This is a genomic window from Pseudomonas fluorescens, from assembly GCF_002022275.1.
GTDB classification, from domain to species: domain Bacteria; phylum Pseudomonadota; class Gammaproteobacteria; order Pseudomonadales; family Pseudomonadaceae; genus Aquipseudomonas; species Aquipseudomonas fluorescens_AJ.
Genome location: NZ_MSDF01000053.1, coordinates 1 through 55,054 on the forward strand (window position 1 = coordinate 1; position 55,054 = coordinate 55,054).

A 55,054-nucleotide genomic window follows, 5' to 3' on the forward strand; every position below is an offset into this window, starting at 1 on the left:
GGGCTGCGAAGCAGCCCCAGGAAAGAAGAATACGGTGTATCAGACACTTCGTAGTGGCTGGTTCCGGGGCTGCTACGCAGCCCAACGCGGGGCAAGCCCGCTCACCACAGGGAGATTCGCCAGCCTCTAAAAGTTGTGTAGATACCTATGGTCATCGCAGGCAAGCCAGCTCCCACAAGAAACTGCCTTCTGTCATCCTTGCCCCCCCCAAGTTGTCGAACGCGAGCTGCCCGCCCATGAACCACGGCATCAAACTTCAACCGCGCACTATCCCGGTCCCGCACTCGATCAGCGCCGAGGCCCAAGCCACGCTCAGCCGCCTGGTCAACCCCGACGGCGTGCCCGTCAATGCGCTGCACGCCATGCCTGCGCCTGACGACCACGACGGCTGGCGTCGCCTGCAAGCGTCTGTCGACCAGCATTACGCCAGCGCCAACGCCGGGCAGGCGGCACTCCTGCGTGCCAGCCTGCTGACCCTCGCCGTGGAAGACGCCACCGTCCACGTGGCCACACCGCTGGCAGGTTCAGACTTTGCCTACATCGACCTGCACGGCGGCGCGCTGGTCTTTGGCGGCGGTGAAAACTGTCGCATTGCCGCCGGTAGGCAGGCTGACCTGCACGACGTCATCTGCTACGGCGTGGACTACCGCATGCCGCCCGATCACCCGTACCCCGCCGCCCTGGATGACTGCATGGCCACCTACCGTCATGTGCTCAAGCTCCACGCCCCGGAACATATCGTGATCGGCGGGCGTTCGGCGGGCGGCAACCTGGCAGCGGCCATGGTGCTGCGCGCGCGGGACGAAGGCTTGCCGTTACCGGCGGCGCTGGTGTTGTTATCGCCGGAAGTGGACCTGACCGAATCCGGCGACAGCTTCCAGGTCAACCGCACCGTCGACGTGGTGCTGCCCAACCCGTTGATGGGCGCCAACCTGCTGTATGCCGCTGGCGAGGACTTGTCCCACCCCTACCTGTCGCCACTGTTTGGCGATTTTGCAGCAGGCTTCCCGCCGACCTTTCTGCAAAGCGGCACGCGGGACCTGTTCCTTTCCAATACCGTGCGCATGCACCGCGCCTTGCGCCAAGCGCAAATTCCGGCGCAGTTGCATGTGTTCGAAGCGATGCCCCATGGCGGTTTCATGGGCGCGCCGGAAGATGCGGAGCTTATGGCTGAGGTCGCAGCATTTGTGCGCGGGCACCTGCGGCGGGGTTGACACATTCGCTCACATCCCCTGAAGATGGAGCCCTTCTTCAGGGTGTGACAATTCATGTCTTCCACGTCGTTCGCTAACCTTCCCGCTATTGGCTCCGTTGCCAAGGCGCAAGGCTGCGTAGCGCGCGCCCTCAAATCGAAGAAACAGTCGCTCATGTGACCGGGGCGCGCTGTCCCGTCAGATGAGCTGACAGGACATTGAGCGCGAAGGCCCCCTCCCCCTTGCACAATTCCCTCTGCCCTTCTGACGGTGACTCAATCGGTCAACCATCAGGAGAAAGTGCATGTCAGCGTTTCAAGGTATCTGGGTTCCCGTGGTCACACCGTTTCATGACGGTGCCATCGACTTTATTGGCCTGCGCCGTTTGGTCAGCCATCTGCTGGAAAAGCATGTGGCCGGGATCATGGTGTGTACCACCACTGGCGAAGCGGCATCGTTGAGCCGCCAAGAGCAACTGGCAGTGCTGGATGCCGTGCTGCAAGTGGTGCCCGCGCACCGTGTGGTGATGGGGCTGTCGGGCAACAACCAGATTGAGCTGCTGCAATTTCAGCGCGAAATCCTCAAGCGCCCGGTCGCAGGCTTGCTGGTGCCGGCACCGAGTTATATCCGGCCATGTCAGGCCGGTCTTGAAGCGTTTTTCCGCACAGTGGCCGATGCGTCAGGCGTGCCGATCATTCTCTACGACATTCCCTACCGCACGGGCGTCAGCTTCGAGCGGGCCACCTTGCTCAACATCGCCGCCCATGAGCGGATCGTGGCGATCAAGGATTGCGGCGGCAATCTGGCCAATACCCTCGCGCTGATCGCCAGCGGCCAGGTGGACGTGTTGTGTGGCGAGGACATTCAGATGTTCAACGCGCTGTGCCTGGGCGCCACGGGTGCGATTGCGGCCTCGGCCCACGTACACACCGAGCAATTCGTGGCGCTGTGCCAGCAAGTGCGGGATAACCAGTTAGCGGAAGCCCGGGCGACCTTTTTCCAATTGTTGCCGTTGATAAACGCAATGTTCTCGGAGCCCAACCCCGCACCGGTCAAGGCCGCTCTGGCGCTGCAAGGGCTGATCGGCAGCGAGCTTCGCGCACCGATGCAAGCTGCCAGCGCTGCCGTCACAGCACAGATGCAGCCGTTCATATAAGCGCGTTCATGCGCCAAAAAAAGACATCCAACGGACCGCCCGGTTGCGACCGGCGCGATCCCGGCCTATGTTCCAAGCCATGCTCTTTTTTTGCTGCGCTCCCGCCCTGTGCCCATCCCGTACCCAGGTGACGACATGCCCACGCTTCCCCGCCCCGCCGTCCTCGAACTGATCGGCAATACGCCACTGGTTCGCGTCAGCCGTTTTGATACCGGCCTGTGCACGCTGTTTCTCAAACTCGAATCGCAAAACCCCGGAGGCTCCATCAAGGACCGCATCGGCCTGGCCATGATCGATGCCGCCGAGCGCGACGGCCGTCTGCGCCCCGGCGGTACCATCATCGAAGCCACCGCCGGCAATACCGGCCTTGGTTTGGCGTTGGTCGGCCGCGCCAAAGGCTACCGCGTGGTGCTGGTGGTGCCCGACAAGATGTCCACGGAAAAGGTGCTGCACCTCAAAGCCATGGGCGCCGAGGTGCACATCACACGCTCCGACGTCGGCAAGGGCCACCCCGAGTATTACCAGGACGTGGCGGCCCGCCTGGCCAAGGATATTCCCGACGCCTTTTTCGCCGACCAATTCAACAACCCGGCCAACCCTCTGGCCCACGAAACCAGCACCGCGCCGGAAATCTGGGCGCAAACCCAGCATGACGTGGACGCCATCGTGGTCGGCGTCGGCTCGGCCGGCACCCTCACTGGCCTGACGCGTTTCTTCAAACGCGTTCAGCCTGAACTCGCCATGGTGCTCGCCGACCCGGTCGGCTCGGTCATGGCCGAATACAGCCGCAGCGGCAAGATGGAAACCCCGGGGTCCTGGGCGGTGGAAGGCATCGGCGAGGACTTCATCCCCTCGATTGCCGACCTCTCCAGCGTGCGTCACGCCTATTCCATCAGCGATGAAGAAAGCTTCGACCACGCCCGCCAACTGCTCAAGGCCGAAGGCATTCTCGGTGGCTCGTCCACCGGCACCCTGCTCGCCGCCGCCCTGCGCTATTGCCGCGAACAGACCGAACCCAAGCGCGTGGTGACCTTTGTGTGCGACACCGGTACGCGCTACCTGTCCAAGGTCTACAACGACCAATGGATGAAGGACTCAGGCCTGCTGCAATACAAACACTACGGCGACCTGCGCGACGTGATCGCCCGCCGCTTTGAAGACGGCCGCGTGATCAGCGTGAGCCCCGACGACACCCTGCTCACCGCGTTCCAGCGCATGCGCCTGGCGGATGTTTCGCAACTGCCGGTGCTGGCGGACGGTCAGAAGCTGGTTGGCGTGATTGACGAATCCGACATCCTGCTGGGCCTGCACCATGACCCGGCGGCCTTTTCCAGCAACGTCGCCAGCGCCATGACCGATACCTTGCAAACCCTCGCCCCGAGCGCCAGCCTGGCCGAACTGCAGGCGGAACTCGATCGCGGCCTCGTTGCCATTATTGCCGACGCTTCGGGCTTTCACGGTCTGATCACCCGCGTCGACCTGCTCAATCACCTACGGAGATCCCTTGCATGAGTCAATCCGATAAAAGCGCGTTTGCCACCCGCGTGATCCACGCCGGGCAATCACCCGACCCGACCACGGGCGCGCTGATGCCGCCGATCTACGCCAACTCCACTTACCTGCAGGACAGCCCCGGCGTGCACAAGGGCTTTGACTACGGGCGCTCGCACAACCCGACACGGTTTGCCCTGGAGCGTTGCGTGGCCGACCTCGAAGGCGGCAGCGCAGCGTTTGCCTTTGCGTCCGGGCTGGCGGCGATTTCCACCGTGCTGGAGTTGCTGGATGCCGGTGCGCATATTGTTTCGGGCAATGACTTGTACGGCGGCACCTTCCGCCTGTTCGACAAGGTGCGCCAACGCAGCGCCGGGCACAGTTTCAGCTACGTCGATTTGAGCGACCTGCAAGCGTTTGAAGCCTCACTGCAAGACAACACGCGCATGGTCTGGGTCGAAACCCCAAGCAACCCGCTGCTGAGCCTGACCGACTTGAGCGCCATCGCGCGTATCTGCCGGGATCGCGGCATCATCTGCGTCGCTGACAACACCTTCGCCAGCCCGTGGATCCAGCGCCCGCTGGAACTGGGCTTCGACATCGTGGTGCACTCCACCACCAAATACCTCAACGGCCACTCCGACGTGATTGGCGGCATCGCTATTGTCGGCCACAACCCGGAGCTCGCCGAGCGCCTGGGTTTCCTGCAAAACTCGGTGGGCGCGATAGCCGGGCCGTTCGACGCCTTCCTGACCCTACGCGGCGTGAAAACCCTGGCGCTGCGCATGGAACGCCATTGCAGCAACGCCCTGGACCTGGCCACGTGGCTGGAAAAACAGCCGCAGGTGGCGCGGGTGTATTACCCAGGCTTGCCGTCCCATCCGCAGCATGAGTTGGCGAAAAAGCAGATGCGTGGCTTTGGCGGGATGATTTCGGTGGATTTGAACAGCGACCTGGCGGGCGCCACGCGCTTCCTGGAAAACGTGAAGATCTTCGCCTTGGCGGAAAGTTTGGGTGGGGTGGAAAGCCTGATCGAACACCCGGCGATCATGACCCACGCGAGCATCCCGGCGGCAACGCGCGCGCAATTGGGCATTGGGGATGGGCTGGTGCGGTTATCGGTGGGGGTTGAGGATGTGGAGGACCTGAGGGCAGATCTGGCGCAGGCGTTGGCGCTAATCTAACCCGGCCACCCAAACAGTAAAGAACCCCTGTGGGAGCGGGCTTGCTCGCGAATGCGGTGTGTCAGTTAACAGATTCGGTGACTGACACACCGCATTCGCGAGCAAGCCCGCTCCCACATTTAGAGTGGGGTGCGGCAGGTGAATCTCGGCTGGCCGCCATCGCAGGCAAGCCAGCTCCCACAGAACAGCAGATTTGTGAAGCGTTTGATCGTTCCCACGCTCTGCGTGGGAATGCCGCTTGGGACGCTCTGCGTCCCTGCTGTGGTTGGGTGACGCAGAGCGTCACGGGATGCATTCCCACGCAGAGCGTGGGAACGATCAAGCTCCGTCAGGCTGAGGTGATGCTGGCCCGCGCGCTGTGCAGTTTCTTGTAGCTGTCGATCAAGCGTAAATGCCGGTCCAGGCCTTCGAGCTTCATGCTGGTTGGCGTGAGCCCGTAGAACCGCACGCTGCCGTCGACCGAACCTGTCACCGCGTCCATCCGCTCATTGCCAAACATGCGGCGGAAGTTGACTTCGTAGTCTTCCAGTTCCAGGTCGTCGTCCAGCTGCATCTCCAGCACTGCGTTCATCGCCTGGTAAAACAGGCCACGTTCGGCGGTGTTGTCGTTGTATTGCAGGAACATCTCGACGCATTCCTTGGCTTCTTCATATTGCTTCAAGGCCAGGAAAATCAGCAGCTTCAACTCCAGAATGGTCAACTGCCCCCACGCCGTGTTGTCGTCAAACTCGATGCCGATCAGGGTGGTGATGTCGGTGTAGTCATCCAGCTCGCTTTCGATCAGGCGTTCTACCAACGCTTGCAGCTCATCGTCATCGAGCGCGTGCAGGTTGAGGATGTCGGCGCGGAAGAACAGCGCCTTGTTGGTGTTGTCCCAGATCAGGTCGTCTACCGGGTAGATTTCCGAATAGTCCGGCACCAGGATCCGGCAGGCCTTCGCACCGAGGTGTTCATACACGGCCATGTAGGACTCTTTACCCATCCCATCAAGAATGCCGAACAATGTGGCAGCTTCCTGTGCATTGGAATCTGCGCCTTCACCCGAGAAGTCCCACTCGACAAACTCGTAATCCGACTGTGCGCTGAAGAAGCGCCACGACACCACACCGCTGGAGTCGATAAAGTGCTCCACGAAATTGTTCGGCTCGGTCACCGCCTGGCCTTCGAAGGTCGGCTGCGGCAAATCGTTCAAGCCTTCAAAGCTGCGGCCTTGCAGCAATTCAGTAAGGCTGCGCTCCAGCGCGACTTCCAGGCTTGGGTGTGCGCCAAACGAGGCAAACACGCCGCCGGTGCGCGGGTTCATCAGGGTCACGCACATTACCGGGAATTCACCGCCCAGGGACGCGTCCTTGACCAGCACCGGGAAGCCCTGGGCTTCCAGGCCTTGAATGCCGGCCAGAATGCCCGGGTATTTGGCCAGTACCTCAGCCGGAACGTCCGGCAAGGCGAACTCGCCCTCAATGATTTCGCGTTTCACCGCGCGTTCGAAAATCTCCGACAGGCACTGCACCTGGGCTTCGGCCAGGGTATTACCCGCGCTCATGCCGTTGCTGAGGTAGAGGTTTTCGATCAGGTTGGACGGGAAATACACCACTTCACCGTCCGACTGACGCACAAACGGCAGCGAAACAATGCCGCGCGCTTCATTGCCCGAGTTGGTGTCGTACAGGTGCGAGCCGCGCAGCTCGCCCTCGCGGTCGTAGATTTTGCGGCAGTAAGCGTCGAGGATTTCAACCGGCAACTCATCATCGGGGCCCGGCTGGAACCAGCGCTCGTCCGGGTAATGCACGAACGGCGCATTGGCCAGTTCTTCGCCCCAGAACTGGTCGTTGTAGAAGAAGTTACAGTTAAGACGCTCGATAAACTCGCCCAACGCTGACGCCAACGCGCCTTCCTTGGTCGCGCCCTTGCCGTTGGTGAAGCACATCGGCGAATGCGCATCGCGGATATGCAACGACCACACGTTGGGCACGATATTGCGCCACGACGCGATCTCGATCTTCATGCCCAGCCCGGCGAGGATGCCGGACATATTCGCGATGGTCTGCTCCAGCGGCAGGTCTTTACCGGCGATGTAGGTGCCTGCGTTCGACGTGGTGCTCGGCATCAACAAGGCCTGGGCATCGGCGTCAAGGTTTTCGACTTCTTCGATCACAAACTCAGGGCCGGCCTGCACCACTTTCTTCACAGTGCAGCGGTCGATGGAACGCAGGATGCCCTGACGGTCCTTGTCGGAAATATCTGCCGGCAGCTCGACCTGGATCTTGAAGATCTGGTTGTAGCGGTTTTCCGGGTCGACGATGTTGTTCTGCGACAGGCGAATATTGTCGGTGGGGATATTGCGGGTTTCGCAGTACAACTTTACAAAGTACGCCGCGCACAACGCCGACGAAGCCAGGAAGTAATCGAACGGCCCCGGCGCCGAACCGTCGCCCTTGTAGCGAATCGGCTGGTCGGCGATCACCGTGAAATCATCGAACTTGGCTTCAAGTCGAAGGTTGTCGAGAAAGTTGACCTTAATTTCCATGCGGGCACACCAGAATAACGAGCTAAACAAAATGGCCGTCATTATGAAGATTTTCGCCGGGAAGTCTCAGGGTTTTCCGACCTGACTGCCGATCGGTGCTAACTTTCACCCACCTTTCCTTGCAGGCATCGGCCCATGTCCATCACCGACAACCTCCTCGCCTTCACCTTCGCTGCCACCCTGCTGACGCTCACGCCAGGGCTCGACACCGCGCTGGTACTGCGCACCGCCACCGTCGAAGGCAAGCGCCAGGCACTGCAAGCCACACTCGGTATAAACGCTGGCTGTTTGCTATGGGGGGCAGCGGTGGCCTTTGGGCTGGGCGCGTTGATTGCGGTATCGGAACTGGCCTACAACGTTTTGAAATACTGCGGCGCCGCCTACCTGGCCTGGCTCGGCTTGAACATGCTGGTGCGCCCGCGCCGCTCGTTGTCGGCCGCTGAAACCGACGGCAAGGCCAACAACAACTGGTTCCTCAAGGGCATGCTGGGCAATGTGTTGAATCCCAAGATTGGTATTTTTTACGTGTCATTCCTGCCGCAGTTCATCCCCCAAGGCCATTCGCTTATCGCCTGGACCTTCGGGCTGGTCAGCATCCACGTGGTGCTCGGGCTGGTGTGGTCGCTGGTGTTGATAGGCGCCACCCAGCCACTCTCCGGATTCCTGCGCAGGGAAAACGTCATCCAGTGGATGGACCGCACCACCGGCCTGATCTTCGTGTTGTTCGCCGCGCGGCTGGCATTCAGCAAGCGCTGAGTGCGGGTTGTTTGGCCAACAGCGCCCAGGCCACCACGACAGAACATGCGACGGCGACGGCGCCAGCCAAATACACCGATGCCACACCCGCAGCACCGGCCAGCGCGCCAGCCAGCGGGCTGCTGATGCCCAAAGCAATATCCAGGAAGGCCACATAAGCCCCCATCGCCAGCCCGCGTGTTTGCGGCGGTGCACGCTTGATGGCTTCCACGCCAAAACCCGGAAATGCCAGCGAGTAACCAAAACCGGTCAACGCCGCACCCAGGTACGCCATCATTGGCGAACCCGCGCCCCAGATCAGCAGTTGTCCCGCCGCTTCAATCAACACACACACCAGCGCAACCCCGGCGCCGCCGAGCTTGTCCGGCAGGTGCCCGAAGAAGATCCGCGCACCAATAAATGCTACGCCAAAGGCGGTAAAGGCGAACGACGCATTGCCCCAGTCTTTGCTCGCAAACAATAGCGCGATAAACGCGGTGATCACCCCAAACCCGATGCTGGAAAACGCCAGCCCCAGGCCCGGCAACCACACCGCGCCCAACACCTTATAGAACGAGGTGCGGCGCTGGCTGGTGGGCGCAACGCCCTTGGCACCGGCGACCATACCGAAGGCGAGTACCGGCAGCAGCATCGTGCCGATGGCTATCCCGCTGAAGCCCCATCTGTTGTTAATCGCCACCCCCAGCGGTGCACCGAGTGCAAAGGCGGCGTAGATCGCAATGCCGATCCACGCCATAACCTTGCCGGCATTCTGTGGCCCGACCAGGCCCATGCCCCAGCCCATGGAACCGGTGATAATCAGGCTCTCACCCAGGGCCAGCACCACACGCCCGGCGAGCAAAATCCACACCGACACCGCCGGGGAATCAACAAACCCCAACGACGCCAGGTACAGCAAGCCGGAGCTGGCTGCTACCAGCATGCCAATCAACAGCGCACGCTTGGGCCCGCGCATGTCGGCAAAATTCCCGGCCCAGGCCCGCGACAGCAACGCCGCCGCGAACTGCGCACCCACCACCACGCCGACCACCAGCGTGCTCATGCCCAGCGTGTGGTTCAGGTGCAACGGCAGCACCGGCAGTTGCATGCCGATAATCAGGAAAGCAACGAACACCGCCAGGGTGATCGGCAGCAGTTTCAGCAGTACGTTGCTACTGTGTTGTGTCATGAGCGTGATCCTGAAGGTTTGATTCAGCCGAGGCGAATGGACAGTTCGATATCATCGGCAAACGGCACCGACAAATAACCGTTCTGCGGCGAGCGCACGTGTGCCAGGTATTCCGGGCAGTAGTTGGTGTTATCCGCCACAATCAGGGCGCCTGGGCGCAGGTGCTTTTCCACCCGTTTCAGCACGTCGCCGTACAAGGTTTTGGCGCCATCGAGCAGCAGCAGATCAACGGATTCCGGCAAACCAGAGGCCAGGGACACCAGCGCGTCGCCCTCACGAATTTCAATCAGGTCACTCACGCCGCCTTCAACAAAGTGCTCGCGCGCCAGGGCGATTTTCGAGGGTTCGAACTCGCTGCCAATCAACACGCCGCCACCGTTGTCGCGCAACGCGGCCGCCAGAAACAATGTGGACAGGCCAAACGAGGTACCGAACTCGACAATTGCTCGCGCTTTTGTGCTGCGCGCCAGCATGTAAAGCAACGTACCGGTGTCGCGGGAAACGGGCAGCCACAGGTCTTTGAGCAAGGTATAGAGCGTCACGTATTCGGTTTTGCTGTGCATCAGGCGGTCGCGCTCTTCACGCGATACGTTGTTCAGACTTGGGCTGGTCGCGGCATTGGCTTGCGCGTAGAGACGGTCAATCAGCGCTGCGAGAGGTGCGGTGGTCAAGGTTGTCATGATTGCATTCCATCAAGTTGGGACTAAGATGCGACTAATTCGTCGCATTCAAAGTATGCGAGTGATTCGTCGCATTCGCTATTCGCGTTCCCCAACGCGCTGGAGCCGCTCATGACCACCCGCCAGACCGCGCGTATTTCCTCGCGCAAACAGCCACAACAGGCCCGTTCCACTGAATTGGTGGCGGCGATACTGGAAGCGGCTATTCAGGTTTTGGCCAAGGAAGGTGCCACTCGTTTCACCACGGCGCGGGTCGCCGAGAAAGCCGGTGTGAGTGTGGGTTCGGTGTATCAGTACTTCCCGAACAAGGCGGCGATCCTGTTTCGCCTGCAAAGCGATGAGTGGCAGCAAACCACGCAGATGCTGCGCAAGATTCTGGAAGAGCAGCAGATTGCGCCGCTGGAGCGTCTGCGCACGCTGGTGCATGCGTTCATTCATTCGGAGTGCGAGGAAGCGCTGATGCGCGGCGCGCTGGATGACGCGGCACCGCTGTATCGCAATGCGCCCGAAGCCCTGGAAGTGCGGGCGGCCGGCCGCCAGATATTCCACGACTTCATGCTGCAATTGCTGCCCGATGCATCCGAGGCCACCCGCCAACTGGCCCATGATTTGATTCAGTCCACCCTCAGTTGCGCGGGCAAGGATTTCTCCAGCACACCGCGCAGCACGCAGGACATTGTGGTGTATGCCGACGGAATGGCCGACATGTTCAGCGCCTACCTGACTGCGCTTAACACAAAGTGAAACGCGCCAGAGCCTCCCGAAAGCTGGCAATCAATGGCTTGGGATCGTCCTTGCGCCAGATCGCATGGATATCGATCCGCACCGGAAACCAGGGCAGTTCGCGAAACACCACCTTACCGGACATGCAATCGCGCAGGCTGGCCTGGATAACCGTGATCCCCAAACCGGCGGCGACCATCCGCATTACGCCCAACAGGTCATTCGCTTCAGCCTGAATATCCGGGGCAAACCCGCACGCGGCGCAGTGCTCCAGAAACCGCCGGCGGGCATCCGGGTTTATGGATTGCGCCAATGAGACCCAACGCTGGCCATTGAGCACCTCGGGAGAAATCTGCTCCTGCCTCGCCAATGGATGGTCCTTGGCGAGCACCAGCAATAACGCTTCACGGGTGACCTCCATGCTCGCTATGTCGGCACTCTCGGGAACGGCGTACACCAGCCCGAGGTCGATGGCCCGGCCGCGCAACGCCTCGACTTGTTGGGCCGAACCCATCGAGTGAATATCAAAGGTCGCCGAGCGAAGACCCGCCTGCAGGCCTGCCAGGGCTTGGGGCAGCAAGTTGGAATGCATTGCGCCTTCCACATAACCCACAACGATATGGCCGGTTTGCCCCTGCGCAATGTTACGCGCTGCCGCCGCTACCTCCGAAGCGTGTTCCAACAGTCTGCGCGCCTCGCGCAGGAACAATCGCCCTTCGTCTGTAAGACGCATGCGCTGGCGCGTGCGTTCAAACAGCTGCAACCCCAGCTGGTCTTCCAACTGAATGATTTGCCGGCTCAGTGGCGATTGCGAGATGTGCAGGCGCAGCGCCGCCTGCCCCACATTTTCGGTCTCGGCTACCGTGATAAACGCGACAAGCAAACGAAGATCCAGGGTCATGCGAATCCGGTCTCAGGTGGTGCAGAACCCGTCTTGGACCCACACCGTTTTATTTGAAATCATCGCCGAGCGGTTCAAAAAAGCCCGCTCAAGCGAGGAAGCCCATGCAATTCATCACGTTATCACGCCGCATATCGGAACGTTTTTCCGATGCGGATTTCGCCCCTTTTCTCGACGCTGAGGCCCAACGCGCCAGGGCGCTCTACCTGGAAGGGTTCATCCGCACCATCTGGCACCGTGGCGACAAAGGCGGCGCCTGCCTGCTGGTCGAAGCCGACAGCGAGGCCAGTGTGCGCGAACAGCTCGCAACGCTGCCGCTGGTGAACAACGGCATGCTCGAAGTCACCGCCATTGTGCCTCTGAAACCTTATGCCGGTTTTGGTCCGAGAGCCGAATAACGCTTCACATTGGAGAACCACCATGCAATTCGTCAAATTAGGTAAAACCGGTCTGGAGGTGTCGCGCCTTTGCCTGGGCGGTATGACCTTCGGCCAACCCGAAGCAGGCACCCACACCTGGACACTGGATGAGGACGCAACCCGCCCGGTCTTCAAGCACGCCGTCGAGCACGGCATCAATTTTTTTGATACGGCCAACAGTTACTCGGCGGGCACTTCGGAAATCATCCTCGGCAAGATGCTCAAAGCATTTACCCGCCGCGATGAAACGGTGGTCGCGACCAAAGTATTTTTCCCTGCCGGCATGGGCCAGGGCGTGGCCCGGCCGAACGAAAAAGGCCTGTCGCGCAAGGCCATCCTGGCCAACATCGACGCCAGCCTCACGCGGCTGGGCCTGGACTATGTGGACCTGTATCAGGTGCATCGCTGGGATTATACCACGCCCATTGAAGAAACCATGGAAGCTCTGCATGACGTGGTCAAAGCCGGCAAGGCCCGCTACATCGGCGCCTCGTCGATGTTCGCCTGGCAGTTCGCCAAGGCGCAGGAAGTGGCCAGGACCAATCACTGGAGCCCCTTCGTCTCGATGCAGAATTACCTCAACCTGATCTACCGCGAAGAAGAGCGCGAGATGATCCCGCTGTGCATCGACCAGGGCGTCGCCTTGATGCCCTGGAGCCCTATGGCGCGCGGGCGCTTGACCCGCCCTCACGGGCAGCAGACCGAGCGCAGCAAAACTGATGATTTCGGCAAGAACGTACTGGATGCCACTGACGCCATTGACGGCCATGTGATCAACGCCGTGGAGCAACTGGCCAACGAGCGCGGCGTGCCCATGGCACAAATCGCCCTGGCCTGGGTGTTGGCGCACCCTGGGGTCACCTCGCCGATTGTCGGCGCGTCCAGGGCCGCGCAGCTGGATGATGCCGTCGCTGCGCTGGATATCCAGCTCACTGCCGCCGAGATTGAGCGCCTGGAGGCGAACTACACGCCTCACCCCGTCACCGGGTTCAGTTGAATAGCGGGGATTGTTTAACAAACCCATACCTGAAGGTTCACAAACGCTGATTGAACGTGCCTGCGCGCTTTGGGAGCATCGGCGACCATGATTTCGCCCTTGAGCCCCACCCGTCGCCACCTGCCTGCTTCGTTCCCGAAGGCACAGGCGCGTCCCTGCGAAAACCCGCTGTTCAACATCATCCTGGCCTTCTGGGCGCTGTGGCACTGCCGCCATGCGCGCCCGCCCGATGCGCGCTTCTGATCAAGTCGAACCGCCCCACCCGGCATTCATTTATCAGAAGGATCACCCCATGACCGCAGCCGTATCCACTGCCGAGCGCAGCGCTTCCTATTACACCGCCAGCCTGAATGACCCGACCCAGTACCCGACCTTGCAGGGCCAGGTCAGCGTGGATGTGGTGATTATCGGCGGCGGCTTCACCGGCGTCGCCAGCGCGGTGGAACTCGCCGAGCGCGGGCTTAAGGTGGCAATCGTTGAAACCCACCGCATCGGCTGGGGCGCGAGTGGACGCAACGGCGGGCAAGTCACCGGCAGCTTGTCGGGCGACGAGGCGATGCGCCAACAAATGCGCAAACGCCTGGGCGATGAGGTGGACGACTTCATCTGGCACCTGCGCTGGCGTGGGCACGAAATCATCGAGCAACGGGTTGACAAGTACGCGATTGACTGCGACCTCAAGCATGGCCACTTGCATGCGGCGATGAAGCCTTCGCACATGACCGAGTTGCGCGCGGTTCACGACGAGGCGCAACGGCGCGGCATGGGTGACAAGGTCAGCCTGCTTGATCAGGCCGAAGTACAGCAGCACCTCGACAGCGAGCTGTACCTCGGCGCGCTGAAAAACACGCGCAACCTGCACCTGCATCCCCTCAACCTGTGCCTGGGTGAAGCCCGCGCGGCGCACAGCCTGGGCGCGTTGATTTTCGAAAACTCCGAGGTGCTGGAAATCATCCACGGCGAGCGTCCGGCAGTGATCACCGCCGGGGGCCGCATCGACGCGCGCCAGGTGCTGCTGGCTGGCGATGTGTACCACAAGCTCGAGCCCAAACAGCTCAAAGGTAAAATCTTCCCTGCCATGGGCGGCATCGTCACCACCGCGCCGCTGGGCGAACTGGCACGCCAGATCAACCCGCAGGACCTCGCCGTCTACGACTGCCGCTTTGTGCTCGACTACTACCGCCTCACCGGCGATGGCCGCCTGCTGTTCGGCGGTGGCGCCAATTATTCCGGGCGCGACTCGCGCGACATTGCCGCCGAGTTGCGCCCGTGCATCGAACGCACCTTCCCGGCACTCAAAGGCGTGGACATCGCGTTCCAGTGGAGCTGCGCGATGGGCATCGTGATGAACCGTGTGCCGCAACTGGGCAAGCTGTCGGACAACGTCTGGTACTGCCAGGGCTACTCGGGGCATGGCATCGCCACCAGCCATATCATGGGCGAGATCATGGCCGAAGCACTGACCGGTACGCTGGGCAAGTTCGACACCTTTGCCGGCTGCAAGCACATCAAGGTGCCGCTGGGCGATGTGTTCGGCAACCCGATGCTGGCGGTGGGGATGTGGTACTACCAGATGCTGGAAAAGTTGCGCTGACAGGCAAATAGCGCGGAATCTTCACTTTTCACTGTTGGGAGATGGCAAATGGCTGGTATGTTTCTCGCCTGTCATTCGCCGTGCTCTCAGAGACCTCATGCAGCCCAATCGCCTGTTCTATATTCTGCTTGCCTGGATGCTCACAGGTTGCAGCATTCCGTTTCAAACACCCGAAGCACAACGGCAAATCGAGCACGACCTGAGCATTGCACAGGGCTCAATACGGGCGCTGAGCCAAACCAACTGGTGCTACTTGCCTTACGGTGCGAACCATGGCGGCGATGGACAGTGCCGGGCCACTCAAGGCTTGGGCGTACTCACCGATGACGGATTGATACTGACCGCCTATTCAGGTGGCCACTATCAACGCTACCTTACCTTGCGTACCAACGAGGTACTCTGCATCAAGACCTTTCGCGGTCGGGAATCGGCAGCAGCCTTCTTTGCCTTTACTCGGACCGGAGCCACACAAATCATTCCGATGAGCCCTCAAGGGTTTAACACCCCCGTGAAAATTCAATTCCTGGATTATCTTATCGGCCAGAGCCAACCCAGCGAAATGGGTTCCGATAAGACTTACGTCCGCGCCACGGGCAAAACGTCTTATACCGCAGGCATGGTTCCTGGCACGAAAATACCTTACTTGGCTTCAGCCCCGGCCACAGAAGTGTTCAATCCCTGCCCGGAAAAATGATGGGGAAAGGCTGCGCCGCTAATTTTCCAGCTCAAACCGCTGAGCCCCAACACGTCTGACGCAGAACCAATCGTCTTCACCGGGCTCACATTGCGCCAGGCATACGTCGCCCTCCTGCCCTTGAAACGTCACGCTCCAATCGAATGCCGGATCTGTTGAGAGGGTGTAAATGGGACAAGCCTTGTCGAGTTCGAAGTGAATCGAGTAAACGAGCAAAGGGGACTGCGCCAGTCCATGGCGCTCAAACAGCGCCACCACGTCTGCCATTGGCACTTTGCAACGCTGCCCGGCAAACTTTAGAACCCCGGGCAAGTCATCCCAAGCTGCTTGAACCACGCTCTGTACTGCAACGAGTCGGGCGTGAGGCGTTTCGCCGTTGCGGTGCTGAACATAGATCAACCGGCTGCCAAACTGGAACTCGCATTGCCAAATGCCCGAAGGCAATTGCCAATGACCCAGCATGGGTTCGTTCAGTAAATCAATTTGTATGCCGTGGTTCCCTATGAAGAAGATTGTTGACGGTACGGTGCCTTGAGGCTTGTCGCTGAAGGCTCGCGCACGATGATCAAATAAAACACTTTTTGCCATAACCTGTTGGCTGATATGTTTCGTGCCGGGAAAGCACACGCTAATAGATCAAGGAACGTGCCATGGCCCTGCTGGACGTAAACACAACGCTGCTGATCATCGACATGCAAGAAGGCATGAACCAGCCGAAACTTGGCCGCCGGAACAACCCGAGCGCCGAGTTGCAGATGCAGTCGCTGCTCGGCGCATGGCGGCAGGCCGGGCGCCCTGTTGTGCATGTCCGGCATATGTCGCGCACGCCCGGCTCGGTATTCTGGCCGGGCCAGCCGGGCTGCGAGTTTCAGCACGCTTTGGCGCCGCTCAAGCATGAACACGTGGTGGAAAAAAACGTTCCGGATGCCTTCGCCGCCACCGGCCTGGAGCGCTGGCTGCATGCGCGTGCAATCAAGCAGTTGGTGATCGTTGGCGTGATCACCAACAACTCCGTCGAGTCCACGGCGCGCTCGGCGGGCAACCTGGGTTTTGACGTAATCGTCCCCGCAGATGCTTGCTATACGTTTGATCAAACTGATTTGTCGGGCCGACTCTGGGCTGCCGAGGATGTGCACGCACTGTCCCTGAGCAACCTGGCGATGGACTACGCCCGGGTGCTCGAGACCGCCGAAATACTCGGTTGAGCCGCAAGGTCATGCCGGCGTAAACACGCCCGCCTGCTCGAGCATCTCAACCAACGCTTCGGGGAATACCGTTTCCTCGGTCGCACGCAGCGCCTGAGCGCTCCACCAGTGGTGATCAGCCATGACCTGGGTTTCTTCCAGCGTCCACTCGGCCTTTGAAAGCACTTCGTTTTGCACGTGAACCACAAAATACTGCTCAACGGCCACTACCGTTTCGCCGCTGGGCAGCTTCATTGCAAAGCGGCGCTCGGCCAGGGATTCGGCCACGCGATCTATTACGATGCCGGTCTCTTCGCGCAGTTCGCGAATGGCAGCGTCGTGAAAGGTCTCGCCCTCTTCGACGCCGCCACCGGGTGTCGCCCAATAGTTGTCACCGGCCAACGCGCCGGTCGTGTGCACAAACCGGAACAGCAGCACCGCGTTAGAGGGGCTGATGACCAGGAGTCGTGCTGCTTTTCGTTCGCGCATGTGAAAGTGCCTTCCTTGGTAATGGGTTATAGCGCTCGATGGGCTTGCAGATAGGCTTTCAACAGCAGCATGGTCTGCTGTTCGATACCCGACTCGAAGGCCGGTGGCGCATTGCCTTCGAGCAACGTACGCACAGGGCCGACAATGGCGCTCAGCGCAATAGCGGCAGTCAGGAAGGGGTCTTCAAACCGCGCATCGGTTGCCGTCCCCAGCATGGCAGCGATGGCGCCGACCATGCGTGTGTTGATGCGCGCCACCAACTGTGCCCCGCCCCGCTCCGCCGCAATCGAATACAACGCCTTGGACACCGCTGGGTCCTGCAGTTTGACGGCCAGCAACGCCGACACCAAGCCGCGCGCCATGTCCTCGACCGGCCGCCCCGAATGCTGGTCACAGGCCTGTTCAACCGCCTCGGCGACGTTCGTCAGATGTTTTTCCAGGATGGCCGCCAGCAATGCGTCGCGGTTGGGATAGTACTGATACAGGCTGCCCACCGACATCCCCGCACGCTCAGCCACCCGTGTGGTGGTGCAGCGGAGCAACCCTTGCTGAGTCAAAACCTGAAGGGTTGCCGTGTGCAACGCCTCAACCGTCGCGGCCGACCGCGCCTGAACCGCTGATTTTCTTGGCTTTAAGGTGGCTTTCAGCGTGCTCATGGAATGCGAATTCTCAAATCTGAAGGATCCTTCATATTAGAGCCTTACTCAGATGAAGCAAGGTGACAACGATGACCCGTTTGGCCAATAGCGGCACATTTACCCTCGGCGACCGCGACGTGTATCGCATCGGCTATGGCGCGATGCAACTGGCAGGGCCTGGCGTGTTTGGCCCGCCCAAAGACCATGAGGCCGCGCTTGACGTGCTGCGCGAAGCGGTTGAAGCCGGGGTCGACCACATCGACACCAGCGACTTTTACGGCCCGCATGTCACCAATCAGCTTATCCGTGAGGCGCTGCACCCGTACCGCGACGACCTGACGATTGTCACCAAGATCGGTGGCCGGCGAGATGATCAGGGCGGATGGCTGCCCGCGTCGTCGAAAGAAGAGCTGATCCAGGCCGTGCATGACAACCTGCGCAACCTGGGGCTGGATGTGCTGGATGTGGTCAACTTCCGCTCGACCTACAACCTGATGGGCCCGGGTGAAGGCTCTATCGAAGCGTCATTGAACGTACTGGCCGAGCTGCAACACCAGGGCCTGGTGCGCCATATCGGCCTCAGCAATGTGACCCCGACCCAGGTGGCCGAGGCGCGCACCGTGGTCAAATTCGTCTGCGTACAGAACCTGTACAACATCGCCCATCAGCACGATAACGCCCTGATCGACGAGTTGGCCCGAGACGGGATTGCCTACGTGCCGTTCTTCCCGCTGGGGGGGTTTACCCCGGTTCAGTCCTCCACGCTGTCAAGCGTTGCGCAGCGGCTGGGTGTGACGCCCAAGCAATTGGCGCTGGCATGGCTGCTGCGCCGCTCACCGAATATCCTGTTGATTCCGGGCACCTCGTCGGTGGCCCACTTGCGTGAAAACCTTGCAGTGAGCGAACTGGACATACCGGATGACGCGTTTGCAGAACTGAACGCTATTGCCGACTGATGGTGCCCAAGGGGGCAAGTGCGAGCCTGCCCCCTTGCTGGAACCTCAAGCGGATATCATCCGTTCCCCAAGCCGCTCAACCAGTCGCACCAGATAACCATCCGGGTCCTGCACCAGAAACTCACGCTGTCCGACCTCGACCTCTCCCGCCCGGTACCAAACATCCTTGCACGCTTTAAACAGCGGGCAACCCGCCTGCTCCAGCCGTTGAATAATCGGCTGCACCGCTGTCACATCAATCTGCAGATTAATGCCACGCCCGAAGGGCCTTTCCAGAGCGCCGGTCACCCATTGGTTCGCCTCGGGGTCCACTTGCTCCAGCATCACTTGAGCACCCGCCAGATAGAGGTAGGCAAAGCCCTCTTCCAGCCGCTGGTAAGCCACGTCGAACCCCAGAAAAGACACCCAGAATTCAAGACTTTGAGCCAGGTCCGTCACCATCAATTCAGGCACCAGCCGGTTTCTTTGCATCATGCGTCGACTCCCGCAATGAGCAACGCTGCCAGTTGCTTACGAAGGTCGCCATGGTGTTCCTCTGCGTAGGGCGTGGCGGTTTTCCAGTCGTAAAACCACGCAGGCATCCGGCGTTTATCGTCCGGTTCAGCCGCGCACCGAGGGAAAATATGGCAATGCAGCTCCGGTTCGGCATTGCCGAGGATCTCGTAGTTCATGCGCAGGGCGTCGGTGGCCTTCAGCACGGCGTCGCCAATCCGCGCCATATCCAGCAAGTAAGCAGTGCGGGCTTCAGCGTCCAGATCGTTCAAACTGGCAACCACCGGGTCTGGCAGCAACAGGCAATAACCCGGCAAAAATTGCACATCGCCCATCACCGAGCAGCCTGAGGGCATCCGGCAAATGGCTTTATCGTTGGCGCCGTTGCGGGCCAGTGCTACACGTTCCGTGATCAGGGGCATGCTTGTCCTTAAAAGTGAGGTTCAACTCAGTCTTTTTTTCCGATACTCATCCGGCGTCTCCCCCGTGAGCTTGCGAAACATACTGATAAACGCCGACGAACTGCTATAGCCAAGATCAAACGCCACCGCTTCCACCGACGTCCCCGCCTTGAGCCTTTCCAGTGAGGTGGTGACTTTCAACCGCTGCTTCCACTGCGCCAACGACATCCCCAAATCCCGCTGGCAGCGCCGCAACAACGTGCGCTCGGTGGCGTTGACCGCCTTCGCCCACTGAGCCAGCGAACGCCCATCCGCGGGGTTCTGCTCCAATGCAGCGAGGATCGGCGCGAGGATCGGGTCGGTGGAGCCCGGCAGGTAACTGCCCACTCGAGAGGTTCGGTTCAAACGGTCCAGCAATACGGTTAGCAGGCGACTTTCCTCGGCCGTCTGCACCGGGCCCGGTGGCGAGGCGTGGAGCTCTTCCAGCAGTTCGCGAATCAACGGCGTGATGATCAGCGCACAGGCTTCGATGGGCAGGCGCTCACATAACGCGGGCGCGATGTAGAGCGAACAGTGGCAAGCTTCCTGATGATTCATCGCGTTGTGCTCGACATCCGGCGGCAGCCACACGCCAAACTGCGGCGGCGCGATGAAGTGCGCGCCGTCGAGCTTGAGTTCCATGACGCCACTGAACGAATACACAAACTCGCCCCAAGGGTGGCGATGCGTCGGGTAGGCGGCCGACGCGGGCATCCGCGCCGCACGAAAGTAGATCGGCGCAGGCAGTTCGTCGGTAAAGGGCGCGAGAATCACATGCTCGGCTAGCGTGTCCATGGCGGTTGGCTGCGCGGTGGCGGAAGGTTGACCATTATGCGCGATCGCTTGTCGTCTTGAAGCTATATACAGCAAAGGCGCCTGGCGCAGACTCAAGGCTCATTGATTATCTGCAGACTGGAGGAATGACCATGTCCAATTCACTCGCCCTGCCAGAAGTGTTTCACTTTGAAGGCCAGGCCGTGCGCTGGGGCCGTCTCGGCAATGCCGGCCCTGCGCTTGTGATGGTTCACGGCACGCCGTTTTCGTCCCACGTCTGGCGACGTATCGCGCCGTTAGTTGCCACGCATTATCAGGTGTTCTATTTCGATTTGTTGGGCTATGGCCAATCGGAACAGGCCGAAGGCCAGGACGTTTCGCTGGGCGTTCAGAACCGTTTGCTCGCTGCGTTGCTCACGCATTGGGGCCTGGAGCAACCCCATGTACTCGCCCACGATTTTGGCGGTGCCACCGCCCTGCGCGCACATTTGCTCGACCAGGCGGCCTACGCCAGTCTCACCTTGATCGACCCGGTGGCGATTGCGCCGTGGGGCTCGCCGTTGATCAAACATGTGCGCCATCACGAGCAAGCGTTCAGCGGCGCACCGGCGTATGTCCACGATGCGATTGTCAACGCGTATATCCGCGGCGCGGTGTTCCGGCCGATGCACCCCGATGACTTGCAAGCCTATGTCACGCCGTGGACGGGTGACGTCGGGCAAGCCGCGTTCTACCGCCAGATCGCGCAGATGGATCAGCAATTCACGGATGACATCGAACCGCAGTTTGACCAGATAAAATGCCCCGTCATGTTGCTGTGGGGCGAGGAAGATCAGTGGATCCCGGTTGAACAAGGCGACGAACTGGCGCGCAGGCTTCCCGGCGTCAAGTACGTGCGAGTACCTGCGGCCGGGCACCTGGTTCAGGAAGACGCGCCGGAAGTGATCGTGGCGCATCTGCTGGACTTCTTGCGGGTCAACTGTCGATAACCCGCTGCAAATGAATCGCCAGCTCCGTCGCAAAGCGGCGCTCTGGCGTTTCCACATCAATCCCGAACAGCTCCTGAATCCGCGCGAGCCGATAGCGCAGCGTGGTCACGTGCACGCCCATCGCGTCGGCGCAAGCCTGGCTGCGGCAGCTTTCGCGCAGGTAGGCGGTGAGGGTTTCCAGGTAAGGGGTCTGGTGTTTGCGGTCGTGCGCAAGCATCGCGCCGACGCTTTCGTTGACGAAGGTGCGGATATCTTCACCGCCGACCGCGGCGACGAACATCGGAATGGGGCCGAAGTCCTGGTCGGAAATCGGCCCGCTGCGGCCAAACGAACGGGCGATTTCGATCAGGCGGCGGCAGCGCTCCCAGGCGCCGGGATAGTCACTTAGCGCGTGGCACACGCCGCTGGCCAACAGAATCGGCTCGGCGCCCAGGTAATGCGCCAGGTCATCGGCGATTTGGCGCTTGACCTTGGCACGCCGCTCGCGGCCCTTTTCACCCTCGGCGGGCAGCAGGCACACCAGGCCGTTATCGACGCCTATTACCGTGGCCGGGATCGACGCCCGCGTAAGGATGCGCGCAACGTTGTGGTGCAGGTTTTTGGCTTCGCGGGCCTTGGCGCCGTAGTCAATGATGATCATCTGCTGCGCACTGTTAAAGCTGATGCCCAGGCGCTGGGCGCGTTGCTGGATGTCATCGGCGTCGCGCCAGCGGCCTTCGAGCACCTCGAAGAGCAGCTCGGTCTGGGTGCGGGTCTCGAAGCGAAAGCGGATAAAACTGCGCATCATCTGCACGCTCAGGGCGAACTTGGCGCTTTCGAGCATCAGCAGGTCCAGCTCGTTGACCGGCGCCGCCACCGGGAACAGCACCAGCGCGCCGACCAGCTCATGGTCGACCATCAGCGGTTCGATCTGCGCCCGCAGGGTGAATTGGCGGTGACCGTCGTCGAGAAACAGGTTCACGGTGTTGCGCAGCGCACTGCGCAGGCTGTCTTGCGCAGTCTTGGTGATTTGTACGCTGAGCACACCGGCGGCGGCGGCCTGCCAGGCAGCGTCATCAAACAGCGCCGTATCCGGCGAGCGCCCCGCCACCACCTGGTTGGCGGTGAAATCCACTGCGATCACCGGGTTGGGCAGCTGGTTGCCGACCATCAGCGAGAGCGACGTCACCGAGCCACCGCCTAACACGTGTTCCAGCATCGACGTATGCACATGCAGCGCCTGCTGCATGCGTTCGGCGGCGCGGCGTTCGGCTTCCAGCTGGCGCTGGCGTTCCACGGCGATAGCGCCGAGGTGGATGATCATGCCGAGGAATACGCGGTCTTCTTCGGACACGTCCATCAGCGTGCGCGAGATCACACTGAGCACCATGGGCCGGCCATCGAAGTCGGTGCAGTTCATTGGCATCACCATCACCGTGCGGTAATCGCGCTCCACCGATTCGCGGCGATAGCCCGGGTACTCGCAATCGCGCACGTCGCGGATGAACACCGGCTCGTTGCGCTGCAGCGCGGTCATCACCGGGCTCGACGACAGCTCCCAGCTGTCCACCAGCGGGCGCTGCACCAGCGTGGGGTCGTGCCGGGCGATGACGTGGCCGAAACCCGCCTCCATGTCGATGGCCATGATCGAGCTCATGGTCCAGTGGGTGTGGCGGCAACTGGCGTACACCAGTTGGTGCAGCATCGACTGCAGGTCGCCGCCGGAGTTGATCTGGCTGGCCACATCGCGCAGCGACAGGATCTGCATTTCTCGATTCAAGGCGCTCACCCGAACGTGTGGTTCACGGCAGTCAAAGTGCCTGCCCGGCCCGCCTGATACTTGCTCTGCTTACGAGCAATGTCCAGTGCATTTATGCGCCGAAACGAAGGAAGACGGGTTTTGCCTTCTCTCATAGCCTTGGGTCAAACCAACAGCCACAAGGGCGACACCTCATCATGAATCTGGACAATCTGGGCGTCAGGAAATACTGCACCTTTATCGAAGAAACCTTTATCGAAGGGGGCAAGGACGCCGGCAAGCCCATCACGCTGATCGTGGTGGCCGCCATCCTGAAAAACCCGTGGGCGGGCCAGGGTTTTGTTGAAAACCTGCGGCCCGAAATCCTGCGCCTGGCGCCGGGCCTGGGCTATGAAATGACGCGTCGCCTGATCGCCCTGATGCCCGGTGGCAAGGTCGAAGCGTTTGGCAAGGCCGCTGCCGTCGGCGTCAACGGGGAAATCGAACACGCCTCGGGCCTGATCCACACGCTGCGCTTCGGCAACCTGTTCCGCGAAGCCGTGGAAGGCACCGCCTACCTGAGCTTCACCAACACCCGCAACGCACCGGGCGCCCTGCTCGCCTTGCCGATGGTGCACAAAAGTGAAACCGGCAAGCGCTCGCACTTTCTCACCGCCAATTTCCAGGTGGCCGACGCCCCGGGCCCCGATGAAGTGCTGATTGCCATCGGCGCCTCCGATGGCTCCCGCGCCCACCCGCGTATCGCCGACCGTTACCAGGACATGGCGGAGATGGAAGCCGAGCAAACCAAAAACTGAACCCTTGTGGCGAGCGGGGCTTGTTGTGGCGAGCGGGCTTGCCCCGCGTTGGAGTGCGCAGCGCTCCCGCTTTTTCTGGGGCCGCTGCGCAGCCCAACGCGGGGCAAGCCCGCTCGCCACAACAAGAAGCCGGGTTGCCACAGGGTTAGTACGAAACGCAGCAAAACTTCCAGCGCAATTGCAGGTTTTAGACGCAAGCCCACGGTTCCCCTTCCTCGTAGGCTTGCCACACACCCCCACAACAGGAGTACTCCGATGCCGAGTTCCGAGACCAACGCCAACGTTGCAGCCGTCGACCCGGGCGCCTTGCGTCAGGCCTTCGGCACTTTCGTGACCGGCGTGACCGTGATCACCACCCACGATGCCGACGGCCACCCACGGGGCATGACCGCCAACTCGTTTACCTCGGTTTCCCTCGACCCGCCGCTGCTGCTGGTGTGCGTCGGGAAATCTGCCGCCAGCCACGGCGCTTTCGCGGTGAGCGAACACTTTGCCGTCAACTTGCTGCATGAAGGGCAAGTCGATGTGTCCGGCACCTTTGCCTCCAAGTCGCCGGACAAGTTTCACACCGTCAACCACGACACCGTGCACACCGGCGCACCGATTCTCACCGACAGCCTGACCTGGTTCGACTGCACCGTGGAGCAGCGCATCGACGCCGGCGACCACCTGGTGCTGATCGGCCAGGTCCGCGCGTTCGGTACCAGCCCCAAGCTGCCACTGGTGTTCTGCCGGGGGCGCTACGCAAATATTCAGGACCCGCTGCCGGCCAGTTGGCTGGACTCGCACAAGATGATCATCGGTTACCTGATCGAAACCGACGGCGCGATTCTGTTCCGCGCCGACGGCAAGGGTGGCTGGACGCTACCGGTGGCCGGCAAGCGCAAAGGCTTTATCGATGCGGGCGCCAGCGCCCTGCCGGTAGAGCTGGAGTCGACCTTTCTCTATTCGGTGTTTGACGTGGACGACACCGACCCCGGTTTTCTGATCTACCGCGCCAGGCTCGGCGCGCTGGACGCTGAGCTGCCCGACACCTTGCGCTTTTTCCCGCTGGACGACTTGCCGATTGAGCTGATGCCCGTCAACGAACTGCGTTCGGTGGTGCGCCGCTATGCCCGCGAACGCGAGAACCAGCAGTTCGGCATCTACACCGGCTCTGCCGCGAGCGGTCGCATCGCGATGCTCGAAAACGCCCCGCTTTGATCCGCACACACAGGACATTTGCATGAAAACCACGGTCAGCGCCCTTGAGGGCCAACGTCTCAACCTGTTTATCGACGGCCGCTTCGAAGTGCCCGCCAGCGACACCTATGTCGACAGTTTCGACCCCACCACGGGCAAATCCTGGTACCAGTTCCCCCAAGGCGATGCCAGCGATGTCGCCCGCGCAGTCGCCTCGGCCAAGCGCACCTTTCATGACCCGCAGTGGCGCAACATGACGCCCACCGCGCGCGGCAAATTGCTCTACCGACTGGCGCAACTGGTGGCCGAACACGCCGAAGAACTTGCGCTGCTGGAAACCCGCGACAACGGCAAGCTGCTGCGCGAGATGAGCGCACAAATGAGCGCCCTGCCCGACGCCTACATCTACTTCGCCGGCATGGCCGACAAGCTGCAAGGCGACGTGATTCCGGTCAACAAGCTTAACCAGCTTAACTACAGCAGCCGTGAGCCGCTGGGCGTGGTCGGCATGATCACTCCGTGGAACTCACCGTTGATGCTGCTCACCGGCACCCTCGCGCCGTGCCTGGCCATTGGCAATACCGTGGTGATCAAGCCGTCGGAACATGCCAGCGCCTCGACCCTCGCCTTGGCCGAACTGATCATCGAAGCCGGCTTTCCGGCAGGCGTGGTCAACGTGGTCACCGGCAATGGCGCCGTGACCGGTGATGCGCTGACCCGTCACCCGGACATTGCCAAATACGTGTTCACCGGCAGCACCGACACCGGTCGCCGTATTGCCGGCAACGCCGCGAATAACCTGGTGCCGTGCCAGATGGAACTGGGCGGTAAATCGCCCCATGTGGTGTTTGCCGATGTCGATATCGACAAGGCCGTGAATGGCGTGGTGTCGGGGATTTTCGCCGCCGCCGGGCAAAGTTGCGTGGCCGGTTCGCGTTGTTTTGTCGAAGCCTCGATCTACGACCAATTCGTTGAAGCGCTGGTGGCGCGCACGCAAAAGATCACCGTCGGCCACCCGATGGAAGCGAACACCGACATTGGCCCGCTGGCACTGCAAGCCCAATTGCAAAAGATCGAAGGCTATATCGCCAGCGGCATGCAACAAGGCGCCCAGGCGGCCATCGGCGGCAAACGCCCGAGCGCCGCACACTTGAGCGAAGGCTGGTATTTCGAACCCACGGTAATGGCAAACGCCAGCAACGACATGCCGTTCATGCGCGACGAGCTGTTCGGGCCGGTGGTCGGCGTAATGCCGTTCAACTCCGAAGAACAGATGATCAGCCTGGCCAATGACACCTCCTACGGCCTCGCCTCGGGCATCTGGACCCAGAACATCGACCGCGCGCTGCGCTTTGCCAACCGCATCGACGCCGGCACGGTCTGGATCAACACCTACCGCAGCTCGGCCTACATGTCGGCCAACGGCGGCTTCAAACACAGCGGCTACGGGCGACGCGGCGGCTTTGACGTGATGCGCGAGTTCTCCCGCGCCAAGAACGTGGTCATCGACTACTCCGGCGAGATGCAGGACCCGTTCGTGATTCGCCTGCGCTGATTATAAAAAGGAGCCTCACATGAAATTTGCCGTATCCCTGAGCATGGAACGTTTCTCCCCGGACGTACCGATGCAGACCGTCATGGCCAACCTGCTGGAGCTGGCGAAGATCGCCGACGAAGGCGGCTTTGAAACCCTGTGGACGTCCGAGCATCACACCCTGGAATGCACCATCGCGCCCAACCCGTTCCAGACCCTGACCTGGCTCGGCCAGCACACCGAGCGCATCCGCCTGGGCACCGCGACCCTTGCGGCGGCCTATTGGCACCCGATCCGCCTGGCCGGTGAAGCGGCGCTGTGTGATCACTTGACCAACGGCCGCCTGGAATTCGGCATCGCCCGTGGTTCTTATCAGTACGAATTCGACCGCATGACCCCCGGCCTGCAGCAGCAGGAAGGCGTGGGCTACATGAAAGAGCTGGTGCCGGCGGTGCAGAAACTCTGGTCCGGCGACTACGCGCACGACGGCCACTACTGGAAATTTCCGCTGACCGCTGCGGTGCCCAAGCCGCTGCAGAAAGATCACCCGCGTATCTGGGTGGCCGCACGCGACCCGGGAACATTCGATTGGGCGGTGGGCATTGGCGCCAACATCCTCTCCACCCCGCTCTCCCTGCCCGCCGCAGAAATTGCCGTGCTCGGCGAGAAATTCAACAAGGCCGTGGCCGACAACCCCCACGTGCCGCGCCCACGCTTCATGATGCAACGCCGTACCTGCGTATACGCCAACCCCGAAGACTGGCAAGTGCCGGTGCAACACAGCATGGATTTTGGCCGCGCGTTCGAAAACCTGATGCAGAACGCGGGCACCGTGCACAACGGTTTCCCCGAGCCAGTGCCTTTTGAAGCGGTGCGCGGCAAGGAGAACTACAACCCGGAAAACATCCGTCGCAACCTGATGTTCGGCACCCCGGACGAGATCATCGCCAAGCTTCTCGACTATGAAGCCGCCGGTGTGGACCAGTATTGCCTGGGCCTGACCTTCAACCTGCCGTTTGAATTGCAAAAGCAGACCCTGCGCCTGTTTATCGATGAAGTGATGCCGGTATTTGCTGAACGCGAGCGCGCCAAACGCCGCGATGCGGTCGCGGGGTAAACCATGGGCGACTCAAGACAGCTCAGCGTGGCGAATGTCACGCTCAACTACCGACTCGACGGGCATGGCCCCCGGCCGCTGGTGTGCATCCACGGCGTGGGCTCCAGCCTGGAGGCCTGGGCCGAGGTGGTGCAGGGTTTGAAGGATGACTTCACGGTGCTGACCTTTGACCTGCGTGGCCATGGCCAGTCTTCACGCACGCCGGGGCGTTATGAGATCGATCATCTGGTCGGCGAAGCCCTGGCACTGGCGGAACACGTGGGCTTCAACCGGTTTGACCTGGCGGGGTTTTCGTTGGGCGGTTTGATCGCTCAGCGTTTGGCCTTGACCCACCCGGACCGCGTGCGGCGGCTGGTGTTGCTCTCGACCGTGGCCGGGCGCACTGCCGATGAGCGTGAGCGCGTCAACGCCCGTCTCGTCGCCCTACAGGCCGGTGAGCCAGTGGCGCATTACGAAGCGTCACTTGCACGCTGGTTGACCGAAGCGTTCCAGGCGCAAAACCCGCAGGCCGTGTTGCGTTTGCGTCAACTGAATGCCGCCAACGATCCAGGCTGTTATGCAGCGGCCTATCGCGTGCTGGCCGAGTCGGATTTCGGCGAGCAACTCGGCCAGATCCGCTGCCCGACGCTGATCGCCACCGGCGCCGACGACCTCGGCTCCAACCCGCGCATGGCGGCGTTTATGCACGCGCAGATTCAAGGCTCAAGCCTGCATATCCTGCCGGGACTGCGCCACTGCATTCTGATCGAGGCGCCGCAGCAGGTTGCGGCGCTGATCCGCGATTTCCTCACCGATTCGGAGACTCACCATGGATAAGTTATTGCAGGCCGAGGGCGAAAGCGTGCGCCGCCAGGTGCTGGGAGACGCCTACGTCGACCAGGCGCTGGGGCGGGCCGACGCCTTTTCACAGCCCTTCCAGGACGTGCTGAATGAATACTGCTGGGGCATGGTCTGGACCGACGACGCCCTGGACCTCAAGCAACGCAGCCTGCTCAACCTCGGCATGCTCGCCGCACTGGGGCGCATGGATGAATTCGGCGTGCATTTTTGCGGCGCCCTCCGCAATGGCTTGACTGACGCAGAACTGCGCGCCGCGCTGGTGCAAATCGCGGTGTATTGCGGCATTCCGGCAGGCGTCGAAGCCTTCCGCGTGGCGCGCAAGGCACGTGAAAACATGCCGCCGATGGATGCGCCTACCGGCTGACGCCCAACCCTTGCACCCGCTACAAGCTCATGCTGTAACTGCTGTGCCCGACAACAAGAAATTTTTGCGTTGCACCCTTGCGACTGCACCACCGACGGACCTTTGACTGCCAGTAGCCAAAAATTTCTCTTGATGAAATTTCCGCAGATAGCAAAACAACAATTGGAGGCAATGGGTGAGCGAACGACTGAAGATCGAGAACCTGTACAAAGTGTTCTCTTCGACGCCTGACCGAGCCATGCAGCTCTTGACCGCCGGCGCCAGCAAAGACCGGATTCTGGCCGAGACCGCCACGGTGGTCGGCCTGAATAATGTGTCGCTGTCGATTCCCAGCGGTGCGATCTACATGATCATGGGCCTTTCCGGCTCGGGTAAATCCACGTTGGCGCGGTGTATCAACCGCCTGAATGAACCCACCGCAGGCAAGATCCTGCTGGACGGCAAGGACCTCGTCACCCTCAACGAAAACGAGCTGCGCGACGTGCGCCGCACGCGGATTTCGATGGTGTTCCAGCACTTCGCCCTGCTGCCGAACAAGACCGTGATCGAGAACACCGAGTTCGGCCTCAAACTGCGCGGCGTGCCCGCCGCCGAGCGGCGCAAGCGTGCCCTCGAAGTATTGGCGGTGGTCGGTTTGGCCAAGTGGGCTGACCACCATCCTCACGAGCTGTCCGGCGGCATGCGCCAGCGTGTCGGTTTGGCCCGTGCGCTGACCACCGACGCCGACGTGCTGATCATGGACGAGGCCTTCAGCGCCCTCGACCCGTTGATCCGCACTGAGATGCAGGATGAATTGCTGCGCCTGCAACGCACGCTGAAAAAAACCATCCTGTTTATCACCCACGACTTCCAGGAAGCCCTGAAGCTGGGCACGCGCATCGCGATCATGGCCGACGGCCAAGTGGTGCGCGAAGGCACGCCCCAGGAAATTGTCGCCGATCCGGGCAGTGATTACGTGGCCGGGTTTACCCGTGAGGTCGACCGCTCGCGGCTGTTCGATGCGCGCTCGATCATGCAGCCCGCCGGCACTCTGCTGGTACAGGGCGACACCCGCGTGGTCGGCAATGAAAGCGCCAATGCCTTTGTGCTCAACACCGCCGGTAAAGCCGTGGGCGTACTCGATTCCGGCGCCTTGCTCGCCGTTGGCGCCGGCGGTGACGCCTTGCAACGATTGTCGCCGCAGTTCGTCAGCGTGCCGGCCCACGCCAAGCTGGTGGAGGTGGCACGCCTGCTCAAACCTGGCCATCCAGTGGCGGTGGTCGATGCGGACGGCGTGTTTATCGGCACGCTGAACAGCGCGCACATCCTCGACTGCATCGCCAGCGTCCCGCCCCCTCGCCCTGCCATTTCGGAGGTTGCACACCATGCTTAAGTCAGAAGACCTCGCTGTATTGCCCGTGGACCAATGGATTAGCGGCGGCGTGGAGTGGATCGGCATTCACCTGCGCCCGGTCTTCCAGGCAATTCGCTGGCCGGTGGAGCACTTGCTGGGCTTCAGCGACACGGTGACCCACGCCATTCCATTTCCGGTGATGGTGGTGTTGATGTTCCTCATCGCCTACCGCGCCGCCACCCTTGGCGTCGCCATTTTCAGCGCTGTGGCGCTGGTGGTGATTGCCGCGCTGGGGGTGTGGGACGAAGCCATGACCACCCTGTCGCTGATCACCACCGCGATTGTGATCTGCATGGTCATCGGCATTCCGGTGGGCGTGTGGTGCGCACGCAGTGAACGGGTGTGGGGCGTAATGCGGCCGATCCTCGACATCATGCAAACCACGCCGACGTTCGTGTACCTGGTGCCGGTGGTGATGCTGTTTGGCGTGGGTACCGTGTCGGGCGAAGTGGCGGTGGTGATCTCGGCGTGCCCGCCACTGATTCGCTTTACTTACCTTGGCATCCGCATGGTCGAAACCGAACTGGTGGAAGCCGGCCTGGCCTTTGGTGCCGACCGCAAGCAGTTGCTCTGGGAGATCCAGTTGCCCCTCGCCATCCCGACCATTCTTGGCGGCCTTAACCAGACGGTGCTCACCGCCATGGTGATGTCGGTGGTCGTCGCCATGATCGGCGCCGAAGGCTTGGGCCTCGTGGTGTTGCAGGGCTTGGGACGCATGGACGTAGGCCGCGCGGCCGTCGGCGGGATCGCCATTGTGCTGCTGGCAATGATGCTGGATCGCATCACCCAGAACCTCGCGCAACCTACGCCCGGCAAACGCAAATCGTTGTTCAAGCGGCTGTTCACCTTTCGGGCGGTCAGCGCATAACAAGAAATCATGACGTCGGTTTTTGACTGCCAACCCTTAACCATAACGAGAAAAACAACGAGGAAATCATGATGCGTGCATTCAACGCCTTGCTCGGACTTGCAGCAGTGTTGTACCTGGGGAGCACTTCGGTCATGGCCGAAGACTTGCCTGGCAATGGCAAGACCATCCGTTTCGTGCAGTCGGAAAGTACCGGTGGCAACTACGTCATCACCAAGATCGCGATCGAGGCCGCCAAGCGCCTGGGGTATGCGAGCAAGTTGAGCACCGTCAACACCACGCTGTTCTTTCCGGCAGCGGCCCAGGGCGACCTGGACCTGTCGATGGACGTGACCTTGCCTCAGCTGCAACCCAGCTTCGACAAGGTCAAGGACCGCACCGAAGTGGTCGGCGGCGGCTCCATCACCGGCGCAGGTTATAACGGCTACATGATCGACAAGAAAACCGCCGACGCGTACCACATCACCAGCCTTGAGCAACTGAAAGACCCGAAAATCGCCGGGCTGTTCGGCAAGGACGGCAAGGCTGACCTGATCAGCTGCGACCCGGGTTGGGGTTGCGGTGACGTGGTGGATTACCAGCTCGACAAATTCGGCTTGAAAGCCACCGTCAACCCGGTGCGCGGCAAATATGAGGCGCTGATGTTTGAAAACGTCGCGCGTCTCAAACGTGGCGAGCCGGTGTTTTTCTATGCCTGGGCGCCGTCGTGGATGACCAATACCATGGTCCCGGGCAAGGACGTGGTGTGGCTGCCGACGCCGTTTGATGCGCTGCCGGGCAACGTGCCCAGCACTGTTTCCGCACTGACCCCGGGCGTGGAAGGCTGCGCCGGTGGCGCCGATCCGTGCCGCATGGCGATGGCGGCGTGGAACTGGTACGCCATCGGCAACAAGCAATTTATCGCGGCTAACCCGGCGGTGAAAAAACTGGTCGAGCAAATGACCTTCCCCCAGTCCACGTGGAGCTATTGGGAAAAAACCATCAGCCAGGGCGGTTCCAGCGAGCGCAACATTCGCAAGCTGGCGGATGGCTGGATGACCGAAAACAAGGCGACCTTCGATGGCTGGGTGGCCAGCGCAAAAACCGCCCAGTAGCCCGCGCAGGAACCGCTCTCTGTGGGAGCCGGGCTTGCCCGCGATGGCATCACCTCAGTGCAACAGATACACCGAGGTGCCTGCATCGCGGGCAAGCCCGGCTCCCACAGGGAGGGCTCCCACAGAAATCACTGTACGGGGCCCTGCAATCAGAAAAAACCCACTGCCACACCCCCGCCAAACCCGCGTTTTCTCACACCGCTGTGCCCTAGCATGACTGCACTCAGACGATTGGGAGTGACCACCATGACCTACAAACACCCACTGCTGTTCAAGGCGCTGTGCTATGTCGACGGCCATTGGGTCCACAGCGACAGCGCCAGCTCTATCGCCGTGCACAACCCGGCGACACAGGACGTGATCGGCCACGTGCCGATGCTTGAACAACCGCAGATTACTGCCGCCGTGGATGCCGCACATCGCGCCTTCCCCGCATGGCGCGAACAGAGCCTTGAAGCCCGCGCGACGATTCTGAAACGCTGGGCCACATTGATCCTGGAACACCAGGAAGACCTGGCTCGCATCCTGAGCCTTGAGCAAGGCAAATCCCTGGCCGAATCCCGTGGCGAAATCGCCTATGCCGCAAGCTTTATCCCCTGGTTTGCCGAAGAAGCCCGGCGCCTGTATGGCCAGAATATTCCCAGCCACATCCCGGGCGCACACCTGGGCACGATCAAGGAACCGGTAGGCGTTTGCGCGCTGCTCACGCCGTGGAATTTCCCCTCGGCCATGATCACTCGCAAAGCCGCGGCCGCGCTGGCTGCCGGTTGTACCGTGGTGGTCAAACCCGCGCATGAAACGCCCTACTCCGCGTTTGCCCTCGCGCAACTCGCCGAAGAAGCCGGCTTCCCGGCCGGGGTCTTCAACGTGGTGCTCGGCGAAGCGCAAATGACCATGCAAACCCTGGTGCAGGACAGCCGCGTGCGCTCGGTGAGCTTCACCGGTTCGACGCGCGTGGGCAAGCTGGTGCTGCAAGCCGCCGCCCATGATGTGAAGAAGGTGTCGCTGGAACTGGGCGGCAACGCGCCGTTCATTGTGTGTGCCGACGCCGACCTGGGCCTGGCGGTGAATGTCGCCGTGCAAGCCAAATTCCAGACCTCGGGCCAGGATTGCTGCGCCGCCAACCGCATCCTCGTGGACCGCTCGATTTACCCGGCTTTCCTCACACGCTTCGCCGCCGCCGTGCGTGAGCTGCGCGTCGGCCCGGCGCTGATCGGCAACAGGGAACAAGCCGTCGACATCGGGCCGCTGATGCATCAGGCCGCCTTCGATGTCACCGCCGAGCGCGTCGAGGACGCCTTGCAACGGGGCGCGCAGCGCCTGGTCGGCGGTGAAGCCCACGCCCTCGGTGGCCTGTTCTACCAGCCCACGGTGCTGGCCGACGTCACCCCGGAGATGCGCATCTACCGCGAAGAAAACTTCGCGCCGATTGCGGGTGTGATGCCTTTCGACACGCTGGAACAGGCCATCGCCCTGGCCAACGACACCGAATACGGTTTGGCCGCCTACGTTTGTTCCAATCGCCTGGACCTGATCTACCCGCTGATCCGCCGCCTCGACCACGCAATGATTGCGGTCAACGGCGTGAAATTCACCGGCCACCCGATTCCCTTCGGCGGCATGAAAGCCTCGGGGCTGGGCCGTGAAGGCGGCGCCGAGGGCTTCGAAGCCTTTGTCGAAACCAAATACTTTTGCCTGCACCACCAAGGACAATTCAAAGGAGACTCGCTATGAACCACGAACTCGACAGCCTGTTCGAACAGGACCGCGCGCACTTCATGCACCCGTCCACCCATGCCCACGATCACGCCAGCGGCGCGCTGAAAGGCCGCATTATCAAGAGCGCTTCGGGCATTCGCATACGCGACCATGAAGGCCGTGAGTTTATCGACGCCTTTGCCGGGCTGTATTGCGTGAACATCGGCTATGGCCGCACCGAAGTGGCGGACGCGATCTACAAGCAGGCCAAGGAGCTTGCTTATTATCACACCTACGTCGGCCACTCGACCGAGGCGATCATCGAGCTGTCGAGCCGCATCATGGGCTGGGCGCCGGAGGGCATGAAAAAGGTCTATTACGGCCTGTCGGGCTCCGACGCCAACGAAACCCAGATCAAGCTGGTGCGCTACTACAACAACGTACTGGGGCGCCCGCAGAAGAAGAAAATCATCTCGCGCGACCGTGGTTACCACGGCTCGGGCATCATGACCGGCAGCCTTACCGGCCTTGCCGCGTTCCACCAGCATTTCGACCTGCCGGAACACGGCATCAAACACACGGTGTGCCCACATTGGTACCGCAAGGCCCCGGCAGGCATGGATGAGGCGGCATTCGTGCGTTACTGCGCCGACGAGCTGGAAAAAATGATCCTCGCCGAAGGCCCCGACACCGTGGCGGCGTTTATCGGCGAACCGGTGATGGGCACCGGCGGCATCGTGGTGCCGCCGGCCGGTTATTGGGCGGCGATTCATGCGGTGCTGAACAAATACGACGTGCTGCTGATTGCCGATGAGGTGGTCTGCGCGTTTGGCCGTCTGGGTTCAAAAATGGGCAGCCAACGTTACGGCATGCGCCCGGACCTGATCACCACGGCCAAGGGTTTGACCAGTGCCTACGCGCCTTTGTCGGCCGTCATCATCGGCGAGAAAGTCTGGGACGTGATCGAAAAAGCCTCCGCCACCGACGGCGCCATGGGCCACGGCTGGACCTATTCCGGGCATCCGATCTGCGCAGCGGCGGCGCTGGCCAACCTGGACATTCTGGAACGCGAAAACCTCACCGAAAATGCCGAACGCGTCGGCGCCTACCTCAACCGTCGCCTGCGCGAAACCCTCGAAGGCCACCCGCTGGTGGGCGAAGTGCGTGGCGACGGCATGCTCGCCGCCGTGGAGTTCATGGCCGACCGCGAACAGCGCACGCCCTTCGACGCCGCACTGAAAGTCGGCCCGAAAGTGTCGGCGGCGTGCCTGGAGCGCGGCATGATCGCCCGCGCCATGCCCCACGGTGACATCCTCGGCTTTGCCCCGCCGCTGATTCTGACCCGAGAAGAGGCCGACCTGATCGTCGACATCACCCGAGGCGCGATTGACGAGGTAGCCAGCGAAATCCTCGGCTAACGCACTTCCCCTGTGGGAGCTGGCTTGCCTGCGAAAGCGGTGGCATTGCCAATAGAGATATCGCCCATGCCGCCGCCATCGCAGCCTCGCCAGGGCTCGACAGCTCCCACAGGGGATTGGTGGTGTTTGGGAAACCAGCGTCATCGCGTCGGACACGTGTTCGCCGGCGACGAAGATCAAAGGTGGGAGCTGGCTTGCCTGCGAAAGCGGCGACATTGCCAATAGAGATATCGCCCATGCCGCCGCCATCGCAGCCTCGCCGGGGCTCGACAGCTTCCACGGTTGGTGGCCTGATACTTACTTGCCCGTTTCAGAGTTTGCCTGCGATGCACAAGCTTGACCGCTATGACCTGAACATTTTGCGCATCCTTTCCGAGGATGGGCGCATCACCAAATCCAGCCTAGCCGAGGCGATCAACCTGTCAGTCACGCCGGCTTGGGAACGGGTGCGCAAGCTCGAAAGCGCAGGCCTGGTGAAGGGTTATCGCGCCGTCATCGACTGGAATCAGGTCTTCAAAAGCCAGCAACTGCTGGTGGAAATCACCCTGGCTCGCCACACCGCCCAGGACATGCGCCGCTTTGAACAGCGCATGGCTGAGGCGCCGGAAGTGGAGTTCTGCTACGCCACCGGCGGCGGCGTGGATTACATCGCGATGATTCGCGCGGCGGATATCGACGGGTACCAGCGCTTTATCGATCAGTTACTGATGGAGGATTTGGCCATTGAACGCTACTTCACCTACATCGTGACCAAAACCATCAAGACGCCCGGGGCGGTGCCTGCCCAAGCAGCAGACACGGCCCAGGCATTTCCTTAGGACGGCCGGTGTTCCCGATCGCCCTGCTCCACCAACGCGCGCCATGTCTGAACACTGGCGCGCTCATTCATCCGTGCATGCCATTCGAGCAGCGCCGCGCATTCCTCCGGCACCGGCAGCTTCACCAGCGCGGCGAAAATCAGGCCGCCGAGCAACGCAATGTCAGCCATTGAAAAGTCATCGCCTGCAACAAACGGCCGGGTTTTGAGCAGGCCATCGAAATAACGCATGCCGCGTATCGCCTTGTCGCCCATGCGCTGGCCCCATTCGGCGTTCTGGTACAGCTCCACCTTAGGCCCCAGGCCGGGTGTGGCGTGATGGAAATACACGCTGACCGCGTCCATCAATTCCAGCTCTGCGCGACGGGTCATCATATGGATAACGCCCTGCTCGACCGGTTTTTTTCCGGTGAGGGTCGGGTGGCCGTCCAGGGCATCCAGGTATTGGGTGATGGCAGTGCACTCGGCGATCAGCGTGCCGTCCTGCAGTTGCAGCACAGGCAACGTGCCGGAGTAGTTCAGAGCCAGAAATGCCGGCTGTTTGTGCTTGCCTTCCCATAGGTTGATCGACACAAATTCGGTGTTTGCCAGCAGGCCTTTCTCGGCCAGCGCGATACGCACCCGCGCCGGATACGGGCCGTTGTACCAGTCGTATATTTTCAGCAAGGGCGCTTTGGATGCATCGGACTGCGTGTGTTGAAGTATCATGATTTAATCGCCTACCTGTCAGTTGGTAGGTGAAGATTGAGGGCATTATTCGGGCTTGTCAACAACTACCTACCAGTTGGCAGGTAAGCGGGTATGGGCGTAGAATCTGCGCACGCGCTTGAATAAACGAGGAACACACACGTGAGCGAAAACGCCCGGGAAGCCATTCTGGAAGCCGCCAAAGCGGCCGGCCAGCATTACGGCTACAGCGGAATCAACTTTCGCAGCATCGGCGAGGCGGTGGGGATCAAGAACGCGAGTATCTACTACCACTTCCCGAGCAAGGCCGACCTCGGCGCAGCCGTTGCCAGGCGCTATTGGGAAGATGCTGCCGGGGTTCTTGAGACGATTCGACAAGACAACCCGGACCCGCTGCAGTGCTTGCGGCTCTATCCGGGCGTCTTTCGCAACTCCCTCGAGAACAACAACCGGCTGTGCCTGGCCAGCTTTATGGCGGCCGAATACCAGGACCTGCCCGAGCCGGTGAAGCGCGAGGTGCTGGCGTTTGCCGATATCAACGTGGCGTGGCTCGCGGCACTGCTCACCGACATGAACGTGGGCAGTGCCGAGGTGTGCCAGCGCCGCGCCCGCGCGATCTACACCGCCATCGCCGGCGCGCAGTTGATCGCCCGCACGCGCGCCGACATGAGCCTGTATGACGAACTGGTGCAGAGCTATCAGGACGCGGGGCTTATTCCGGCATGACGGCGGGGAGGCCTACTTGCGACAAGTAGCCCTCCAACCGTTCGATCTCGTGGGAGGCGACGATCGCGCCGATGTAGCCATCCGGGCGAACCAACACCGCGTCACCCGCCGCCAGTGCATAGGCGCGCAGAAACTGCCCCAGGTCGTCGATCACGTCGCCTTGCGGGCCGACGTGATGGATCTGCAACCCAGGCCGAGGCGTTACCGCGCAAGGCGTAGCGCCGTAACCCAACAGCGTCCAATGCGCGCCCCGGAACAGCTCGAACAAACGCCACGAGGCCCCGGAAGCACCGCGCAGCCTGGCATCGGGCGCTCGGGCGCCAGCACACACCACGCCGTCACGCGCCGGTTGTGCCAGGGCGATGGACGATTGCGGGTAGCCAACATCCAGCTGAAACACTTCCTTGCCCCGGCGCATATCGCCGCGTTTCGCGTTATCCAGCAGTTTGCTCGCCAAGCCAAGCACCGACGCCGCCACCGGGCGGCGCTCTTCTTCATAACTGTCGAGCAACGCCTGTGGCGCACCGCCCGCCACTGCGGCGAGTTTCCAGCCAAGGTTGTAGGCGTCCTGCACGCTGGTGTTCAGCCCCTGGCCGCCCGTGGGCGGGTGAATATGCGCGGCGTCTCCCACCAGAAACACCTGCCCGACGCGATACGTGTCGGCCAGCCGTGCGTTCATGCTGTAGGCCGACGCCCAGGAAACCGCATGCACCTGAATGTCATCGCGCCCGGTGCGCTGGGCCACCATCGCCGCCAACCCCTCGACGCTGAGGTCGACGTCGGCGTCCAAGGGCACCGGCCCCTGAATCTGGAACAGCCCGGTGCGCGCCAGTGGGCAAATCATGATCTGACGCTGACTGTCGCCTTCGCCGAAGCGGTGCCAGTAGTCCGCGCAAAGACCGGACAACTGCACATCCGCCACCAAGGCGCGCACGCCGAGGGTTTTGCCGGGAAAGCCGATAGCCAGCGCATGCCGCACAAAACTGCGGCCGCCATCCGCGCCCACCAACCAGCGTGCCCGCAGGTTTTGCGGGCCGTCGCCGCTGATCAATTGCACGCTGACGCCGTCGGCGTCGTGCTGGAAGCCAACCAGTTCACAGCCGAACACTGGCCGATGGCCCAACTCCAGCAAACGCTCGCGCAGCACCTGCTCAGTCAGAAACTGCGGCACCATCAATGGATGCGAGTAAGGCTCGGACGACGTTGCGGCAGTTTGCTCGATGGAATCGGCATCAATGTAACTGCCATCGTCGCGGTAGCGCCGCTCAGTCGGATAGACTCCACCCACTGCAAAAAGGCGGTCGAGTACACCCAGGTCTTCGAAAATTTCCTGGGACCTGGGCTGAATACCTTTGCCACGGGAACCATGGAAAGGCTGGTGATTTTTCTCGATCAGACGAAAGCGCACGCCGCGTCTGGCCAGGTCAATCGCCAGGGTCAAGCCGGCCGCACCGGCACCACAAATCAGAACATCGACAGCGCATTGCTCGTTCATCTGGATCACCTATATGTGCAATACGCACATATTAAGAGGAAGACAAACAGTGTCAAGAAAAAGCGTGCAAAACGCACATATGAGCGCTCAGCTGCGTGACTTGCATGGGTCGCTGGTTGAGATTGTCGGGGTGATGAACCGCCCGCAGCGCGACGAAGCAATGGTGCGCGAGGCCGGGATAGCCCTGGACCGCGCGCTGTTTCCGCTGCTGGTGCTGGTTGAACGGCTGGGGCCGATCGGGGTAGTCGAGCTGGCGGACCGCGTGGGTCGCGATTACACCACGGTCAGCCGGCAGGTCGCAAAACTCGAAACCCTCGACCTGATATCGCGCCAGGAAAGCGCAGCGGACCGCCGGGTGCGCGAGTCGGTCATCACCGAAAAAGGCAAGGTCATGACCGACCGGGTCGATGCGGCACGCGAACGCATTGGCGTGTCGATCTTCTCCACCTGGGACGAAGGTGACTTCGACAACCTGGTGCGTTTGATGCGCAAATTTGCCGAGGAGATCAAGGACGATTCTATCCGCGCCACCCAAGACCTGCGCTGAAAGGCGCAGCGCTGATCAGCGGCTCAGCAGCCCGGCCAACACCTCGTTGAACGCTACACCGCCGGTACGCGGAACGCCTTCAAAGCAAATCCAGCCCTGATTGAAGCCGTCCAGCATCTGCATGCGCGGCACAGGGTTGTGCATGCCCTGGGCGCGGAACAGGTCTTCCCAGGTGTCGCGCGGCACCGCTTGCATGCGCACGGGATGACCGAGCAGGTCAGCGAAGGCCTGGGCGATGCTGTTCGGGGTCACCGCCTCGGCGCCTTGCAGCTCGACGATGCGCTTGCCCTGCCAGGTTTCCCGCAGCAGTTCAGCGGCCGTACGGCCCACGTCAGCCGTGGCGATCATCGGCACGGGTTTGTCGAAGGGTTGCAGGAAGCTTGGAATGACACCGGTTTTGGCGGCCTCGATATCCCACTGATGATTTTCCATGAACCACGCCGGACGCAGGAACGTGACGGGCAGGTCGAGGCCTTTCAGGCTCTGCTCCAGCAGCTGCAACTGGTTCAGCAGGTTCGGCTGGCTGGCCTGGGCGCCGATGGTGGAAATGCACACCACGCGGCCTGGACAGCTTGCGGCCAGCGCTTGATGGATATTGGCGATGATTTCGCGGGTCTGCGGGAAGCCTTCAACCGGGTCGAAGTTCGGCGGCAGCAGAATAAACACGCCAGTGCTGTTGTTGAACGCGGCGGTCAGTGAGTGCACGTCGCCGGCGTCGGCTACCGCCACCTCACACCCTCGTGCAGCCCAGGGCGCGCCTTTGTCTGCATCACGCACCACCGCACGCACTTGCTCGCCTGCTGCGAGCAATGCCTGAGCGACAGCTGCGCCTACTTGCCCGGTAACGCCCATGATCGTGTACATCTTCAAACCCCTGTGTGTTGGCAACCGGTTGTCGCCGTGGACAAAGTATTGCGCCACCGGGCCAGGCAGAGCGATAGCGTGGCGCTCACCACGTTAATGACCCAAAGTCATTAATGACCTCAAAACTTTAGCCCACATGGCCTTTATTGATGCTTTCTTGTCACGAGAGCACTGACAGCCGCGATGTTCGAAAAGGCTTCAGCACTGGCTATCCTCGCCGCGTCTTTAAGCCGTTTCGCGAGGTGTGCTTCATGTCGTCCCCTTCCCTGTCAGCACCGCTCACGGTGTTGCTGGCATTTGCCTGTGCGCTGATCACGGCGGGCAGTTATTTCGCGCAACCGCTGGGAGGCGTGATCGGGCTGTCGATCGGCCTGCCCGCCTGGGCCTGCGGGTTGCCGGTGACGCTCAGCCAGATCGGCTATTGCCTCGGGCTGTTGCTGGTCGCGCCGTTGGGTGATCGCCTGGAGAATCGTCGGCTGTTGATGGTCACGCTGGCGGTCGCCGCCGTGGCGCTGATCGGCGCCGGGTTGGCCGCCAGTGCTACAGCCTTCCTGCTGGCTTGCCTGTGCATCGGTGGCGCGGCGATTTCCGTGCAATCCATTGTGGTACTGGCGGCGTCGATGGTCTCGGCAGACCGGCGAGGTGTGACCGTTGGCCGAGTCACCGCCGGGTTGCTGCTGGGTATTCTGTTGGCGTGGCCGGTGGCAAGCATGGTGAATCAGGCCGTGGGCTGGCGCACATTGTTTATCGCCGACGGGCTGTTGATCGGCCTGCTGGCATTGACGCTGCGCGCGGTTCTGGCGCCAAGGCAGCCCGCGGCGGGCGTGAGTTACCCGGCGCTGATCGCATCATTGTGGCCTCTGTGGCGGGCGCATTCGGAACTGCGTTGGCGCGCCCTCTGCCAGGCGCTGTTATTTGCAGTGTTCAGCCTGTTCTGGGTCACCGCGCCGCACGTCCTGCAAACCCGTCATGGTCTCAGCGGCACGGCGCTGGCAGCTTTTGGTCTGGTGGGTGTCGGCGGCGCCTTGGCCGCGCCGTTGGCGGGTTGGCTGGCAGACCGCGGCGCCGCACGCCAAACCGCGTTGACCGGCAGCCTGTTGGTCGCCGCGAGTTGCCTGGGCTGGGCCCTGCTGGACTCGCTGGAGATGTTGAGGGTCTGCGCGTTCTGCATCAGCGCCGGGGTACAGGCCTGCCATGTGATCTCGCAACGGCGGGTCATGACCCTCGACAGCCGAGCAGCCAACCGGTTGAACAGCCTGTACATCGCCACGTTTTTTATCGGTGGCGCGGTCGGTTCAGCCAGTGCCTCACCGCTGTTTTTCAGCGGCGAGTACCTGCCCGGCGTCGCAGGCACGGGCGCAGCGCTGTTGGCGTGGGGTGGTTTGGTGCGCCTTGAACTGCGCGCTACCAGGGTAACGTCAGCCCTTGGCGATCGGTAAACCGCAGGCCGGGTTTACCCGCGTGCCCTTCCACGGTTTCCACCACCAAGGGAATGCTTTCACTGATCTCCAGTAACGCACCGGGCCCGCCCATCTCGGTGCGCACCCAGCCTGGGGCAACCAGCAGATAAGCCAGAGAATCCTTCTGATGACGCAGGTAAAACGCCTTCATCAGCATGTTCAGCGCCGCCTTGCTGGCGCTATACAGTTCCCAGACGCCACGGTTGTCGGCGATGCTGCCCAGCTCCGAGGACATCACCGCCACCACGCCATCGCGCTCGACATTGGCATGCAACACTTCCACCGCGCGCATCGGGCTCAGCGCGTTGGTCAGCAGCATTTCGACAAAGTCACGCTCATCGACCTGCAGCGTGGTCAGCTCATTGGCCTTGCACACACCTGCGTTGATAAATAGCGTGTTCAAACGCGTCGCCGCCAGTCGCCCGTGCAGTGCACGCACCGAGGCCAGGTCGGTGATGTCGACGCGCTCAAGGGTCAGTAGCTCGGGGTAACGGCTCTTCAGGTCAACGAGCAGCGGGGAATCGCTGCGCGAGGTCGCGATCACGTGGTAACCGCGAGCGCAATATTCCTCAGCCAGGGCCAGGCCCAGCCCACGGGACGCACCGAGGATCAAACAGGTTTTTTTGCTCATGGTGTAGCTCCAAAGCAGGTGATAGACAGGCCGGCAGTGGAGCATTGCGCCTCGCGCACCATCAATATCGCGCGTGTCACGGGGCCTGTGACTCAAGGTCATGGATCGAATGGCCATTCCCCGCTATCGCTTGTCGGTTTGCCGCTATATCCCGCCATTACGACGCCGCCAGACTGACGCCATTGAGCCAGTGGAGCCCTACCGTGGAAAGTCGTCAGCCGATTGATAAGCGCGCCGCCGTGATGATGATCATGGTGTGTGCCATTTGGGGCCTGCAACAGGTGGCGATCAAAGTGGCCGCCGAGGCTGTTTCGCCGATGCTGCAAATCGCCCTGCGCTCCGGGATCGCTGCGGTGATGGTCGGCCTGTTGCTACTGCTGCGCCGCTACCGTACGAAATGCCGTGTGGAGACTTGGCGCGGCGGCATCATCGTCGGCGTGCTGTTCGCCGCCGAATACCTCGCGGTGTCAGTGGGGCTGGGCTACACCTCGGCGGCGCACATGGTGATTTTCCTCTATACCGCGCCCGTATTCGCCGCCATCGGCCTGCATTTTCGGTTCCCCGGCGAGCGCCTGAGCCGCGTGCAATGGACGGGCATTCTGCTCGCGTTTATCGGCATCGCCGTGGCCTTTTATACGCCAGGAAAGCCCGGCGACGGCTGGGTTACACCGCAGCGCATGGGCGATGCGTTGGGCGTGCTCGGCGCCATCGCCTGGGGCGCGACGACGGTGAGTATTCGCTGTTCCAAATTGGCAGAAGCACCGGCGCCGCTGACCCTGTTTTACCAACTGGCCGGCGCCTGCCTGATCCTCGGAATCGTGGCCGTGGTGACCGGGCAAAACCGGCTCCACCTCTCGGGCATCGCATTCGCCAGCCTGACGTTCCAGACGGTGGTGTTCTCTTTCCTTAGCCTGCTGGTATGGTTCTGGCTGCTCGGCCGTTACCTGGGTTCGCGACTGGGCGTGTTGTCGTTCCTTACGCCGCTGTTTGGCGTGGGGTTCGGCGTGTGGCTGCTGGGTGATCCGCTGGAGGCGCCTTTTGTGCTGGGAGCGCTGCTGGTGCTGGTCGGCATTGCAGTGGTCAGCGGGCAGGATCTGTTGCGTGCGCGCAGCGTCGCACCGAACACGCAAAACCCAGCGAAAACACCGCCGATTCCACGTGCCCCGCGTGCGCAATGCCGCTGAACCATTGGGGTGTTGGGTGCGTCAGCCGCAGTGGCTGTGGAAGTCAGCGATCTGCTGCCACATGGCGACCGGGTTGGAGTACATCGGGAAATGCCCGCACGCGGCGATCGGCGCCAGGCGCACGCCGTGAGCCTGAATGTGCGGCAGGTAGGACAGTGAAGCGTTTTGTTCGCCATACATGAACATCTTCGGGCACGGCAGCCCGAGGAATTTGCCCATCAGGTCGGCGTGGTCGGACAGCTCGACCATCGACTGGAAAATCCCGCGCACCGCACCGGCCCGCACCTTGTGCCGCAGGCTGGCCGAATACAGCGCGCTGGCATACGCCGGTGCGTGGCGGGTGCGGTCGATAAAGGCGCTGAAAAATGCGTCGGGATCATCTGCGGGAAAATCCACAATCTGGCGGCTGAGGAAGCAGTCCTCGGGAGCGATATTGCCTTCGATATCGGTAAAGCTCAGCACCCGGCCAGGAAAACGATGGGCGAGCATCAAGGCGGTTAACCCGCCCATGGAGTGGCCGACGAGGTGGAAGCGCTGGATGTCGAAATGTTCCAGCATTTGCAACGCGGTCTCCAACAGGAAGGGAATACCGATTTTCGACAAATCGGCACATTGGCTTTCACCACAGCCGGGCGCGTCATAGGCGACAAAAGCATGCCCGTCGAACGCCGGGTGCAGGACGATATCGGCGTAGTCTTCCTTGGTTGAACCGAACCCGTGCAGGAACACGATAGGCGCACGCTCGCCGCTGCGATGCAGCGCGGCAATGTCCAGCGCAACGCCGTCGACCGTCAACGGCACAGCGGTGTGAACAAACGACATGGTGGGGCTCCTCAAACAGTCAGGCCGCCAATGTCAGGGGTTTGCAGCCTTCTGTAAATAACGGATAACGGAATGCTTTCATACGCCAATCGTATGAGCCTGAAACTGCGCGACCAGCTCCGTCACCAACGGGTTGGGCCGCTCGCTGTTCCAGGCGACTGCCGTGGTCACCACCTTCAGCTTTTGCGTCAGCGCACGCAGCACCACATTATCCGGCGCGAGTTTCTTCAACGAGGCGGGCACCAACGCAATGCCCTGGCCGCAGCTGACAAAGGCGATCTGCGAGGCCACCGAGCGCACTTCATGCAGCACCCGAGGCGAAAACCCGCTGGCGCGGCACGTAGCGATCAGGTTGTCGAAATACACCGGGCTGACCTTGCGCGAAAACATTACCAATGGCTCGCTGGCCAGGCTCGACAGGCTGATGCGCGTGCGCGCCGCCAGCGGATGATTGCTCGGCAAGGCCACCATAAGGCGGTCTTCGAGCAGTGGCAGCGACTGAATCGCCGGGCCGAGGTCGCCATCGAGCCGCGCGAACGCCAGGTCGATATCCCCGGCTTCCAGCGCCGGTACCGCCTCAACGCTGTCGATTTCACGCACCGAGACCGTCAGATGCGGGTACTGCTGTTTGAGCTGGTCAATCAGGCCGGGCAGCACGTCAAACATCGCCGTGGAAATCGCGCCGATGGTCAGCATGCCCGATTGCCCCGCCACCGCCTCCTCCACCGCCAATTCCAGGCGCTCCAGCTGCTCGGCGAACTTGCGCACCGCCGGCAGGATCGCCGCGCCCACCGGCGTCAACTTGGCGCCGCGCCGGGAGCGTTCGAACAGCGTGACCTTGAGCGCCTGCTCCAGCACCTGGATCTGCTCGCTCAACGGCGGCTGCGACATGCCCAAGCGCTTGGCAGCGCGGCCGAAGTTCTGCTCTTCGGCGACGGCGAGGAACAGCCAGAGGTGGCGAATCAGGCGAAAGTTGATCATGGGGCATCCATAGGCTTGGCGTATGTAACGGGAGTTTGAGTGCCAATATACCTATGTATTCAGGGCTCAGGAACTGATCGCGACGCTATCGAGGCAAACGGGCCTATGGTGGCAAACGGGCTTGTTGTGGTGGGCAGGCTTGTTGTGGCGAGCGGGCTTGTCCCGCGTTGGAGTGCGAAGCGCTCCCAATTCAGGCGACGCGGTACAACTGATAAACCGAGTTGTCAGGTTATAGGGCCGCTTCGCAGCCCAACGCGGGACAAGCCCGCTCGCCACAATAAGCCCGCTCGCCACAACAAGCCCTCCCCTGCTCTCGGCATCCGTCCAGTTCAAGGCGATGCACAACCCCCGCCAAGACGCTTGGCGCAACAACCTCAAAACCTTGAACTATGCTCAAGCAGCCACGGGGAGCACAGCCCCCGACCGCACGCACCAAATGGCCTCTTGGATAGGAAGTCCTATGACCACAAAGACGAGCGTATTGGGCCTGATCGCCCTGCTCCCCATCGCCTTGGCGCACGCCGATGATGGCGGTATCAGCTTCTGGCTGCCGGGGCAGTTCGGCGCACTCGCCGCCGCCCCGGTCACGCCGGGCTGGAGCCTGCCGCTGATCTACTACCACGTGAGCGCCAGCGATAACAAAAACGCTGTCGTCCCGCGTGGCGGGCGCACCGTGGTCGGGCTGGATGCCAAGGCCGACCTGCTGTTCGCCAGCCCCACCTACACGTTTGAAACCCCGGTACTCGGCGGCGCACAGGCGGCGATTTCAGCCGTAGGCGCAGTGGCCCGCTCCGAGGCCAGCATTGATGCGACCATCACCGGGCCTCGGGGCCGCTCCTTTTCCGGCGGCACGAACGACAGCCTCAAGGGCGGCAGCGACCTCTACCTGCTCGGCACCCTGAAATGGAACCACGGCGTGCATAATTTCATGGCGTACTCCATGGGCAACATCCCCATTGGTGCTTACGACCCCAACCGCCTGGTGAATATCGGCCTGGGCCATGCCGCCCTCGACGCGGGCGGGGGCTACACCTATTTCGACAAGACCAACGAGTTTTCCGCCGTCGCCGGCATGACCTACAACTGGAAAAACAACGACACCGACTACAAGAACGGCGTCGATGCGCACATCGACCTGAGCGCCTCGCACTTTCTCACCTCGCAAACCCTGGTCGGGCTGGTCGGCTACTACTTCGAACAAGTCACCGGCGACAGCGGCAGCGGCGCGGTGCTGGGTGACTTCAAGTCACGGGTGGCCGGGATCGGCCCCCAGGCCGGGCACTTTTTCAAAGTAGGCGATGAATTGTGGTATGCCAACGTCAAGGGTTACTACGAGTTCGACGCAAAGAACCGGCCGGAAGGCTGGAACATGTGGGTGTCGCTGGTGATCCCCCTTTCCGGTAAAGGATCAACACAATGATCAACCATCCTCGCGCGCTCACCCTGGCACTTTGCCTGGCATGTCTCCCAGCCTGGGGCGATACGGTGAACACACGCATCGGCTCGTTGACCTTGCACAACGGCTACCCCGACCAAAAGAGCGTCGACACGCTGTATAACGAACTGGATTTCCAGCGCGCCGTACAGGCCTACATTTGGGCGATGCCCACCGTGGCACTCGACAGCCTGCGCCTGGCCAACGAGCGCGACTGGGGCGTGGGGCCAAACGAGGTGGGCGTCGTCAACCAGTTCACCGCGCCGCAAGTAGTAGCGCTGACCGGCAACAGCACCACGATTTATGCCGCATCGTTTATCGACCTCAGCCGTGACGGCGCAGTGGTGATAGATTCGCCCGCCGGTGCCTATGGCGTGATCGATGACTATTGGCAGCGCCCCGTCAGCGAAGTCGGGCCGTTCGGGCCGGACAAGGGCAACGGCGGCAAATTCCTGTTGCTGCCACCGGGCGCGAAAGTCGACAACCCTCAGGGTTACTTCGTGCTCCAGTCACCGACCAATCGCGTGATGTACCTGGGGCGCGGCATCGTGCACAACGGCGATGTCGCAAGCGCGGTGAAAACCCTCGACCAGATCCGTATCTACCCTTACGCCCAGGCTGACAAACCGCCCGCCACGCGGATTTTCCACGCGGGCGACAAGGCCATGAACTCCATCGCGCCTGCCGGCTACGAGTACTGGGAACGCTTGGCGGCAATCCTCGACCATGAACCGGTCGAAACCCGTGACCGGTTTTTCCACGCCATGCTCAAGCCGCTGGGCATTGAGAAAGGCAAACCCTTCAAGCCGGACGCTCGCCAGAAAAAGATCCTCACCGAAGCGGCCCAAGTCGGCTTCCTGATGGCCCAGGCCCTGAGCTTTGCACCGCGACTGGAAAATGCCAATGCCTATCCAGGCACTCACTGGGAATGGGTGCTGACGCTTAACCCGGATCAGGAGGCCACAAACTATGCCCAACTCGACGAACGCACCGACTACACCTTCGAAGCCATTACCGTCGCCGCCGGGATGATCAAGCCCATCGTGGGCGCCGGTTCGCAGTACATGAGTGCGGCCAAGGATGCCAAAGGCGAATGGCTGGACGGTGGCAAAAGCTACCGTTTGCAAGTGCCGGCAGAGGTACCTGTGAAAGACTTCTGGTCGCTGACGGTGTACGACAACCTCACCCGTTCAATGGTCAAAACCGACACATCGAAGGCCGCCATTTCTTCCTACGACGCTTTGAAGAAAAACCCGGACGGCTCCATCGACCTGTATTTCGGCGCCTCGGCACCCGTCGGGCATGAGAGCAATTGGGTTAAAACCGCACCGGGCAAAGGCTGGTTTGCCTATTTCCGCTGGTACGGCCCGACCCAGGCTTTTTTCGACAAGACCTGGAAACTGCCGGATATCCAGGCGCTTTGACCCATACCCGTCAGTTAAGGGCAGACACCGTACCTGTGGCGAGGGAGCTTGCTCCCTCGCCACAAGCCACTTACTGAAGGCTTCGCTGCCAATGCTCATAAAACGCCTGGGACGCCACGTTCTTGTCCTTGGCCTCAATCATGATGTCGAAGCGGTCGAGAAACTGCAGCGCGTAATCGTTGGTCCAGCGGTTCCACATTTGCGCACTGTGGGCGTAGAGGTCGCGCTTGGACATCACCGCCAACAACGCGTCCATTTCCAGCTTGTGTTCGGCATCAAAGCCCAGTTCCTGCAGGCTTTCCTGGGGCTGCGAGTAATGCATGGTCGGGCGCACGCCGCGCCAGCTGTCAATCACCTGCGCCACCCGTGGCGAATGCGGGTCGATGTAGTCGTTTTCGTGGATCCAGCAGTGGTGAATGTCCAGCACCACCGGCGCCAGGTCGGCCACTTGCAGGCAGTGATCGAGGCCGTAGGTTTTCTCGTCGTTTTCAAAGGTGATGCAGTTGCGCGCCACCTCCGACAAGCGTGACCACACCGTACGGGTGCCCTCCACGCCCAGGCGCCCGGCGATGTGCACGTTGCACTTGAGGTCCTGAAATTGCCGGCCGTAGCCCATCATGCGGATCATGTCGGCGTGGTATTCGAACTCGGCCAGGCTGTTTTCCACCACGCCGGGGTTTTCCGAGCCCAGCACACAATATTGGCCGGGGTGGAAGGACAGGCGAATGTCCGAGGCGCGCGCCAGGTCACCGATGGCGGCGAAACCTTCGATCAACTGGCGTTCGATGGCCGGGTCTTTGTACACGTGGGCGACTTTCGGGTGACTGTAGAACGGCAGCAAGTCACTGCTCACCCGCAGCATGCGCAACGTCGGCGGCAGCTCGGCCACGTAGGCCAGCAGGCGCAATTGCGCGGCAAGGTTGTGGGTGACGATTTCCACCAGTTTGTCGCGGGCCACTTGGGGCGTCACGCTTTCCATCCAGCGCAAGGTGGTGGTGCGCGGGTTGAACGGGCCTTCGATCAGCTTCAAGGCGCTGGCCGAGAGCAGGCGCTCGGGATGCTTGTATTGGCACACAAAGCCGATGCGAGGATGGGTCATGGAAACGCCTGACGATAGAAAGGGCTGGATGATACTGGGTTAGGCCCGAGCGTGACGGGCCGGTTCATAATATTTCGACACGAATCCAGCTGAACTTTCCCACAAATGCCAGGCTCCTCTCCTATGCGCTGCCCCCAGGGGCGTTGTACAACAAGGAGCCGCCACCCCATGACCACCCTTCCCGCCTACCGTCACCTGCCCGGGCCGCTGCACGCGACCCTGCTGGCCGGCACCGTGCCACTGTTTCTCGGTGCTTTGCTCAGCGACATCGCCTACACCCAGACTTACCAGATTCAATGGGCGAACTTCGCCTCGTGGCTGATCGCCGGTGCGCTGGTGTTCGCAGGTTTGGCGTTTCTGTTTGCGCTGGTCAACCTGCTGCGCGCCGAGCGCAAGGCCGGGCAACCCACGTTGTATGTCCTGCTGCTGTTAGCCACGTGGGTGCTCGGGCTGATCAATGCCTTTCAGCATGCCAAGGACGCCTACGCCGCCATGCCCACTGGCCTCGTGCTATCGGTGATTGTCACCTTGCTGGCGCTTGCCGCCACCTGGACTGGCCTGCGTTCGGGAGGTGCCAAATGAAAACGTCCAACACACTGACCCTGTTAAGCGCCGCACTGTTGCTGACCGCCTGCGGTGGCGAGGGCGACAAGACCCAGGCACGCGGGCCTGACCCCAAATTGCCAGCACCACAAAGCAGCCTCTTGCCGAGCATGAAAATCGCCGAGCCCACGCCGTGGGGCGATCAGAAACCCAAGGTGCCGGAAGGCTTCAGCGTGACCGCCATCGCCACCGACCTGGCCATCCCGCGCCAGACGCTGGTACTGCCCAACGGCGATATTCTGGTGGCGGAAGGCCGTGGTGGCAGCGCAGCCAAGCTCAAACCCAAGGATGTGATCGCCAGTGTGATCAAGGCCGAAGGCAACACCAAAGTCAAAGGCGGCAACCGCCTGACCCTGCTGCGCGATGCCGACGGTGACGGCACGTACGAGCTGAAAACCGTGTTCGCCGACAACCTCAACGCGCCCTACGGCCTTGCCTTCGCCAACGGCAAACTCTACGTCGCCAACCAGGATGCGCTGGTGAGCTTCGACTACGCCGACGGCCAGACCAAGGCCAGCGGCCCGCCGAGCAAAGTCACCGACCTGCCCGCGCAGATCAACCACCACTGGACCAAGTCCCTGGCCGTCAGCGCAGACGGGCGCCAGCTCTACGTGGGCATCGGTTCCAACAGCAACATCACCGAACGCGGCATGGAAGTGGAGATCGACCGGGCGATGGTCTGGCAGATCGACGCGGCCACCGGCGCGCACAAGCCCTACGCCACTGGCCTGCGCAACCCGACGGCGCTGACCATTCAGCCGGGCTCCGGGCAACTGTGGACGGTGGTCAACGAACGCGATGAACTCGGCCCTGACCTCGTTCCCGACTACCTGACCTCCGTACGCGAAGGCGCCTTCTATGGCTGGCCTTACAGTTACTGGGGCCAGAACGTCGACCCGCGCGCGCAACCGCAGAACCCGGCGAAAGTCGCTGCCGCCATAAAGCCCGATTACAGCCTGGGTTCTCACGTTGCGGCGCTGGGCGTGGACTTCTCCATTCCCGAGTTGGGTGAGAAATTCGCCGACGGCGTATTTGTCGGCGAGCACGGCAGCTGGAACCGCAATCCTCCGGTGGGCTACAAGGTGGTCTTCATACCGTTCAGTAATGGCAAGCCGGCCGGTGAGCCCGTCGACTTCGCTACCGGTTTCCGCGGCGATGACGGCAAGACCCGCGGGCGCCCGGTGGGCGTGACGGTGGATCCAAAAGGTGCGCTGATCATTGCCGATGATTTGGCCAACACCGTCTGGCGGGTCACGCGCAATCGCTAAAAGAAATGTTTTGACATGATTGCCTGAGGCAACAATATAATTGCCTCAGGCAACCATCAGAGCATCATCATGTCCACGACCTCCCTCGTCGAACGCGCTGGCATTATCCGTGGCTTCAACCGTTTCTATACACACCAGATCGGTGTGTTGCAGGAACACCTGCTGCAAAGCGACTTTTCCCTGACTGAAATCCGTGTGATGTACGAGTTGGACGCCCTTGGCGACCTGACAGGCGCAGATCTGTGCCAGATGCTTGGCCTCGACGCGGGCTACCTGAGCCGGTTGATCAGCGGTTTCGAAAAGAAAGGCTTGATCCAGAAGGTCCGCTCGGTCACCGACGCCCGCGCGGTGCAATTGCACCTCAGCGACCTCGGCCGCGAGGTGTTGGCGCCCCTGGAAAAGAAATCCCAGGCGCAAGTGATCGCCCTGCTGGAAGCCTTGCCGGAGCAGCAACAACAGCAACTGACCGGCGCCATGCAGCGTATCCAGACACTGCTGCAAGGCCGCACTCCGAGTTACCTGCTGCGTGACCCGCAACCGGGCGACATGGGGTTGGTGGTGCAACAACAGTCGGCACTGTATGCACGCGAGTACAACTGGAACTGGGAATTTGAGGCGCTGGTGTCCGAGATTGCCGCCACGTACCTGCGCGAATTTGATCAGACGTGCGAGCGCTGCTGGATCGCTGAAAAGGACGGCGAGGTGGTGGGTTCGGTGTTTGTAGTGCGCCATGACGAGACCACCGCCAAGCTGCGCATGCTCTACGTGGACGCCAGTGCACGGGGAATGGGGATCGGCTCGCGGCTGGTAGACGAGTGCCTGCGTTTCGCCCGGCAGGTGGGCTACAAAAGCATGATCCTGTGGACGGTGGATGCGCTGACCGATGCGCGCAAGCTCTACCGTAAAGCGGGGTTCAACCTGGTCAAGGAAGAACCCACCGTGAACTTTGGCAAGTCGCTGATCGATGAGACCTGGACCCGCGAGTTGTGAAGCCTTCCCGCGCTGTTCAACAGCGCGGGAAGTGACGCCTTACAGGTCTGTGATTTCCTTGTGGCGCGGCACCAGTGCTTTCATCACGCTCCACGCCACCAGGTAGGCCAGCGCGCAGATCGCAAACATGATCATGTAGCCGGTGTGAATGTCATTGATGGACTTGTAGTAGTCGAACACCCAGCCGCCGATCTTGGTCATCACCACACCGCCCAGGCCACCGGCCATGCCGCCGATACCGACCACCGAGGCCACGGTTTTCTGCGGGAACATGTCGGACACGGTCGTGAAAATATTGCACGACCACGCCTGGTGCGCCGAGGCGCCCACGCCGATCAGCAATACCGGCACCCAGAAACTCAAGTAGCCAAAGGGTTGCGCCAGCAACACCACCAACGGGAACAGCGCGATCACCAGCATGGCTTTCATGCGGCCGTCGTACGGTGCATCGCCGCGCGCCATGAAGTAGCTGGGGAACCAGCCACCGCCGATACTGCCGACCATGGTCATGCTGTACAGCACGGCCAGTGGCATCACGATGTCCGAGCCTTTCATGCCGTATTGCGCCGATAGGTAAGTCGGCAGCCAGAACAGGAAGAACCACCACACACCGTCGGTCATGAACTTGCCGAAGGCAAACGCCCAGGTCTGGCGATAGGTCAACAACTTGAACCACGACACTTTCTTGGCGACTGCACCGGCAGGCGCTGGCGTGAACGGTTCTACGGTCTGATCGCTGCGGATGTAGGCCAGTTCTTCAGCCGACAGGCGTTTTTGCTCATCGGGCTTCTGATAGAGCGCCGACCACACGGCCACCCAGATAAAGCCGAGCATGCCGATGACCATAAACGCCGCTTCCCAGCCCCACATTCCGGCAATTAACGGCACGCAGATAGGCGCCAGGATCGCGCCGACGTTGGCACCGGAGTTGAAAATACCGGTGGCCAAGGAGCGTTCTTTCTTCGGGAAGTATTCGGCCGTGGCCTTGATCGCGATGGGGAAGTTACCCGCCTCGCCAATCGCCAGCACCGCGCGGGACAGCATGAAGCCGGCAATCGACACCGGGATCACCGCCAGGCCGATCGCACCGCTGACCGCCGCAATGCCCTCACCCATGGGCACCGCGAACGCATGCATGATCGCGCCGGTGGACCAGATGCCGATCGCCACGACGTACGCGGCTTTGGTGCCGATTTTGTCGACAAAGCGCCCGGCGAACAGCATCGATATGGCGTAAACAAACTGGAACACCGCGGCAATGTTGGCGTAGTCGGTGTTGCTCCAGCCAAATTGCGTGGACAACTGCGGCGCCAGCAAGCTGAGCACCTGGCGATCGAGGTAGTTGACGGTGGTGGCAAAGAACAACATCGCGCAGATGGTCCAGCGATAGTTGCCGACGGCCTGGCCGACGCGATGGGCGTTGATGGGCTCATTCAAATTCATGGCATCACTTTTTATTTTTGTTAGGTAGGACATATGTAACGTCATATGTCGTCGTACAACTGTGACTTTTATATCGAGGTCCCTGTGCGGTGTCAATCGCAAAGATTGCCGCTTATTGAGGTTTTACTCGTCCATGAAAGTGGTCAGGAAATTTCAGTTGTAGGATGACAAAGCCTGAACACCAGGCTGGGTGCCTTGCCAGGCACATCATCCAGCTCGCCGAAACGCTGCAGGCCGAGTTTTTCCAGCACGCGAATCGATGCCGCGTGGTCGGGCCGCACCAGGCCAAACACTTCAGTCAGGCCAAGGGTTTCAAACGCCAGCACCAGCGCGGCACGGCCTACCTCGGTGGCATAGCCCTGCCCCCACGCTTCAACGGCGAACCGGTAGCCCAGATTGATGCGTTGCACGTCGAGGTAATTGAGCGGCGCCACGCCGCCAAAACCAATGATGTGTTCAGGCTGCTCACGGCGCGCAATCGCCCACCAGCCGTAACCGAGGGTCGCCCACTGCTCAAGCCAATGGTCCAGCGTGCGCTGCGCGTCGGCAAGGCTGGCCATCGGGCCGCTGGGGTTGAACAGATTGGTCTGCGGGTCGCCGTAGATCGCGAACAATCGCTGCACATCGCTGGGCTGTGGCGGACGGTAAACCAGACGTGATGGAGAAATGGACATTCAAAAACTCCTGTGAGGATCGGAGAAGCTCGCTCCATTGGCAAAAAAACGCAAATAGTGGTGAATTATTTCGTGTCGGCTTGTATCTGAACTGACAGAGCGGTGCCATCGCTGCGATGGCACCTCCCCTGTTCAGATTTAGAGTGGTCCGCATGAAATCACGTAAGAAAAGCGTCAATCCCATCGGATTGAATGACATCACCATCGTCGACGATACCAAGGTACGCAAGGCGATTACCGCCGCCGCACTGGGTAACGCCATGGAGTGGTTCGACTTTGGCGTCTACGGGTTTGTCGCCTATGTACTCGGCAAAGTGTTCTTCCCCGACGCCTCTCCCAGCGTACAAATGATCGCGGCGCTGGGCACCTTCTCGGTACCCTTCCTGATTCGCCCGCTGGGCGGCCTGTTCTTCGGT

The 55,054-nt window shown here is 61.5% G+C and carries 56 protein-coding genes (1 of these 56 cut by a window edge); 36 read left to right on the top strand and 20 right to left on the bottom strand.

The window, feature by feature from the left end:
• The first annotated feature begins 236 nt into the window (after window positions 1-236).
• The 4 genes from BFW87_RS26845 (at window position 237) to BFW87_RS26860 (ending at window position 5,024) form a co-directional block, all read left to right on the top strand.
• Window positions 237-1,214, top strand: a complete 978-nt coding sequence (locus tag BFW87_RS26845; RefSeq protein WP_078742734.1) for an alpha/beta hydrolase — start codon at window positions 237-239, stop codon at window positions 1,212-1,214.
• Window positions 1,215-1,497: 283 nt separating this feature from the next.
• Entirely contained in the window at window positions 1,498-2,349 is an 852-nt protein-coding gene (gene dapA / locus BFW87_RS26850) for a 4-hydroxy-tetrahydrodipicolinate synthase (RefSeq protein ID WP_078742735.1), read from the top strand.
• Between the two features lie 135 nt (window positions 2,350-2,484).
• A complete protein-coding gene (locus tag BFW87_RS26855) occupies window positions 2,485-3,861 on the top strand; it encodes a pyridoxal-phosphate dependent enzyme (protein ID WP_078742736.1) in 1,377 nt (458 codons plus the stop codon).
• Complete coding sequence (locus tag BFW87_RS26860; RefSeq protein ID WP_078742737.1) at window positions 3,858-5,024, top strand: cystathionine gamma-synthase; 1,167 nt, start codon at window positions 3,858-3,860, stop codon at window positions 5,022-5,024. Before BFW87_RS26855 ends, BFW87_RS26860 begins: the two co-directional genes overlap by 4 nt.
• 328 nt (window positions 5,025-5,352) lie before the next feature.
• On the opposite strand, the gene BFW87_RS26865 is transcribed toward BFW87_RS26860, so the two are convergent.
• Window positions 5,353-7,551, bottom strand: a complete 2,199-nt coding sequence (locus tag BFW87_RS26865) for an OsmC domain/YcaO domain-containing protein (protein ID WP_078742738.1) — start codon at window positions 7,549-7,551, stop codon at window positions 5,353-5,355.
• A gap of 135 nt (window positions 7,552-7,686) precedes the next feature.
• Here BFW87_RS26865 and BFW87_RS26870 point away from each other — a divergent pair, with 135 nt between their 5' ends.
• Window positions 7,687-8,307 (top strand): LysE family translocator, encoded by a 621-nt coding sequence (locus BFW87_RS26870; RefSeq protein ID WP_078742739.1) that lies wholly within the window; start codon window positions 7,687-7,689, stop codon window positions 8,305-8,307.
• Here BFW87_RS26870 and BFW87_RS26875 read toward each other — a convergent pair.
• On the bottom strand, window positions 8,294-9,475 hold the full coding sequence (locus BFW87_RS26875; protein WP_078742740.1) for an arabinose transporter: 1,182 nt from the start codon (window positions 9,473-9,475) through the stop codon (window positions 8,294-8,296). The genes BFW87_RS26870 and BFW87_RS26875 overlap by 14 nt on opposite strands.
• A gap of 23 nt (window positions 9,476-9,498) precedes the next feature.
• Window positions 9,499-10,155, bottom strand: coding sequence for an O-methyltransferase (locus tag BFW87_RS26880; RefSeq protein WP_078742741.1), 657 nt, complete (start codon window positions 10,153-10,155; stop codon window positions 9,499-9,501).
• A gap of 111 nt (window positions 10,156-10,266) precedes the next feature.
• Here BFW87_RS26880 and BFW87_RS26885 point away from each other — a divergent pair, with 111 nt between their 5' ends.
• Window positions 10,267-10,899 (top strand): TetR family transcriptional regulator, encoded by a 633-nt coding sequence (locus BFW87_RS26885; protein WP_078742742.1) that lies wholly within the window; start codon window positions 10,267-10,269, stop codon window positions 10,897-10,899.
• Here BFW87_RS26885 and BFW87_RS26890 read toward each other — a convergent pair.
• Entirely contained in the window at window positions 10,886-11,779 is an 894-nt protein-coding gene (locus BFW87_RS26890; protein WP_078742743.1) for a LysR family transcriptional regulator, read from the bottom strand. The two genes, BFW87_RS26885 and BFW87_RS26890, sit on opposite strands and share 14 nt — an antisense overlap.
• A 104-nt stretch (window positions 11,780-11,883) precedes the next feature.
• Here BFW87_RS26890 and BFW87_RS26895 point away from each other — a divergent pair, with 104 nt between their 5' ends.
• From BFW87_RS26895 to BFW87_RS26910, 5 genes are all read left to right on the top strand, one after another.
• A complete protein-coding gene (locus BFW87_RS26895) occupies window positions 11,884-12,177 on the top strand; it encodes a muconolactone Delta-isomerase family protein (protein ID WP_078742744.1) in 294 nt (97 codons plus the stop codon).
• Window positions 12,178-12,199: 22 nt separating this feature from the next.
• Window positions 12,200-13,195: an aldo/keto reductase gene (locus BFW87_RS26900; protein ID WP_078742745.1), complete on the top strand. Its 996-nt coding sequence runs from the start codon at window positions 12,200-12,202 to the stop codon at window positions 13,193-13,195.
• An 87-nt stretch (window positions 13,196-13,282) separates the two neighbouring features.
• Window positions 13,283-13,438 carry a hypothetical protein gene (locus BFW87_RS32080; RefSeq protein WP_176159836.1) on the top strand — a complete coding sequence of 52 codons (156 nt, stop codon included), beginning with the start codon at window positions 13,283-13,285 and terminating at the stop codon, window positions 13,436-13,438.
• 49 nt (window positions 13,439-13,487) lie between these two features.
• A complete protein-coding gene (locus BFW87_RS26905) occupies window positions 13,488-14,789 on the top strand; it encodes an NAD(P)/FAD-dependent oxidoreductase (RefSeq protein ID WP_078742746.1) in 1,302 nt (433 codons plus the stop codon).
• A 97-nt stretch (window positions 14,790-14,886) separates the two neighbouring features.
• On the top strand, window positions 14,887-15,483 hold the full coding sequence (locus BFW87_RS26910) for a hypothetical protein (protein WP_078742747.1): 597 nt from the start codon (window positions 14,887-14,889) through the stop codon (window positions 15,481-15,483).
• An 18-nt stretch (window positions 15,484-15,501) separates the two neighbouring features.
• On the opposite strand, the gene BFW87_RS26915 is transcribed toward BFW87_RS26910, so the two are convergent.
• A complete protein-coding gene (locus tag BFW87_RS26915; protein ID WP_254865958.1) occupies window positions 15,502-16,071 on the bottom strand; it encodes a hypothetical protein in 570 nt (189 codons plus the stop codon).
• 62 nt (window positions 16,072-16,133) lie between these two features.
• Between BFW87_RS26915 and BFW87_RS26920 the strand changes: the two genes are divergently transcribed.
• Window positions 16,134-16,688: a cysteine hydrolase family protein gene (locus BFW87_RS26920; protein WP_078742748.1), complete on the top strand. Its 555-nt coding sequence runs from the start codon at window positions 16,134-16,136 to the stop codon at window positions 16,686-16,688.
• A gap of 9 nt (window positions 16,689-16,697) precedes the next feature.
• Here BFW87_RS26920 and BFW87_RS26925 read toward each other — a convergent pair whose 3' ends face one another.
• Together BFW87_RS26925 and BFW87_RS26930 are read right to left on the bottom strand one after the other, a co-directional pair.
• Window positions 16,698-17,156: an NUDIX hydrolase gene (locus BFW87_RS26925; protein ID WP_078742749.1), complete on the bottom strand. Its 459-nt coding sequence runs from the start codon at window positions 17,154-17,156 to the stop codon at window positions 16,698-16,700.
• Between the two features lie 26 nt (window positions 17,157-17,182).
• Complete coding sequence (locus tag BFW87_RS26930; protein ID WP_078742750.1) at window positions 17,183-17,812, bottom strand: TetR/AcrR family transcriptional regulator; 630 nt, start codon at window positions 17,810-17,812, stop codon at window positions 17,183-17,185.
• Window positions 17,813-17,883: 71 nt separating this feature from the next.
• Between BFW87_RS26930 and BFW87_RS26935 the strand changes: the two genes are divergently transcribed.
• Window positions 17,884-18,750, top strand: coding sequence for an aldo/keto reductase family oxidoreductase (locus BFW87_RS26935; protein ID WP_078742751.1), 867 nt, complete (start codon window positions 17,884-17,886; stop codon window positions 18,748-18,750).
• Window positions 18,751-18,795: 45 nt separating this feature from the next.
• On the opposite strand, the gene BFW87_RS26940 is transcribed toward BFW87_RS26935, so the two are convergent.
• The 3 genes from BFW87_RS26940 to BFW87_RS26950 are packed head-to-tail and all read right to left on the bottom strand — an operon-like array spanning window position 18,796 to window position 20,477.
• Entirely contained in the window at window positions 18,796-19,224 is a 429-nt protein-coding gene (locus BFW87_RS26940; protein WP_078742752.1) for a bleomycin resistance protein, read from the bottom strand.
• Complete coding sequence (locus tag BFW87_RS26945) at window positions 19,221-19,664, bottom strand: HIT family protein (protein ID WP_078742753.1); 444 nt, start codon at window positions 19,662-19,664, stop codon at window positions 19,221-19,223. The genes BFW87_RS26940 and BFW87_RS26945 overlap by 4 nt, the downstream gene beginning before the upstream one ends.
• 21 nt (window positions 19,665-19,685) lie before the next feature.
• Window positions 19,686-20,477, bottom strand: a complete 792-nt coding sequence (locus tag BFW87_RS26950; RefSeq protein WP_078742754.1) for an AraC family transcriptional regulator — start codon at window positions 20,475-20,477, stop codon at window positions 19,686-19,688.
• A gap of 125 nt (window positions 20,478-20,602) precedes the next feature.
• Here BFW87_RS26950 and BFW87_RS26955 point away from each other — a divergent pair, with 125 nt between their 5' ends.
• The gene (locus tag BFW87_RS26955) at window positions 20,603-21,445 is read left to right on the top strand and encodes an alpha/beta fold hydrolase (protein WP_078742755.1); all 843 of its coding nucleotides are present in this window, start codon (window positions 20,603-20,605) and stop codon (window positions 21,443-21,445) included.
• Here the strand turns inward: BFW87_RS26955 and BFW87_RS26960 are convergent.
• Window positions 21,432-23,204 (bottom strand): helix-turn-helix domain-containing protein, encoded by a 1,773-nt coding sequence (locus BFW87_RS26960; protein ID WP_439848404.1) that lies wholly within the window; start codon window positions 23,202-23,204, stop codon window positions 21,432-21,434. The two genes, BFW87_RS26955 and BFW87_RS26960, sit on opposite strands and share 14 nt — an antisense overlap.
• 176 nt (window positions 23,205-23,380) lie before the next feature.
• Between BFW87_RS26960 and BFW87_RS26965 the strand changes: the two genes are divergently transcribed.
• The 12 genes from BFW87_RS26965 (at window position 23,381) to BFW87_RS27020 (ending at window position 36,306) form a co-directional block, all read left to right on the top strand.
• Window positions 23,381-23,980, top strand: a complete 600-nt coding sequence (locus BFW87_RS26965) for an amino acid synthesis family protein (RefSeq protein ID WP_078742757.1) — start codon at window positions 23,381-23,383, stop codon at window positions 23,978-23,980.
• A 255-nt stretch (window positions 23,981-24,235) separates the two neighbouring features.
• On the top strand, window positions 24,236-25,183 hold the full coding sequence (locus BFW87_RS26970) for a flavin reductase family protein (protein WP_078742758.1): 948 nt from the start codon (window positions 24,236-24,238) through the stop codon (window positions 25,181-25,183).
• 22 nt (window positions 25,184-25,205) lie between these two features.
• Window positions 25,206-26,717: an aldehyde dehydrogenase gene (locus BFW87_RS26975; protein WP_078742759.1), complete on the top strand. Its 1,512-nt coding sequence runs from the start codon at window positions 25,206-25,208 to the stop codon at window positions 26,715-26,717.
• Window positions 26,718-26,736: 19 nt separating this feature from the next.
• The gene (locus BFW87_RS26980) at window positions 26,737-27,813 is read left to right on the top strand and encodes an LLM class flavin-dependent oxidoreductase (protein ID WP_078742760.1); all 1,077 of its coding nucleotides are present in this window, start codon (window positions 26,737-26,739) and stop codon (window positions 27,811-27,813) included.
• Between the two features lie 3 nt (window positions 27,814-27,816).
• Window positions 27,817-28,629, top strand: a complete 813-nt coding sequence (locus BFW87_RS26985) for an alpha/beta fold hydrolase (protein ID WP_078742761.1) — start codon at window positions 27,817-27,819, stop codon at window positions 28,627-28,629.
• Entirely contained in the window at window positions 28,622-29,017 is a 396-nt protein-coding gene (locus BFW87_RS26990; RefSeq protein WP_078742762.1) for a carboxymuconolactone decarboxylase family protein, read from the top strand. The genes BFW87_RS26985 and BFW87_RS26990 overlap by 8 nt, the downstream gene beginning before the upstream one ends.
• Window positions 29,018-29,192: 175 nt before the next feature.
• A complete protein-coding gene (locus tag BFW87_RS26995; RefSeq protein ID WP_176159837.1) occupies window positions 29,193-30,389 on the top strand; it encodes a quaternary amine ABC transporter ATP-binding protein in 1,197 nt (398 codons plus the stop codon).
• The gene (locus BFW87_RS27000) at window positions 30,382-31,278 is read left to right on the top strand and encodes an ABC transporter permease (RefSeq protein ID WP_078742763.1); all 897 of its coding nucleotides are present in this window, start codon (window positions 30,382-30,384) and stop codon (window positions 31,276-31,278) included. Before BFW87_RS26995 ends, BFW87_RS27000 begins: the two co-directional genes overlap by 8 nt.
• 68 nt (window positions 31,279-31,346) lie before the next feature.
• Window positions 31,347-32,372 carry a glycine betaine/L-proline ABC transporter substrate-binding protein ProX gene (gene proX / locus BFW87_RS27005; RefSeq protein WP_078742764.1) on the top strand — a complete coding sequence of 342 codons (1,026 nt, stop codon included), beginning with the start codon at window positions 31,347-31,349 and terminating at the stop codon, window positions 32,370-32,372.
• Window positions 32,373-32,618: 246 nt separating this feature from the next.
• Window positions 32,619-34,106: an NAD-dependent succinate-semialdehyde dehydrogenase gene (locus tag BFW87_RS27010; protein ID WP_078742765.1), complete on the top strand. Its 1,488-nt coding sequence runs from the start codon at window positions 32,619-32,621 to the stop codon at window positions 34,104-34,106.
• On the top strand, window positions 34,103-35,488 hold the full coding sequence (locus tag BFW87_RS27015) for an aspartate aminotransferase family protein (RefSeq protein WP_078742766.1): 1,386 nt from the start codon (window positions 34,103-34,105) through the stop codon (window positions 35,486-35,488). The genes BFW87_RS27010 and BFW87_RS27015 overlap by 4 nt, the downstream gene beginning before the upstream one ends.
• Window positions 35,489-35,814: 326 nt before the next feature.
• Window positions 35,815-36,306 carry an Lrp/AsnC family transcriptional regulator gene (locus BFW87_RS27020; RefSeq protein ID WP_078742767.1) on the top strand — a complete coding sequence of 164 codons (492 nt, stop codon included), beginning with the start codon at window positions 35,815-35,817 and terminating at the stop codon, window positions 36,304-36,306.
• On the opposite strand, the gene BFW87_RS27025 is transcribed toward BFW87_RS27020, so the two are convergent.
• A complete protein-coding gene (locus BFW87_RS27025; protein WP_078742768.1) occupies window positions 36,303-37,013 on the bottom strand; it encodes a glutathione S-transferase in 711 nt (236 codons plus the stop codon). The two genes, BFW87_RS27020 and BFW87_RS27025, sit on opposite strands and share 4 nt — an antisense overlap.
• Before the next feature lie 141 nt (window positions 37,014-37,154).
• On the opposite strand from BFW87_RS27025, the gene BFW87_RS27030 reads away from it, so the two are divergent.
• Window positions 37,155-37,718: a TetR/AcrR family transcriptional regulator gene (locus BFW87_RS27030; protein WP_078742769.1), complete on the top strand. Its 564-nt coding sequence runs from the start codon at window positions 37,155-37,157 to the stop codon at window positions 37,716-37,718.
• Here the strand turns inward: BFW87_RS27030 and BFW87_RS27035 are convergent.
• Window positions 37,705-39,213: an FAD-dependent oxidoreductase gene (locus BFW87_RS27035; RefSeq protein WP_078742770.1), complete on the bottom strand. Its 1,509-nt coding sequence runs from the start codon at window positions 39,211-39,213 to the stop codon at window positions 37,705-37,707. The two genes, BFW87_RS27030 and BFW87_RS27035, sit on opposite strands and share 14 nt — an antisense overlap.
• Window positions 39,214-39,292: 79 nt before the next feature.
• On the opposite strand from BFW87_RS27035, the gene BFW87_RS27040 reads away from it, so the two are divergent.
• Entirely contained in the window at window positions 39,293-39,760 is a 468-nt protein-coding gene (locus BFW87_RS27040) for a MarR family winged helix-turn-helix transcriptional regulator (protein ID WP_254865960.1), read from the top strand.
• A gap of 15 nt (window positions 39,761-39,775) precedes the next feature.
• On the opposite strand, the gene BFW87_RS27045 is transcribed toward BFW87_RS27040, so the two are convergent.
• Window positions 39,776-40,624 (bottom strand): NmrA family NAD(P)-binding protein, encoded by an 849-nt coding sequence (locus tag BFW87_RS27045; protein WP_078742772.1) that lies wholly within the window; start codon window positions 40,622-40,624, stop codon window positions 39,776-39,778.
• Between the two features lie 251 nt (window positions 40,625-40,875).
• Between BFW87_RS27045 and BFW87_RS27050 the strand changes: the two genes are divergently transcribed.
• A complete protein-coding gene (locus BFW87_RS27050; protein WP_078742773.1) occupies window positions 40,876-42,063 on the top strand; it encodes an MFS transporter in 1,188 nt (395 codons plus the stop codon).
• Here the strand turns inward: BFW87_RS27050 and BFW87_RS27055 are convergent.
• Window positions 42,029-42,715, bottom strand: coding sequence for an SDR family NAD(P)-dependent oxidoreductase (locus tag BFW87_RS27055; RefSeq protein ID WP_078742774.1), 687 nt, complete (start codon window positions 42,713-42,715; stop codon window positions 42,029-42,031). The two genes, BFW87_RS27050 and BFW87_RS27055, sit on opposite strands and share 35 nt — an antisense overlap.
• Before the next feature lie 203 nt (window positions 42,716-42,918).
• Here BFW87_RS27055 and BFW87_RS27060 point away from each other — a divergent pair, with 203 nt between their 5' ends.
• Window positions 42,919-43,899, top strand: a complete 981-nt coding sequence (locus BFW87_RS27060) for a DMT family transporter (RefSeq protein WP_078742775.1) — start codon at window positions 42,919-42,921, stop codon at window positions 43,897-43,899.
• 21 nt (window positions 43,900-43,920) lie between these two features.
• Here the strand turns inward: BFW87_RS27060 and BFW87_RS27065 are convergent, their stop codons facing one another.
• A complete protein-coding gene (locus BFW87_RS27065; protein WP_078742776.1) occupies window positions 43,921-44,721 on the bottom strand; it encodes an alpha/beta fold hydrolase in 801 nt (266 codons plus the stop codon).
• Window positions 44,722-44,799: 78 nt separating this feature from the next.
• Window positions 44,800-45,702, bottom strand: coding sequence for a LysR family transcriptional regulator (locus BFW87_RS27070; RefSeq protein ID WP_078742777.1), 903 nt, complete (start codon window positions 45,700-45,702; stop codon window positions 44,800-44,802).
• Window positions 45,703-46,162: 460 nt separating this feature from the next.
• Between BFW87_RS27070 and BFW87_RS27075 the strand changes: the two genes are divergently transcribed.
• Window positions 46,163-47,122, top strand: coding sequence for a SphA family protein (locus tag BFW87_RS27075; RefSeq protein WP_078742778.1), 960 nt, complete (start codon window positions 46,163-46,165; stop codon window positions 47,120-47,122).
• Entirely contained in the window at window positions 47,119-48,561 is a 1,443-nt protein-coding gene (locus tag BFW87_RS27080; protein ID WP_078742779.1) for a DUF1254 domain-containing protein, read from the top strand. The genes BFW87_RS27075 and BFW87_RS27080 overlap by 4 nt, the downstream gene beginning before the upstream one ends.
• 70 nt (window positions 48,562-48,631) lie before the next feature.
• Here BFW87_RS27080 and BFW87_RS27085 read toward each other — a convergent pair whose 3' ends face one another.
• Entirely contained in the window at window positions 48,632-49,660 is a 1,029-nt protein-coding gene (locus BFW87_RS27085; protein ID WP_078742780.1) for a UV damage endonuclease UvsE, read from the bottom strand.
• A 168-nt stretch (window positions 49,661-49,828) separates the two neighbouring features.
• On the opposite strand from BFW87_RS27085, the gene BFW87_RS27090 reads away from it, so the two are divergent.
• The 3 genes from BFW87_RS27090 to BFW87_RS27100 all read left to right on the top strand — a co-directional run bounded on the left by BFW87_RS27090 (window position 49,829) and on the right by BFW87_RS27100 (window position 52,521).
• On the top strand, window positions 49,829-50,242 hold the full coding sequence (locus BFW87_RS27090) for a DUF2231 domain-containing protein (RefSeq protein WP_078742781.1): 414 nt from the start codon (window positions 49,829-49,831) through the stop codon (window positions 50,240-50,242).
• Window positions 50,239-51,531 (top strand): PQQ-dependent sugar dehydrogenase, encoded by a 1,293-nt coding sequence (locus tag BFW87_RS27095; RefSeq protein WP_078742782.1) that lies wholly within the window; start codon window positions 50,239-50,241, stop codon window positions 51,529-51,531. Before BFW87_RS27090 ends, BFW87_RS27095 begins: the two co-directional genes overlap by 4 nt.
• A 69-nt stretch (window positions 51,532-51,600) precedes the next feature.
• The gene (locus tag BFW87_RS27100) at window positions 51,601-52,521 is read left to right on the top strand and encodes a bifunctional helix-turn-helix transcriptional regulator/GNAT family N-acetyltransferase (RefSeq protein ID WP_078742783.1); all 921 of its coding nucleotides are present in this window, start codon (window positions 51,601-51,603) and stop codon (window positions 52,519-52,521) included.
• 39 nt (window positions 52,522-52,560) lie between these two features.
• Here the strand turns inward: BFW87_RS27100 and BFW87_RS27105 are convergent, their stop codons facing one another.
• Both BFW87_RS27105 and BFW87_RS27110 read right to left on the bottom strand, forming a co-directional pair.
• The gene (locus tag BFW87_RS27105) at window positions 52,561-53,964 is read right to left on the bottom strand and encodes an MFS transporter (protein ID WP_078742784.1); all 1,404 of its coding nucleotides are present in this window, start codon (window positions 53,962-53,964) and stop codon (window positions 52,561-52,563) included.
• A gap of 143 nt (window positions 53,965-54,107) precedes the next feature.
• Window positions 54,108-54,638: a GNAT family N-acetyltransferase gene (locus BFW87_RS27110; RefSeq protein WP_078742785.1), complete on the bottom strand. Its 531-nt coding sequence runs from the start codon at window positions 54,636-54,638 to the stop codon at window positions 54,108-54,110.
• A gap of 152 nt (window positions 54,639-54,790) precedes the next feature.
• Here BFW87_RS27110 and proP point away from each other — a divergent pair, with 152 nt between their 5' ends.
• On the top strand, window positions 54,791-55,054 hold the start of the coding sequence (proP, locus tag BFW87_RS27115; protein WP_078742786.1) for a glycine betaine/L-proline transporter ProP. 1,239 nt of this gene lie beyond the right edge of the window; the window shows 264 of its 1,503 coding nt (coding positions 1-264); its start codon is at window positions 54,791-54,793; its stop codon lies off the right edge, out of view.

What these genes read in the sequence shown, in the direction of transcription:
- BFW87_RS26845 (WP_078742734.1), top strand. Translation starts at nt 237, where the DNA reads ATGAACCACGGCATCAAACTTCAACCGCGCACTATCCCGGTCCCGCAC.
- BFW87_RS27010 (WP_078742765.1), top strand. Translation starts at nt 32,619, where the DNA reads ATGACCTACAAACACCCACTGCTGTTCAAGGCGCTGTGCTATGTCGAC.
- BFW87_RS27085 (WP_078742780.1), bottom strand. Translation starts at nt 49,660, where the DNA reads ATGACCCATCCTCGCATCGGCTTTGTGTGCCAATACAAGCATCCCGAG.
- BFW87_RS27075 (WP_078742778.1), top strand. Translation starts at nt 46,163, where the DNA reads ATGACCACAAAGACGAGCGTATTGGGCCTGATCGCCCTGCTCCCCATC.
- BFW87_RS26955 (WP_078742755.1), top strand. Translation starts at nt 20,603, where the DNA reads ATGACCATGTCCAATTCACTCGCCCTGCCAGAAGTGTTTCACTTTGAA.
- BFW87_RS26990 (WP_078742762.1), top strand. Translation starts at nt 28,622, where the DNA reads ATGGATAAGTTATTGCAGGCCGAGGGCGAAAGCGTGCGCCGCCAGGTG.
- BFW87_RS26885 (WP_078742742.1), top strand. Translation starts at nt 10,267, where the DNA reads ATGACCACCCGCCAGACCGCGCGTATTTCCTCGCGCAAACAGCCACAA.
- BFW87_RS27020 (WP_078742767.1), top strand. Translation starts at nt 35,815, where the DNA reads ATGCACAAGCTTGACCGCTATGACCTGAACATTTTGCGCATCCTTTCC.
- BFW87_RS27050 (WP_078742773.1), top strand. Translation starts at nt 40,876, where the DNA reads ATGTCGTCCCCTTCCCTGTCAGCACCGCTCACGGTGTTGCTGGCATTT.
- BFW87_RS26965 (WP_078742757.1), top strand. Translation starts at nt 23,381, where the DNA reads ATGAATCTGGACAATCTGGGCGTCAGGAAATACTGCACCTTTATCGAA.
- BFW87_RS27090 (WP_078742781.1), top strand. Translation starts at nt 49,829, where the DNA reads ATGACCACCCTTCCCGCCTACCGTCACCTGCCCGGGCCGCTGCACGCG.
- BFW87_RS27045 (WP_078742772.1), bottom strand. Translation starts at nt 40,624, where the DNA reads ATGTACACGATCATGGGCGTTACCGGGCAAGTAGGCGCAGCTGTCGCT.
- BFW87_RS26915 (WP_254865958.1), bottom strand. Translation starts at nt 16,071, where the DNA reads ATGGCAAAAAGTGTTTTATTTGATCATCGTGCGCGAGCCTTCAGCGAC.
- BFW87_RS27110 (WP_078742785.1), bottom strand. Translation starts at nt 54,638, where the DNA reads ATGTCCATTTCTCCATCACGTCTGGTTTACCGTCCGCCACAGCCCAGC.
- BFW87_RS26920 (WP_078742748.1), top strand. Translation starts at nt 16,134, where the DNA reads ATGGCCCTGCTGGACGTAAACACAACGCTGCTGATCATCGACATGCAA.
- BFW87_RS27055 (WP_078742774.1), bottom strand. Translation starts at nt 42,715, where the DNA reads ATGAGCAAAAAAACCTGTTTGATCCTCGGTGCGTCCCGTGGGCTGGGC.
- BFW87_RS27100 (WP_078742783.1), top strand. Translation starts at nt 51,601, where the DNA reads ATGTCCACGACCTCCCTCGTCGAACGCGCTGGCATTATCCGTGGCTTC.
- BFW87_RS26860 (WP_078742737.1), top strand. Translation starts at nt 3,858, where the DNA reads ATGAGTCAATCCGATAAAAGCGCGTTTGCCACCCGCGTGATCCACGCC.
- BFW87_RS27105 (WP_078742784.1), bottom strand. Translation starts at nt 53,964, where the DNA reads ATGAATTTGAATGAGCCCATCAACGCCCATCGCGTCGGCCAGGCCGTC.
- BFW87_RS27040 (WP_254865960.1), top strand. Translation starts at nt 39,293, where the DNA reads ATGAGCGCTCAGCTGCGTGACTTGCATGGGTCGCTGGTTGAGATTGTC.
- proX (WP_078742764.1), top strand. Translation starts at nt 31,347, where the DNA reads ATGATGCGTGCATTCAACGCCTTGCTCGGACTTGCAGCAGTGTTGTAC.
- BFW87_RS26865 (WP_078742738.1), bottom strand. Translation starts at nt 7,551, where the DNA reads ATGGAAATTAAGGTCAACTTTCTCGACAACCTTCGACTTGAAGCCAAG.
- BFW87_RS27015 (WP_078742766.1), top strand. Translation starts at nt 34,103, where the DNA reads ATGAACCACGAACTCGACAGCCTGTTCGAACAGGACCGCGCGCACTTC.
- BFW87_RS26950 (WP_078742754.1), bottom strand. Translation starts at nt 20,477, where the DNA reads ATGGACACGCTAGCCGAGCATGTGATTCTCGCGCCCTTTACCGACGAA.
- BFW87_RS26980 (WP_078742760.1), top strand. Translation starts at nt 26,737, where the DNA reads ATGAAATTTGCCGTATCCCTGAGCATGGAACGTTTCTCCCCGGACGTA.
- BFW87_RS27025 (WP_078742768.1), bottom strand. Translation starts at nt 37,013, where the DNA reads ATGATACTTCAACACACGCAGTCCGATGCATCCAAAGCGCCCTTGCTG.
- BFW87_RS26970 (WP_078742758.1), top strand. Translation starts at nt 24,236, where the DNA reads ATGCCGAGTTCCGAGACCAACGCCAACGTTGCAGCCGTCGACCCGGGC.
- BFW87_RS26935 (WP_078742751.1), top strand. Translation starts at nt 17,884, where the DNA reads ATGACCCGTTTGGCCAATAGCGGCACATTTACCCTCGGCGACCGCGAC.
- BFW87_RS26895 (WP_078742744.1), top strand. Translation starts at nt 11,884, where the DNA reads ATGCAATTCATCACGTTATCACGCCGCATATCGGAACGTTTTTCCGAT.
- BFW87_RS26945 (WP_078742753.1), bottom strand. Translation starts at nt 19,664, where the DNA reads ATGCCCCTGATCACGGAACGTGTAGCACTGGCCCGCAACGGCGCCAAC.
- BFW87_RS26890 (WP_078742743.1), bottom strand. Translation starts at nt 11,779, where the DNA reads ATGACCCTGGATCTTCGTTTGCTTGTCGCGTTTATCACGGTAGCCGAG.
- BFW87_RS26910 (WP_078742747.1), top strand. Translation starts at nt 14,887, where the DNA reads ATGCAGCCCAATCGCCTGTTCTATATTCTGCTTGCCTGGATGCTCACA.
- BFW87_RS27035 (WP_078742770.1), bottom strand. Translation starts at nt 39,213, where the DNA reads ATGAACGAGCAATGCGCTGTCGATGTTCTGATTTGTGGTGCCGGTGCG.
- BFW87_RS26975 (WP_078742759.1), top strand. Translation starts at nt 25,206, where the DNA reads ATGAAAACCACGGTCAGCGCCCTTGAGGGCCAACGTCTCAACCTGTTT.
- BFW87_RS26875 (WP_078742740.1), bottom strand. Translation starts at nt 9,475, where the DNA reads ATGACACAACACAGTAGCAACGTACTGCTGAAACTGCTGCCGATCACC.
- BFW87_RS26905 (WP_078742746.1), top strand. Translation starts at nt 13,488, where the DNA reads ATGACCGCAGCCGTATCCACTGCCGAGCGCAGCGCTTCCTATTACACC.
- BFW87_RS27080 (WP_078742779.1), top strand. Translation starts at nt 47,119, where the DNA reads ATGATCAACCATCCTCGCGCGCTCACCCTGGCACTTTGCCTGGCATGT.
- BFW87_RS26925 (WP_078742749.1), bottom strand. Translation starts at nt 17,156, where the DNA reads ATGCGCGAACGAAAAGCAGCACGACTCCTGGTCATCAGCCCCTCTAAC.
- BFW87_RS26930 (WP_078742750.1), bottom strand. Translation starts at nt 17,812, where the DNA reads ATGAGCACGCTGAAAGCCACCTTAAAGCCAAGAAAATCAGCGGTTCAG.
- BFW87_RS27065 (WP_078742776.1), bottom strand. Translation starts at nt 44,721, where the DNA reads ATGTCGTTTGTTCACACCGCTGTGCCGTTGACGGTCGACGGCGTTGCG.
- BFW87_RS26880 (WP_078742741.1), bottom strand. Translation starts at nt 10,155, where the DNA reads ATGACAACCTTGACCACCGCACCTCTCGCAGCGCTGATTGACCGTCTC.
- BFW87_RS27095 (WP_078742782.1), top strand. Translation starts at nt 50,239, where the DNA reads ATGAAAACGTCCAACACACTGACCCTGTTAAGCGCCGCACTGTTGCTG.
- BFW87_RS32080 (WP_176159836.1), top strand. Translation starts at nt 13,283, where the DNA reads ATGATTTCGCCCTTGAGCCCCACCCGTCGCCACCTGCCTGCTTCGTTC.
- BFW87_RS27000 (WP_078742763.1), top strand. Translation starts at nt 30,382, where the DNA reads ATGCTTAAGTCAGAAGACCTCGCTGTATTGCCCGTGGACCAATGGATT.
- BFW87_RS26900 (WP_078742745.1), top strand. Translation starts at nt 12,200, where the DNA reads ATGCAATTCGTCAAATTAGGTAAAACCGGTCTGGAGGTGTCGCGCCTT.
- dapA (WP_078742735.1), top strand. Translation starts at nt 1,498, where the DNA reads ATGTCAGCGTTTCAAGGTATCTGGGTTCCCGTGGTCACACCGTTTCAT.
- BFW87_RS26870 (WP_078742739.1), top strand. Translation starts at nt 7,687, where the DNA reads ATGTCCATCACCGACAACCTCCTCGCCTTCACCTTCGCTGCCACCCTG.
- BFW87_RS26940 (WP_078742752.1), bottom strand. Translation starts at nt 19,224, where the DNA reads ATGATGCAAAGAAACCGGCTGGTGCCTGAATTGATGGTGACGGACCTG.
- BFW87_RS27070 (WP_078742777.1), bottom strand. Translation starts at nt 45,702, where the DNA reads ATGATCAACTTTCGCCTGATTCGCCACCTCTGGCTGTTCCTCGCCGTC.
- BFW87_RS26985 (WP_078742761.1), top strand. Translation starts at nt 27,817, where the DNA reads ATGGGCGACTCAAGACAGCTCAGCGTGGCGAATGTCACGCTCAACTAC.
- BFW87_RS26855 (WP_078742736.1), top strand. Translation starts at nt 2,485, where the DNA reads ATGCCCACGCTTCCCCGCCCCGCCGTCCTCGAACTGATCGGCAATACG.